This is a genomic window from Phycisphaeraceae bacterium, assembly GCA_020639155.1.
Classification (GTDB): Bacteria; Planctomycetota; Phycisphaerae; order Phycisphaerales; family UBA1924; genus JACKHF01.
In genome coordinates this window covers 1,038,087-1,095,757 of the sequence record JACKHF010000001.1, presented here as the reverse complement: position 1 = coordinate 1,095,757, position 57,671 = coordinate 1,038,087, and the positions used below count along the sequence as shown (strand labels likewise).

Annotated in this window: 47 protein-coding genes (2 of these 47 cut by a window edge); 24 read left to right on the top strand and 23 right to left on the bottom strand. The window is 54.6% G+C overall.

Annotated features, from left to right (window positions below; all coding sequences use genetic code 11):
* The 3 genes in view from H6815_04705 to H6815_04695 are tightly spaced (at most 49 nt apart) and all read right to left on the bottom strand, a layout consistent with a single transcriptional unit that may run on beyond the window.
* A protein-coding gene (locus tag H6815_04705; GenBank protein ID MCB9859734.1) for a hypothetical protein crosses the window boundary here: on the bottom strand, positions 1-247 show its 5' end (the start). The gene continues 1,397 nt to the left of window position 1, outside the view; 247 of the gene's 1,644 nt are visible here — the first part of the coding sequence; its start codon is at positions 245-247; its stop codon lies beyond the left edge, outside the window.
* Positions 248-296: 49 nt separating this feature from the next.
* A complete protein-coding gene (locus H6815_04700; GenBank protein MCB9859733.1) occupies positions 297-1,433 on the bottom strand; it encodes a tail fiber domain-containing protein in 1,137 nt (378 codons plus the stop codon).
* 12 nt (positions 1,434-1,445) lie between these two features.
* Positions 1,446-3,050, bottom strand: coding sequence for a tail fiber domain-containing protein (locus H6815_04695; protein MCB9859732.1), 1,605 nt, complete (start codon positions 3,048-3,050; stop codon positions 1,446-1,448).
* Between the two features lie 226 nt (positions 3,051-3,276).
* Between H6815_04695 and H6815_04690 the strand changes: the two genes are divergently transcribed.
* Together H6815_04690 and H6815_04685 are read left to right on the top strand one after the other, a co-directional pair.
* A complete protein-coding gene (locus tag H6815_04690; GenBank protein ID MCB9859731.1) occupies positions 3,277-3,741 on the top strand; it encodes a hypothetical protein in 465 nt (154 codons plus the stop codon).
* A gap of 12 nt (positions 3,742-3,753) precedes the next feature.
* Positions 3,754-4,011: a helix-turn-helix transcriptional regulator gene (locus H6815_04685; protein MCB9859730.1), complete on the top strand. Its 258-nt coding sequence runs from the start codon at positions 3,754-3,756 to the stop codon at positions 4,009-4,011.
* Between the two features lie 9 nt (positions 4,012-4,020).
* On the opposite strand, the gene H6815_04680 is transcribed toward H6815_04685, so the two are convergent.
* From H6815_04680 to H6815_04595, 18 genes are all read right to left on the bottom strand, one after another.
* A complete protein-coding gene (locus tag H6815_04680) occupies positions 4,021-5,082 on the bottom strand; it encodes a hypothetical protein (protein ID MCB9859729.1) in 1,062 nt (353 codons plus the stop codon).
* 67 nt (positions 5,083-5,149) lie between these two features.
* The gene (locus H6815_04675; protein ID MCB9859728.1) at positions 5,150-5,461 is read right to left on the bottom strand and encodes a hypothetical protein; all 312 of its coding nucleotides are present in this window, start codon (positions 5,459-5,461) and stop codon (positions 5,150-5,152) included.
* Positions 5,462-5,483: 22 nt separating this feature from the next.
* Positions 5,484-6,623, bottom strand: a complete 1,140-nt coding sequence (locus H6815_04670) for a hypothetical protein (protein MCB9859727.1) — start codon at positions 6,621-6,623, stop codon at positions 5,484-5,486.
* Complete coding sequence (locus tag H6815_04665) at positions 6,620-7,801, bottom strand: hypothetical protein (GenBank protein ID MCB9859726.1); 1,182 nt, start codon at positions 7,799-7,801, stop codon at positions 6,620-6,622. Before H6815_04665 ends, H6815_04670 begins: the two co-directional genes overlap by 4 nt.
* A gap of 14 nt (positions 7,802-7,815) precedes the next feature.
* On the bottom strand, positions 7,816-9,153 hold the full coding sequence (locus H6815_04660; protein MCB9859725.1) for a hypothetical protein: 1,338 nt from the start codon (positions 9,151-9,153) through the stop codon (positions 7,816-7,818).
* Positions 9,154-9,167: 14 nt separating this feature from the next.
* Positions 9,168-9,869 carry a hypothetical protein gene (locus H6815_04655; protein MCB9859724.1) on the bottom strand — a complete coding sequence of 234 codons (702 nt, stop codon included), beginning with the start codon at positions 9,867-9,869 and terminating at the stop codon, positions 9,168-9,170.
* Positions 9,870-10,031: 162 nt separating this feature from the next.
* Entirely contained in the window at positions 10,032-11,867 is a 1,836-nt protein-coding gene (locus H6815_04650; protein MCB9859723.1) for a hypothetical protein, read from the bottom strand.
* A gap of 149 nt (positions 11,868-12,016) precedes the next feature.
* Positions 12,017-12,808: a hypothetical protein gene (locus H6815_04645; protein ID MCB9859722.1), complete on the bottom strand. Its 792-nt coding sequence runs from the start codon at positions 12,806-12,808 to the stop codon at positions 12,017-12,019.
* 146 nt (positions 12,809-12,954) lie between these two features.
* On the bottom strand, positions 12,955-13,677 hold the full coding sequence (locus H6815_04640) for a hypothetical protein (protein ID MCB9859721.1): 723 nt from the start codon (positions 13,675-13,677) through the stop codon (positions 12,955-12,957).
* 51 nt (positions 13,678-13,728) lie between these two features.
* Entirely contained in the window at positions 13,729-14,520 is a 792-nt protein-coding gene (locus tag H6815_04635; protein ID MCB9859720.1) for a hypothetical protein, read from the bottom strand.
* 222 nt (positions 14,521-14,742) lie between these two features.
* The gene (locus H6815_04630; GenBank protein ID MCB9859719.1) at positions 14,743-16,407 is read right to left on the bottom strand and encodes a hypothetical protein; all 1,665 of its coding nucleotides are present in this window, start codon (positions 16,405-16,407) and stop codon (positions 14,743-14,745) included.
* A gap of 184 nt (positions 16,408-16,591) precedes the next feature.
* Positions 16,592-18,847 carry a hypothetical protein gene (locus H6815_04625; protein ID MCB9859718.1) on the bottom strand — a complete coding sequence of 752 codons (2,256 nt, stop codon included), beginning with the start codon at positions 18,845-18,847 and terminating at the stop codon, positions 16,592-16,594.
* Between the two features lie 129 nt (positions 18,848-18,976).
* Positions 18,977-20,320 (bottom strand): hypothetical protein, encoded by a 1,344-nt coding sequence (locus H6815_04620; protein MCB9859717.1) that lies wholly within the window; start codon positions 20,318-20,320, stop codon positions 18,977-18,979.
* Positions 20,321-20,496: 176 nt separating this feature from the next.
* The gene (locus H6815_04615; GenBank protein MCB9859716.1) at positions 20,497-20,943 is read right to left on the bottom strand and encodes a hypothetical protein; all 447 of its coding nucleotides are present in this window, start codon (positions 20,941-20,943) and stop codon (positions 20,497-20,499) included.
* A complete protein-coding gene (locus H6815_04610; protein ID MCB9859715.1) occupies positions 20,916-22,778 on the bottom strand; it encodes a WD40 repeat domain-containing protein in 1,863 nt (620 codons plus the stop codon). The genes H6815_04615 and H6815_04610 overlap by 28 nt, the downstream gene beginning before the upstream one ends.
* Positions 22,779-22,915: 137 nt before the next feature.
* The gene (locus tag H6815_04605) at positions 22,916-25,204 is read right to left on the bottom strand and encodes a hypothetical protein (protein MCB9859714.1); all 2,289 of its coding nucleotides are present in this window, start codon (positions 25,202-25,204) and stop codon (positions 22,916-22,918) included.
* Between the two features lie 122 nt (positions 25,205-25,326).
* Positions 25,327-26,880, bottom strand: a complete 1,554-nt coding sequence (locus H6815_04600) for a F0F1 ATP synthase subunit alpha (GenBank protein MCB9859713.1) — start codon at positions 26,878-26,880, stop codon at positions 25,327-25,329.
* Positions 26,881-27,209: 329 nt separating this feature from the next.
* Positions 27,210-28,688, bottom strand: coding sequence for an ATP-binding protein (locus H6815_04595; GenBank protein MCB9859712.1), 1,479 nt, complete (start codon positions 28,686-28,688; stop codon positions 27,210-27,212).
* Positions 28,689-28,849: 161 nt separating this feature from the next.
* Here H6815_04595 and H6815_04590 point away from each other — a divergent pair, with 161 nt between their 5' ends.
* A complete protein-coding gene (locus tag H6815_04590; protein MCB9859711.1) occupies positions 28,850-29,671 on the top strand; it encodes a PhzF family phenazine biosynthesis protein in 822 nt (273 codons plus the stop codon).
* Here the strand turns inward: H6815_04590 and H6815_04585 are convergent.
* Positions 29,640-30,113 carry a macro domain-containing protein gene (locus tag H6815_04585; protein ID MCB9859710.1) on the bottom strand — a complete coding sequence of 158 codons (474 nt, stop codon included), beginning with the start codon at positions 30,111-30,113 and terminating at the stop codon, positions 29,640-29,642. The genes H6815_04590 and H6815_04585 overlap by 32 nt on opposite strands.
* A 62-nt stretch (positions 30,114-30,175) precedes the next feature.
* Positions 30,176-30,559, bottom strand: coding sequence for a DUF393 domain-containing protein (locus H6815_04580; protein ID MCB9859709.1), 384 nt, complete (start codon positions 30,557-30,559; stop codon positions 30,176-30,178).
* A 471-nt stretch (positions 30,560-31,030) separates the two neighbouring features.
* Here H6815_04580 and H6815_04575 point away from each other — a divergent pair, with 471 nt between their 5' ends.
* From H6815_04575 to H6815_04475, 21 genes are all read left to right on the top strand, one after another.
* Complete coding sequence (locus tag H6815_04575) at positions 31,031-32,140, top strand: prepilin-type N-terminal cleavage/methylation domain-containing protein (protein MCB9859708.1); 1,110 nt, start codon at positions 31,031-31,033, stop codon at positions 32,138-32,140.
* Positions 32,141-32,358: 218 nt separating this feature from the next.
* Positions 32,359-32,895 carry a hypothetical protein gene (locus tag H6815_04570; protein MCB9859707.1) on the top strand — a complete coding sequence of 179 codons (537 nt, stop codon included), beginning with the start codon at positions 32,359-32,361 and terminating at the stop codon, positions 32,893-32,895.
* Between the two features lie 192 nt (positions 32,896-33,087).
* Positions 33,088-34,776 (top strand): hypothetical protein, encoded by a 1,689-nt coding sequence (locus H6815_04565; protein ID MCB9859706.1) that lies wholly within the window; start codon positions 33,088-33,090, stop codon positions 34,774-34,776.
* Positions 34,777-34,953: 177 nt separating this feature from the next.
* Complete coding sequence (locus H6815_04560) at positions 34,954-35,994, top strand: hypothetical protein (GenBank protein ID MCB9859705.1); 1,041 nt, start codon at positions 34,954-34,956, stop codon at positions 35,992-35,994.
* A 277-nt stretch (positions 35,995-36,271) separates the two neighbouring features.
* Positions 36,272-37,735 (top strand): hypothetical protein, encoded by a 1,464-nt coding sequence (locus H6815_04555; protein MCB9859704.1) that lies wholly within the window; start codon positions 36,272-36,274, stop codon positions 37,733-37,735.
* Positions 37,736-37,882: 147 nt separating this feature from the next.
* Positions 37,883-38,554, top strand: a complete 672-nt coding sequence (locus H6815_04550) for a hypothetical protein (GenBank protein MCB9859703.1) — start codon at positions 37,883-37,885, stop codon at positions 38,552-38,554.
* 89 nt (positions 38,555-38,643) lie between these two features.
* Entirely contained in the window at positions 38,644-39,342 is a 699-nt protein-coding gene (locus H6815_04545) for a DUF1559 domain-containing protein (GenBank protein ID MCB9859702.1), read from the top strand.
* Positions 39,343-39,371: 29 nt separating this feature from the next.
* Entirely contained in the window at positions 39,372-40,001 is a 630-nt protein-coding gene (locus H6815_04540; protein ID MCB9859701.1) for a hypothetical protein, read from the top strand.
* An 82-nt stretch (positions 40,002-40,083) separates the two neighbouring features.
* Positions 40,084-40,782, top strand: coding sequence for a hypothetical protein (locus tag H6815_04535; protein ID MCB9859700.1), 699 nt, complete (start codon positions 40,084-40,086; stop codon positions 40,780-40,782).
* A 544-nt stretch (positions 40,783-41,326) separates the two neighbouring features.
* The gene (locus H6815_04530; protein ID MCB9859699.1) at positions 41,327-42,316 is read left to right on the top strand and encodes a hypothetical protein; all 990 of its coding nucleotides are present in this window, start codon (positions 41,327-41,329) and stop codon (positions 42,314-42,316) included.
* Between the two features lie 268 nt (positions 42,317-42,584).
* Positions 42,585-44,456, top strand: a complete 1,872-nt coding sequence (locus H6815_04525) for an alkaline phosphatase D family protein (GenBank protein ID MCB9859698.1) — start codon at positions 42,585-42,587, stop codon at positions 44,454-44,456.
* A 240-nt stretch (positions 44,457-44,696) separates the two neighbouring features.
* Positions 44,697-46,064: a hypothetical protein gene (locus H6815_04520; GenBank protein ID MCB9859697.1), complete on the top strand. Its 1,368-nt coding sequence runs from the start codon at positions 44,697-44,699 to the stop codon at positions 46,062-46,064.
* 37 nt (positions 46,065-46,101) lie between these two features.
* Positions 46,102-48,471 carry a hypothetical protein gene (locus tag H6815_04515; protein MCB9859696.1) on the top strand — a complete coding sequence of 790 codons (2,370 nt, stop codon included), beginning with the start codon at positions 46,102-46,104 and terminating at the stop codon, positions 48,469-48,471.
* A gap of 50 nt (positions 48,472-48,521) precedes the next feature.
* Entirely contained in the window at positions 48,522-50,792 is a 2,271-nt protein-coding gene (locus tag H6815_04510) for a WD40 repeat domain-containing protein (GenBank protein ID MCB9859695.1), read from the top strand.
* A 141-nt stretch (positions 50,793-50,933) separates the two neighbouring features.
* Positions 50,934-51,809 carry a PEP-CTERM sorting domain-containing protein gene (locus tag H6815_04505; protein ID MCB9859694.1) on the top strand — a complete coding sequence of 292 codons (876 nt, stop codon included), beginning with the start codon at positions 50,934-50,936 and terminating at the stop codon, positions 51,807-51,809.
* A gap of 49 nt (positions 51,810-51,858) precedes the next feature.
* A complete protein-coding gene (locus H6815_04500) occupies positions 51,859-52,587 on the top strand; it encodes a hypothetical protein (protein ID MCB9859693.1) in 729 nt (242 codons plus the stop codon).
* Between the two features lie 24 nt (positions 52,588-52,611).
* Complete coding sequence (locus H6815_04495) at positions 52,612-53,553, top strand: LamG domain-containing protein (GenBank protein ID MCB9859692.1); 942 nt, start codon at positions 52,612-52,614, stop codon at positions 53,551-53,553.
* 200 nt (positions 53,554-53,753) lie between these two features.
* Positions 53,754-54,776, top strand: a complete 1,023-nt coding sequence (locus H6815_04490; GenBank protein ID MCB9859691.1) for a hypothetical protein — start codon at positions 53,754-53,756, stop codon at positions 54,774-54,776.
* A 191-nt stretch (positions 54,777-54,967) separates the two neighbouring features.
* Positions 54,968-56,002, top strand: a complete 1,035-nt coding sequence (locus tag H6815_04485; GenBank protein MCB9859690.1) for a hypothetical protein — start codon at positions 54,968-54,970, stop codon at positions 56,000-56,002.
* Between the two features lie 51 nt (positions 56,003-56,053).
* Positions 56,054-56,953 carry a LamG domain-containing protein gene (locus H6815_04480; GenBank protein MCB9859689.1) on the top strand — a complete coding sequence of 300 codons (900 nt, stop codon included), beginning with the start codon at positions 56,054-56,056 and terminating at the stop codon, positions 56,951-56,953.
* Positions 56,954-57,137: 184 nt separating this feature from the next.
* A protein-coding gene (locus tag H6815_04475; protein ID MCB9859688.1) for a hypothetical protein crosses the window boundary here: on the top strand, positions 57,138-57,671 show its 5' portion. It continues 240 nt past the right edge of the window; only the first 534 of its 774 coding nucleotides appear in the window; it begins with the start codon at positions 57,138-57,140; the stop codon falls past the right edge of the window.

Genomic DNA, 57,671 nt, shown 5'->3' with positions numbered 1-57,671 from the left:
TCGCATTGTGCGCGTGAAGTCTCTTTATTGCCAACGGAATCTCGGGCGTGCCATAGTTGCACCGGGGCAGCTGAATGATTGTGTCGCCATCTTCTTCACCACGAAATACCATCTCAACATCGAGCACAGTTCGATCTTCCAGTGCTCTGGGTGTGATGCTGTACATGACATCAGAAGCTCTTTGTGCACAGCACAAATGCGCACAAAGCACCTGTGCGCTGACAAGCAACCCCGTTGTTATTCGCATATCTGACACTCCCTTGCTCTTGTTTTCTGCAATGCAAGGGTAGGAGGATTCAGTTCTTCGATCCTGCAAGCTGATTTACTGTGGCTTCCAATGCTTCCAGTCGTGCGCGGAGCTCTGCATTATCCCGTGCGAGCAAGTCGATCCGCGCATCCTTTTCAGCAATCGCCATCTCGTGCTTCGCGTGCAGCGCATTCACCGCTTCAACAAGCAACGGTGTCATGCGTCCATAATCCATGCCGGTGACAAAGTCTGTCCCGGGTTCCTTGGCAACAACTTCCGGCACAACTTCCATCACTTCCTCGCCGATGAATCCCATGTCGTGCTGGCCGCCGTGGTCCTCGTCCCAGTCGAAGTACACACCGCGGATCTGCGCGAGCATGCCGAGCGGGTCGTTGATCGGTTCGATGTTTTTCTTCCACCGGATCGATGAGGGTGAGCCGTAGTTCACACCGGGGCCCGCAGCGTAGAAGTCGTATCCGCTCGAACTCGCTGAGTAGCCATAGACAGCATACGTGGTTCCGCTGTTTCCAGTGGTGTGACCACGCACGCCGGTGCCCGCTGGCGATGATCCGTACACTCCCCATCCCGATCCATCATGCGAGCCCCACACTCCAATACCGAGCACACCTATGCCCCGGTTCTCACCCCGGACGGCTGCGGAAAATGAGCCCGGCGATGATCTGTCGAGCACACCACGGACAGCTGCAGCTTCTGTCTCGTTGCTTGTTGTCTGAATTCGTGCGCCCATGGAGTCCGACGTAAGCACAAGCAACTGCGCATTGTGTGTGCCGATGTCACCAATGCCGACACGTTCAGCCTGATCAACACGTATCCCGCGTGCGTGTATGGCGTACGGTGCGCGAGTGATCTGCTGTGGCGGCGAGAGCTGTGTACCGTTGACCGTGATGGACAGCCAGCGCTCGCCACCGAACCAATATCCTCCCTGCCAACTGAGTGGGATATCAAACAATCCATCGACGACCTGCACATTATTGTGAACAATCGGATTGCCGATCGTCCCGCCATTCACACTCGTCCACAACTCGACCGAGATGGTGTATGTGCCGTTTGCGGGTGACCCGTTGTCCATCAGGCTGCCCTGATAGAGAAACGTGGTGTCTTCCTGCGCAGATGCGCACGCACACACCGCTGCGACAACTGCGGACGCCCAGATACAGCACTTCATTGTGTTTTCCTTTCAATGGCCCTTTGCCAGTTCCACCATCATCTGTTCCAGCGCATCAAGACGTGCGCGGAGTTCGTTGTTCTCTCGCTTGAGATCATCGATTTGCTGGTCCTTTTCTGCGCGCAGTTGACGCAGTGCCTCGACAGTCATTGCTTCAAATCCTGAGAACGCGATGGACTTGTACCCGTCGTCCATTGTTGTGACCCACGCTGGAAAGACGCGCTCGACCTCTTGCGCGATCATGCCGATCTGCACGCCCTCCGCCTGGAGTGGCTGGGACGGATCGATATATTCAAAGGTCACACCACGGAGCTGCATGAGCGCATCGAGAGGCTGGTGGATCGGGTTGACGTTCTTCTTGAGGCGCTCGTCTGACAGGGTCGACCACGATCCGCCGCCGATCTTTGCTGCTGATCCGTTCACCCCCAGCGTGAACCCGCCAGAGCCGCCGCCGCCGCCGATGCCGAGGGTCTGAAGACCATTTATGGTGACGAGTGAGCCCGAGATTCCGAATGTTCCTGCTGACGCAAGAGTGAGTATTCCAAGCGAAGTAAGATTGACTCCTTTGCCTGCAATGATCCCGATACCAGTGTCCGCGTGGACACTCAGCCCACCGCCTGAGTTGATCTGCATCGTGTCGCCTGAAATGACATTCAGGACAGATGGTGCAGAGATTATTGTGTTGTCGATGGTCAGCGCGTTTGCGCTTGTGCCGGGTGTGATTGAGCCGGTCACAAGAGCATTCCCCACGACGTGGAGCGCCTGAGTCGGCGAAGTCGTTCCAATGCCGACATTTCCCGACGGTGCCACAGTGACAACTGGTGATCCGTTCGTGAAGATGGTGTGCTGATCGTTTGTGCCATCGTACTGATATCCGGGATCCTCGTTGACCTCTCGCGAGATGGCAAACGTGTTGGTTGTGAGTCTGACACCTTCCGATGCGTCGTCGAACAGATTCAACCCGCCGCCCAGAATTCCGAGGTGTGCGCTGGGATTGGACGTGCCTATTCCAACTCTCCCGGTGTTGTAGAACGTCGTTGGTCCTGAGAGTGACCAGTGCGAATCACCAGCTGGGCCTTGCGGACCCGGATCACCCTGCGGTCCTTGTGCGCCCGGATCACCTTGCGGTCCTTGTGCGCCCGGATCACCTTGCGGTCCTTGTGCGCCCGGATCACCTTGTGGTCCTTGTGCGCCCTGAGGTCCTTGTGGTCCTGTGTTACCTGCGAGCGCAAACAGCGCAACAGGCGCAGCAGCAACAGCCTGTCGAGGTGTCAGCGTTGTGAATGCGCCCGAACCTGCTGGTGAGCGCACGTCGATCTCCAGCCACCGCTGCTGTCCAGCGAACGCGCCCGCGCCAAAGTCGAGGTCCACATTGAACTGACCATCAACAACCGAAGCATTTGTCAGCGCCAGCATCGGCCCAACCTGTGTGCCCGCAGTTGATGCGTCGTACAGCCTGAACTGCAGATCGACAGTGCCGGTGATCGCCTGGTTTGCCTGCTTGATCAGGCCCTGATACGTGAACGACGGATCCTGGGTAGTTTGTGCGAGCACGCTCGTCTGCACTGCTGCAACTGCTCCAACAACAAGAAGAAGTCGATGTGGATTCCGCATCATGTCATTGCTTCCTTGGGTGTGAGGATGTGCTAAATCAGCATACCAGAGGTGCTGTTGGCCTGCATCAACACCTTCTCACCTATCGCCAAATCGGGGTGATTTGTGCTTGCCGCGTGGTCCTAAAACAAGTGTGAAACAAATTTTTGTCTATGAATCTTGACTAAATGTCAAAAATAATATACATTATGTCGTTAATTTGTGACACATCACACCTCGGAGAGCGCAAATGAATGAATCAGGCACAGGAGCTACTTTTCGTCGTCGGCACGCACTCATCCTGCTCTGCACGACGCTGCTCGGAGCGGGCGTGGTTGCGGCGCTGGTGACGAGAGATCCAACAAACGCCTTTCTTGTGATGGCAGCGATTGGGATCGCCACTGCTGCGCAGGTTGTGTTGATCATCGTGATGTCGATCCTGAACGCGATGATCTCGCCCAACGAGCCGGACGATGAGCGTGATGCACATATCGCAAGCAGGTCCACCCGATACTCTGTCTGGATTCTCCAGATTGGCGTGTTCTTCGGTGTTGCCTTGCTCATCGTGCAACAACTGGTCGTGCAGGCAAACAACGGCGATACACAATCGATGTGGCTGCACCCGTTGATGGGCGTGCATCTGCTCGCGCTCGTTGCTGTTGTCTCGGAAGTTGTCCGGTATGCCACAACAGCCGTTGACTATCGCACGCAGTAAGTGGGGGATGCGATGCCAAAGCTTTCATCAACCCGAGCAGCATCCGGTACAGGCGTGACAAATCGCATTCGCGAGCTGCGTTTCCATGCAGATGAGATGACACAACAGGAACTCGCAGAGCGTATCGGTGTGAGCAGACAGACCGTTGTTGCGATCGAAAAGGGAAAGTACTCACCGACACTCGAGCTTGCGTTCAAGATCGCGAGGGTGTTCGAGACACCGATCGATACGGTGTTTTCGTATGACGAGAACGCATCAAAGCCGTCGTAAGCGTATTTGTCACACGGCGCGCAGTGTTCGGTTTCGAAGCGCGATCAGCAGAATAATGCCAATGATGTATACGCTTGCGATTGTGGCAATAGCCAGAATCCAGGGCCAGCGTATCGATGGGGTGGCCAGAGCCGCAACCGGCGTTGTTCTCATCTGACTCACACCGTTCGTCTGGATGCTCAGCTCTGGCATGTCCACCTGCCTGCCGATAGTCTGTATCATCCGTCTTGCCAATCGGGACTCAGAGTTCAACGGCGTTTCAAGCGTTGTTTCGATCATCTTCAGCACGTCCTGTGCACCACGCTGCACACGACGATCATCAATATCAAGATCTGCCAGCGCCAACCATTGCAGGATCGTCTTCTCTTCGATCAGGAGATCGCTAGCAATCTCTTTGTCATCCACGTCTGTCAGTGTCGCTGTCTTTGTATCCGCATGAACAACCAGCGTGCCTCGTGGCGTACTGCTGTTTGCGAGCTTCAGCGTGATTGTGCCAGCCCCCGACGAGTTCCATTCGTTGATTGTGATATCAACATCGAATCGCGCCTTGATCATATTGAACGGGCCTTTCTCATCGTCGTTCTGGCTGGAAAGCTCAGCGATCATTGGAGCGCCGAAGATCTGGCTTGGCTCTTGAATCATGCCATTCCATTTCATCACAGGTGCTGTAGGCAGGGCGCTCTGCTGTGCGCGGCGTGTTGCGATCAACACCATGTCGAGATAGGTTGTCGAAGGAAGTGCAATCGCAGCAATGGCGAGCGTCCATCCCGCGATGATCATCCACGGGGAGCCGCGCATGCGCAATGCGCCGCGCGGTGTCATAACGCCGCATCGAAGCAGATTCCCGCCGCATTCAGGGCATACACCAGTTGCAACATCCACAATCTCGTGTCCGCATCCGCCGCAGCTTGCAGCGCGCCTGACATCACCCGGCGCACGAACACAGCGGATCACGAGCGCTACGCCAACAGCTCCAAGCATAAACATGGATCCTGTGAGCAGCGCCCAAGCCCACAGTTGGTTTGGCATGTTGAGAAATAATGCAGCAGTTGTGATCGGGTGCAAGGTCATGAGCATATATAGATCATCTGGAGACAGAGTGGTTCACAAACAGGCATAATCTCTACGGAATTTCCGGTCAGGCCTGTGGTTGAACCACGTCATCCGGCGAGTGAAGCTGGAAGATCACCACCTCCTCGTACGTGTCATCACCGATATTCACGCCGCGATGCGGCTTGAGCAGCGGCTCATCCCAGTCAACCTGCCCGGGAGCAACAGGAACATGTTCCGGCTTTGAGCCATCGCGGAACTCGATCTGCAACACGCTCCCGCGCAGTACAACCGTCACACGATGATGCGGATCCGTGTGCCAGTGTGTCGATTCGCCTGGCTCAAGCGTGAGCCTGCGAACATGTGTGTTTCCGTGTGAGTGGAGTATTTCTGTGCGCATCAAGCATGCTTTACTGGGAGATTTATGGGCATCCTGCTGCATACGCGTTTCCAAAGCAGATGTAGTCGAAGATGTCATAACCGCCGTTGTCATCGCAGTCAGCGTATTGATCGTGCAACGCGAACGCATTTCCAAAGCAGATGTAGTCGAACACATCGAGTTGATCTGAATGATCACAGTCAGCGAGGCACCGCATCCTGACGTGAAGATCGTCCCACAGCACCTCCAGAGCGCCGCCTTTCTTCCGAACATAATCAACGATTGTTCCAGAGGTGTAAAGCTTCATGGGATTCATAAAAGGTACGCCGTCGTTGGGCGTGACGTCATTTGGATGTTGTGTTGTATCGTGGATATCGAAGAGCACGTATGTTTGTGCATTATCGATCATTGTCATGACGAATCTGCCGCTCAGCGCATCTCCCTCATGGTAGTAGATACCAATCGTAACCCATCTGCCGATCGGCACCGGGACATTTGCCGCGCTCTGCTCCCACACAACTTGCGTGGCGCCCTGCGTCATGATTTGTCCCTTCACGTGGAACGAAAGAGGCGACCCAATAGCTGCGTTGGTCTTCTGGATATCAACAGTGACACGGAACGGCCACTCACTGGTTGGTCCTGTGCCCCAGTTGCGATCATTCCAGTATTCAAAGAGCGTCAGCCATGTGAACGTGCCCGGATACGATTCAAGCAGTGCAAAGTCTTCATCCAGATACATTGATACACTGTGATACAGCGTGCGCACGTTCTGCATCTGGTTGAAATGCGCCTGCACTCTGCCTTTTGGGCCGCTCGACGATGGTTCGTGTGGGGTTTGCAGCCAGAAGCGGAGCACATTCGCATGCCCGGTCTGCGTGGGATCAGGAATGATCTCCGCAACACGATCAGCGATGGTGCCTTCTTTGAGCTCGATCCTGAAAGATCCAATGCCCATTGGGCCTTCAAGATCGCTCACCCAGTTGTTGGGTATCCCGACGGTATTGTCCTGCCCCACAATATCCGAGTAACTCGAACTCTCATTGATCAGTTCAGAACTCGGCTCAAATCCTGATCGAAATACAAGGTCAAGATTATTTGGCGTCCAATCAGGCCCCGAAGCTGTCGCAACAACTGCCGAGCAAAGGAGAATCACTGGAACAGAGGGTCGCACCGATGCGATCATGGGCAACCCTCTGCGTATGCGTTGCCATAACAGATGTAGTCAAAGACACTGAGCAAGCCGGAACCATCACAGTCGGCGTATGGGTCATTGTTCGCGTAGGCGTTGCCAAAGCAAAGATAATCAGCAACGCTGAGCGTGCCGTTGTTGTCGCAATCGGCGTAGCAGGATTGATCAAGCGGCTTCGACCACAGCAGCGCTTCGTTCCGACTGGTTGCGTTGTTGTATCCAAAGCCGACAACATAGAGAGTCGTACCATCGTGCCAGATTCCTCGCGCTTCGGTATCTCTCCATGATCCAGGAAGCACGGCAGATATATCCTCCCATGTCTCAACACTTCCGTGCCATATGCACGCGTGGCGAACCTGGCTCGCTGCTTCAGACACCCAACCAGCCTGATAGTTGTCGTACACCGAGTACGCCACCGATCCGATGCCATTATTTGGATGCAGATAGACTTGTGTTCCAAACTCGCTATTCCAGTAGCACGCACGTGTGTTGAAGAGAAACGCTATGTATCCAACCTGCTGCCCGCTATACACATCATATGCAGAGGAATGGTTCTCGAATCCTGAATGGAGGATCGTGCTTGAAGTGCCGTTGTCGTTCCATACACACGCATTACCGAGAAAGAATAAAGTACTTCCAACGTGTTGAGAATCATCCAAACCATAGACAACTGAGAAGTCATACACAGCTGGCGTGATGTCTCTCCACGAACCGCTGGTCCCAGTCCACACGCTTGCGCGTGGGTAGCCGTTGATCATCGCGTACCCGCCCTGCTGCCCGTTGTGTACAGCCAGTGCCTCGGAACTCTCGGCCAGGGCTGGATGCAGGTCTACATGCGATGCGCTCGTTCCGGTCCACAGGCTTGCGTGCGCACTTCCACCGAACGTTGCTGATCCAGCTTGTTGTCCGTTGTGTACGTCATTGACAGATGAGCTTTCTGCGCCCGCAGGATGAAGATCGACAAAGGAAGTCGCGCTGCCCATCCAGAGCGCAGCGTGGTCTGCGCCGTTGAACGTTGCGTATCCCACCTGTTGCCAGTTCTGCACCCCCAGCGCGCCTGATTGTGTCGCGCCCGGAGGGTGCAGATTTGTCACGGTCCACTGCGCGCTCGCATGCGACGCGATCGAAAGGATGCCCAGACACAGGCCTGTGCGTAATGCGCTCGTTTTCATGGCTTCTCCCAATATCACGGGCATCCACTGGCGTAGTACGTACCGAAGCAAATATAATCCGTGATGGAATAGTACCCGTCGTTATCACAATCCGCGTACGGATCGCTGTTTGCGAACGCACTGCCGAAGCAGATGTAGTCAAAGATGTTCAGCGTGCCATTCAGATCGCAGTCTGCGTCGCACGCGGACCTGCAACCGTAGAACGCGATATTCTTTGCAACATGAGCGCCACCAGCATACGTGAAATACCCTCCAACAGCAAGATTTCCATCGGGCAGCGTCACCATGGAAGTGACCGTTCCGGATGTTGGAGCTATCCCAAAACCAAGTGGTGACCAGTTCTGCCCGTCCCATCGCGCAACCAGCCTGGTGCTGACACCGCCTGATTCCTTGAATTTGCCACCAGCGATCACGTCTCCATTGTCCAGCAGTGTTGTTGAGTGCACGCGTGACTTGCAGCCCGCACCAAAGTTGTACCAATCTGTGCCATCCCATCGCGCGATATTCTTTGCGGAGACTCCGCCGATCGAGCTGAAGCTTCCCATGACAAGAAGGTCGCCCGAAGGCAGGGACTGGATCGCACGCACATCACCTCCACTGAGCTGCGGCCCAAGTGGGCTCCACTCTGTGCCGTTCCATCGGGCGATGCCATGATTCTGTTCGCCGTTGTACACATCAAAGAACCCGCCAGCGAAAAGATCCCCGTTCGGCATTGCTTTGAGTGCATACACAATCGGATACCACTCTATCGACGTCCAGCCGAGACCATCGCCGAGCGAGGTCCACTGGACACCATCCCATCGCGCAACATTCTGTACTGACAAACCGCCGGCTTCAGCGAAAGATCCGCCAGCAATGACATCGCCGTTTGGCATCACCTCGATTGCATGCACAAGCCCAACGACGTATGTAAGTGCGTTACCCGCGATGCCGGTTCCCAGCGGCAGCCACGTGGAGCCATCCCATCGTGCAATGCCGTTCACACGCGTTGATCCGGCGTATTCAAAGTCGCCACCAACAAGGAGCTGGCCATCGTCAAGCGGTTTTATTGTGTTCACATCATCAGAAAGATTGTCTCCTATTTGACCCCACGTGTCAGTATTCACGTCGTAGGTTGCGATGTAACGGATATTCTGGTTTCCAGCCTTGGTAAACGCGCCACCGACAAGGAGTGTCTGATCAGCCGGACCTTTTCCATCAGGATCCCACAGGCTCATTGTGTTGATGATGTTGTTCGTTCCTTCAACGACACCATACGGATGCCACTGGGAATTCGAGCAAATCCACTGAGCACTCGCATGTGAGGCAACGCACAGCACAGCGAGAGACAGACGTATATGGAACGTGTTCATGTCTTCCTCCTGAGTTACGGGCAACCCGCTGCGTACGCATTTCCGAAACAGATGTAATCGAAGATATTCAGTGTGCCGGAGCCATCGCAGTCGGCGTACTGACTCCCTGCCGAGTACGCATTTCCGAAACAGATGTAATCGAAGATGTTCAGTGCGCCGCTATTGTCGCAATCGGCGTAGCAGGGTGGCTGATCAAGCACGGTCACATCGAAGGTGAGCTCTTCAAGCTCATTCAGCAATGAAACAGCATTTGGCGTATTAATAGAGAGATACACATCAAAGAGCTTTGTTTGTGTCGACACTTGCACCGTGCGTGGCGTGAAATCACTCGTGTTGTAGCGCATTGTCAGCACATGCACCGGTGAGTCATGGACAGCAGTCACACTTGGTGGAAAATGCAACTGGCCAGCAAGGAACGACATCTGTGCAGTGCCGGATCCTTGTGGACACCCGAACTCACAACTGAATGGGAACTGACCGCCGTCGAGATAGAAAACTTCACCGTCTCCAGCTGCGACAGATGCATCAAGCCCTGCAAACGCAAAGTGTGTGGTATTGTCGAAGTGTGCCCAGAGCTCGACATCGACCGAGGGACTTCCGGGATAGACGACAAGATCTCCTGACTGGATCGTGTAGTACGTTGACTGAGCAGATGCAATACCAGCCAGCGAAGCAGCAAGACCACAAACGAGATACGCCTTTGCCGATGCGAGCATAACAAACCTCCGTGGATTCAGAGATCAGAGAGAAATGCCCCACATGACAACGCATTGATTCTATCAGACTCTTCGAGAATCCAACAACAAAAATAGACAATACAGGAACGAGCTCGCAATACACACAACCACATCCCGAACATGGACAGTCCTGGCCATCCACTACGGGCAACCAGCTGCATACGCGTTGCCATAGCAGATGTAATCAAAGATGTTGAGCACGCCATTGCCATCGCAATCCGCATATGGATCGTTATTCGCAAACGCGTTTCCGAAACAGATGTAATCAAAGATATTGATGGTGCTGCTGCCGTTGCAGTTGGCGTAGCACCGCTGGGATCTGAAGATGCCCGATGTGCCGTTGGTAAAGTCGAGCCTGTACACGATGGCGCCGTTGTCCTGCAGCATGGATGGTCTGCCGTCGGTGCCACCCGCGTTGAATCCGTTTCCATCAGCAAACGCGATGCCCGAGATTGTTCGCATGTCGCCCGGCGCAACCTCGATGGTGTCGCCGAGGCGTGCAATGATCTCGACTCGTGATACAGGACCGACGGAGACGCGCAGCACCGCTTCATCGTTCACACCAAGCTGTACGTTTGGTCCTTCAATCTTTGTAAACACTGCGATCGTGTCGTTGGGGTTGATACAGAAGATATCGAACAACCCAAAGAATGTTTCCCCCGCTGCAAGATCGGGATGTGTGTCGCCGCGCTGGAGCACGATCTGAGCAGCACTGCCCGATCCTGAGAACAGCGCCCGATCATTTACGCCAGCGGTAATACCGGGCCCGTCAATTTGACTAGCAAACACGGTTGTGCCTCCAGCCGTGATTGCAGGATAGCTGAAGAATCCGTTGTAGAACCATTGTGGTGCGCTCGGTATCGGTTGCCCTTCAACGGCGAGAGGCAACAGTGTGTTGGTGTTCTCAACATACCACCAGAGCACCTCGTCGTTGTTGGTTCCGATGCCCGGCCCAGCGACTCTGCCAAGAAACGCAGCAAAGTCAGGTTCTGCCGTAGTTGGCGGCTGGAACAGACCGCCGTGGATTGCACCCACAACAGGAAACTGTGGCGGCACGGGATCACCCTCTCGCGCGACAATCGCTGGTATCTGATTTGTCTGCAGAAAATCGATATGGATTGCATCATCGTTCGATGCGGATACACCCGACCCACGCAAGCGCGAACGGAACGAGACAAACCGGGACGAGACCAGATTGATGGCTGTATGCGAGATGGTGTCGCCCGCACCAAAGCCTGCAAGCTCTGGTGAGCCCGGACCAGCAATCAGCGAGCCCTCCTGCGCAACCATGAACGGGCCCGCACCAATCGGGAAGCCCATGATGATGGCAGTGTTGTTTGCACTTGTGATGCCAGAGCCGGACAGTGTGGCGGTTGCTGGAGACTCTGGCACACCGGGACAGACTTCATACGTAAAGAATGAATCAACGGTGTATTGCTGAAGCGGAAGCACTGCACCCTCGCGATTGATCATGAGCGGCGACTGTCCGCCAACCACCGGGTAGTACCACCACATGCCAATATCGTTCGCGCTTGTCACTGTTGGGCCGACCATCGATGCGCGGAAGATCACTTCACCATTTGGGCCGACGTTGATACGCGAGAACGGTGGGGTGCCGAGCCCCGTGCCGAATCCACCGTACATCTCGCCCTGTGTTGTGCCGGGGGGCGATGTGCCCTCACGCTCAAGTGGAATCGTGATTCCCGTGAATGGGTCGTGGTAGAGAATCCCTGTGTCATCATCCGGTGTGACAAACGGACCGGTCAGTGTGACTGCAACCGCGATCTGCCCGGTGTGCGACACAGCCGGAACAGCAAACCCCGCAATGTCAACAGGAAGCGCAGAAGGGAATGAATCACCCGAGAGCGCGATGGCCCGCCGAATATTCTGCGCGTGTGCTGCCCCCGATGCAAGCACCAGAAAAGCAAGGGACCACGTGCGAGTACCATGACACAGAAATACATGTAAGTTTTTCACAAAGCACCTCCTGCTTTATGGTACTGGAAAATAAAGATTGCGCCAAGATAGAACGCAGGATTCCTGCACGACCAGAAAAGAAAACGCCCTCTCCCGAGCGCAGTGTCGAGAGAGGGCAGTGATATGCAACGTACAAAGTACAAACGAGCTTACGGGCAGCCTGCTGCGTACTCATTGCCGAAGCAGATGTAATCAAAGATATTGAGCTGGCCGGAGCCATCGCAATCTGCGTAACTTGTTCCTGCTGCATACTCGTTGCCGAAGCAGATGTAATCGAAAATATTGAGCTGGCCCGAACCGTCGCAGTCTGCGTAGCACGTGGTCCCGGCTTCACGTATTGCAATGCCCGCACATGTCCAGCCGGTGCCACCCGCGGTCAAATCATCAACAATCGTGATATTGATCTGACCAGCGCTATCTGCTGTCTGGAACACAGCATAGCTTGACAGATCCTGCGAGCTTGAGCCGATCGAACTGTTGATGTAGAAGTCTCCAGGAGCACCGTCCTGGTCAAAGATCACGGGAGCGCTACCGCCTGCGATTGTGATGTCGTTGCCCATGTCAAACCCGCGCAGCCCGAAGACATAAACCTCATACTCTGAGCCCGGATTGAGGAAGTTGAGTGTGAGCACCGTCTGACCGGTCCCGAAGATGTAATCATCAGCACCCGCAAGCGACTGGGAGTGCATGGGCAGCGTTGCGGGATTGGGAGCGGTTTCAAAGGATGATCCGGAGGAAACGAGCAACTCAATACCTGTCGCTGCACCCGTTTCGTCGATCAGGTTCGGCAATGCGCCAGCTCCGCTGAGTACGTTCCAGTTTGTCGGGCTGAACGGCACTCCGATGTTCTCAAAGTCGACCGCAATCAGAGCCTGTGCGCTGGCTGCAGTAGAAAGCGCTGCACATGCGATAAATCCTCCAACAAGCATTGATGTTTTCATTTCATTTCTCCCTTTCTCTGAGTGATGAGTATCCAAGAACAAGACTCCAGCCTACCCGATCCAGGTCCGGTGTGTCAAATGAAAACCGGGCCCAGTTCGGGCCCGGCAAAGGTATTTCAAGCGGGTGTGTTAGGGTTGGCTTGAGCTTACGGGCAGCCTGCTGCGTACTCATTGCCGAAGCAGATGTAATCAAAGATGTTGAGCTGGCCGGAGCCATCGCAGTCTGCGTAACTTGTTCCTGCTGCGTACTCGTTGCCGAAGCAGATGTAGTCAAAGATGTTCAGCGCGCCGCTTCCGTCGCAGTCGGCGTAGCAGCCCGCATCGACTTCGAACGTCAGATTGTCAATCGCAGGTGTCGTGCTCACGGTTGCAACAACGCGAATCCGTGCGATCTCAACACCAACGTCGATAGTGACAACAGTATCGTCGCCCTGAATAGCAGCAATCAGTGTGCCGTTTGCGTCGTAGGCTTCGAGTGTGTCCGCTCCTCCTGAGATTCCAACAAGTGCGCTGACGCGGATCACTGGTGTGGTGAATGTTGCCTCAATAGGCAGGCTTCCACTCGAAGCGAGCAAATTTGGTGGCGTGTGTGAGGCGGGTGTGTTGAATGATGCAGCGTCGAGAATCTCATTCTGATCATTGATAGGCGCGCTCGGCGTAAAGAGAATCCCGACAGACGCGTACTGGTTTGTAAGCTGCTCCGCCTGGCCGTTAAAGGTTGTTGGTGCAGCAATCGGAACGTCGTCCGGCGTTCCAAGCACACCGTCCGGGCCTGGGTACACATCAAAGTTGATTGTCACTGCGCCGGGTCCGGCTACTGCTGCAGTAGCGGATAGTGCAACTGCAAGAAACATGGGCTTCGTTTTCATTTCTTTTTCCTCTCCTTCTTTGAAAAGAATCGATCAGATCGTGCGTCACTATTATGGACATCCCGCGGCATACTCATTGCCGAAGCAGATGTAATCAAAGATGTTCAACGAGCCACTGCCATCGCAGTCAGCATAGCTCGTGCCTGCAGCGTACTCGTTGCCGAAGCAGATGTAGTCAAAGATGTTCAGTGCGCCGCTGCCGTCACAGTCGGCGTAGCAGACAGAGCCGACCGAGCCTTCGAGGACGAACGCAACATCGTCAGATCGGGGGCCACCAAAGGTCGGCGAGAAGAAACGCTGCATGCACCCGGATCCAACAACATTCTGCGCATCAATCCAGCCCCATTGCGGTTCGTTTGCAGTGCCGCCCCTGTCAAGGATTGCAACGACGGAGATCCAGTAATCGCCAGCAGGCAGTTGCACGGGCGTGTTCAGGTTGAGTGTCACGTGGAATCCTTCCCATCCGTTTGTGATGCCACCACTGACAACGGTGTGGTACACCGTTTCGTTGAAAGAGAGCACGTCCTGAGTGTCAACAAGTGCGCCGACATTCCCGTTGTCATTCTCATAGAAACGAATCATGAATCCGTGTGTGTTCCCAGCGCCAACCTGCGCGTACCCGCCCCAGAACTGCACGCTCTCCACAGTCCAGTCGCTCGACGCGGTAAAGTCGTTGACAACCTCTGCGAACCATCCAAGCCCGCCGGGGTTCCGTGCGTCCTGCGACGCAAGCCCGCCGAACGAGTTGACCGGATCCTGCCGCCAAAGCTCGTCAGCCGATGCAATCGCCGTTGCGCCGAGCAATGTGATGGCCGCCAGAGAAAAAGTTGATGCATACCGCATGTGACACCTCGTGTTGGTTTATGTGAATGACAGCATCGCGACTGACGATGTACGTATTCCCCCGATCCAGAATGTACCCGAAACCAACAGTCCACACAAGCCCTACAGAGCCTTTGTGATCTCGATCATCGGTTGAACGCCGGTGACGATGGTTATAGGGCAATGAGCGCGCAGAGAAGCCGGTTCAAACGACGGGATACGGGTGAAGGAGTTCCAGAGTCTTCAAGGACACCCAGCCGCATAGGCGTTGCCGAAGCAGATGTAATCGAAGATGTTCAGGTTTCCGTTCCCGTCACAATCTGCGTACTGCGTGCTGCTGGCGTACTCATTGCCAAAGCAGATGTAGTCAAAGATGTTGAGAACGGCATTGCAGTCGCAATCAGCAGTGCAGATCTTCAGTGTCGCGGGCGTTGAGGGCGTCGCACCGCACGGCGATGTTGCAACTGCCCGCACACGATGCACAAATGTGCCCGCACATCCGGACACAACAACACTGATCTGCTCTGTTCCCTGCCCTGTGGTTGCGATCGATCCGCACGGCAGTGCGAGCGGCGCGGTCGTGAGCGGTGTCCAGATGCCCGCCGACGTTTCGATCTGCCATTCATACATGAGTGGTGCGCCGCCGGTCGCTGATGCACTGAACTGCGTTTGTGCAGTGTGACACACGGAGGTGCTGACAGGCTCTTGTGTGAAGATCGGCGTCGGGTTCCCGAACCTTGCCACACCGTTGGCTGTGAACGTGAGCGCACCATCCATCACGATCGAGAAACGACCGCCAACGTACAACTCGCCGTTGTGCTCGGCCATGGCTGAGACGAACGGCCCGCCGCCGCCATCAAAGTACGCCATGATGTTCCATTGCGTTCCGTCCCATTGCACAGCTGCGCTGCTTGCACCGGGGTACGCGGTCGTCCAGTTTGTTCCGCCCACAAGATCACCGTTTGCGCGTTGCAATGCAGCGTAGAAACCAGCATTTGCCAGCCCCGTGTACATCTCGTTCCATGAAGTGCCATCGAATCGGCTCGCGTATCGCACAGTGTTCGCGCCGGACGTCGAGTAAGACCCGGCTGCAAACGCCTCACCCGAAGGGAGTGTCACCAGCGCATAAACATTCTCACCTCCGAACGTGCCACCCAGTCCCGATCCCATCGCGTTCCACTGCGTCCCATCCCATCGTGAGACATCGGGGCCAACGGCGCCGCCGAATGTGCCTCCAGCAATGATGTCGCCGTTAGGAAGTGATGTCAGTGCGCGCACGCTCGCAACACCAGCGGGGAACCCCGTCCACGTCGTGCCGTTCCAACTCGCAACTCTGCTTGCTGCGACACCGCCCGCATTGGTAAATACACCGCCGGCAATCAGATCACCATTCGGAAGCACGTGCAGCGAGTACGCATCATTGTTCAATCCTGGCACAGCGGTCGTGCCCATGCTGGACCATGCCGACCCATTCCATCGCGCGATACTCCATGCTGTTGTGCCGCCCGCACTGAGAATGTCAATACCCGCAGCGACGAGCGAGTTGTCATTCAGCACAGCGAGCGCTCGAACATTGACTGATGCAGATCCGGAGATTCCCGAACCGAGGGGGGACCAGTCGCTTCCGTTCCACGACGCGATCCGCAGCGCCGGCTGACCACCCGCTGTCGTAAATGCGCCACCAGCGACAAGCACGGGCTGCTGGGGTCCCGAACCATCGGGGTCCCAACTCTTCAGCGCATATACATCGCCATTGACGCCGACCGCACCGGGGCCAGCCCGCCACTCGGGCGTGCATTGTGCATACGTGCGCGCTGGAGCAAGCGCGCCAACACAGACAAGAACCAGCGATAGAACGCTCGGACGCTTTCCGGAGTACACACAGAATGGCATGATGGCTTGTTCCATATGGGGCATGGTGCGCAGCATGTGCCAGCGGCACAGGGGGGTGTGCGAACGCGATCGTCCAGTGTACTGAGAAATACGGCCCCGTGCAATACGAACGGATTGAGTACGGGCTGTCAGTCTTTCGTACGAGAACAGCCGAATTCCTTACTCTGCCATCGGATGAAGGAAGTCCCCAGTGTGACGCTCATGGACACCCAACTGTGTACGCGTTCCCAAAGCAGATGTAGTCAAAGGTATTCAGACTCCCATTCCCGTCGCAGTCGGCATATGGCTCGCCAGCGCCAAAGGCATTGCCGAAGCAGATGTAATCGAAGATGTTCAATGAGCCAGAGCTGTCGCAGTCGGGATAGCAGGCGTCGACACAGCCGAACCGTGCAAAGTAAGCAGACACTCCGGCGCTGGTCGAAAGAAACACACCGCCTGCCAACAGATCTCCCCGAGGTAGTGTTGCAAGTGAAAATGGTTCCCTCTGCAGACCACCACTGAGTGGGTGCCATTCTGCGCCATCCCATCGTGCAATGAACGAAGCGCTTTGGTTGTTGATTGAGGTGAAGTTTCCACCTGCGATGATATCTCCGTTCGCAAGTTGCGTGAACGCTTTCGTGTACTCGGATGATGTGTTGCCAATGGTCGTCCAGGTCTGTCCATCCCACATCGAAATCTGCGCACTCCCCGCGACGAGTTGGTCGCCGTCCTTTGTCAGCAGCGCGTATACAGGCTGTCCGCTGAACGATCCAACTGGCTCCCACGCAAAACCATTCCATTTTGCGATAAAGCGCGTATATGTGTTTCCAGAGTATGTGAAACTACCTCCAGCAACGATGTCACCATTTGACAACTGTGTCAGCGCATGCACCCACTGATTAAAGCCGGAATCCATAGAATTCCATACAGCACCATCCCATCGTGCGATGTGCCTTGCACTCGTACCACCAGCAACTGTGAACTCTCCTCCTGCAATAATGTCGCCATTCGGCAGCGCAAGCACAGCGTTGACTGCAGCGTTCATGCCGGATCCTATTGATGACCAGGAAATGCCGTCCCATCGTGCGATTCGATACGCAGGCTTGTTTCCGGCTTCCGTAAATCTACCACCAGCAATAATGGAATCATCTGGCGCATCAGCGAGTGTCCACACCATGCCATCGATGCCATCGCCCAGAGCATTCCAGTTTGAGCCATCCCACTCAGCAACATTTCTCGCTCGAATCCCATCAACACCCTCGAACAGACCTCCTGCAATCACATGACCGTTTGGTTGCGCAAGTAGCGCAAGCACGCTTCCAGTAAACCCGTCGCTGAGCGTCGACCATGCTGTGCCATCCCATCGTGCGATGTTCTTTGTGACAATATCACCAACCTGTGCGATTTGCCCACCAGCAAAGAAAGCCCCATCAGATGCAAGCGTTATCGTGTGAACAATCCCATACACCTGCGGCTGAAATGATGACCAACTCGTCCCGTCCCACAGAACAAGAGATTGGGGCTGAGTGCCCTTCGTGTTGAACTGGCTGCCACCCGCGAGCAGATCACCATTCGGAAGCACCGTGATGGTGTTCGTTTTTCCACCAATACCATCTCCAAGAGCCTGCCACGCTGCCCCGTTCCAGCGAGCTATCCCTTGTGCATTCACGCCGCCAGCGACGGTAAATGCACCCGCTGCAATGATGTCGCCGTTTGGAGTTGCAGATAGCGCAAAGACAGGACCGTTCATACCCCCACCCATTTGGCTCCATTCAGAACCATCCCATCTTGCAACGTATGAAGTATCGAAGCCGCCAACCGATGTGAACTCACCCCCAACAACAATGTTGTTCAAAGCATCTTCAGTCATTGTAAGAACACGGTTGTTCCACTGCGCCGAACCCAGTGCGGACCATGTGTTGCCGTTCCAACGAGCAATGCGATGGGCGCTCACGCTGCCGATTGTGGCAAAATCTCCACATGCGATAGCATCACCGTTTTCAGTTGTTCCAAGCTTGAATATGTCGCCGTTTGCTCCCCCTTGCATCGAAGTCCAACTCACTCCATCCCAGAGAGCAATATTGGCCACCGGCGTCGTGCTCGCAACACTGAAGTGACCGCCTGCAATGAGCTGGCCGTTCGGAAGCGTGGTCACATCCGCGACATGATCGAGAAAATAATCGCTGCCGACGCCCGCGCTGATCGTTTCCCAGTCTCCCGAAGCAGGGTCGTACATGGCAATGTGCGTTGTGAGAACATCACCCGCCAGAGTGAACTTGCCTCCAATCACCAGCCTCTGTGTTGTTGGCCCGAACCCATCAGGATCCCACATGATGGAACTGCTGACGATGCCGTTCGTTCCAAGCGCACCGCCACCCGGCAACCATTCGGGTTCGGGGCACTGCCACTGAGCGTACGAGGTAGAACCCGAACCGAGCAGAATAAACCAAAAAACAAAGGCGCTCTTCTGATGCATGTGCATACTCCAGTGGTTTCGTGAACTCTGCGAAGGTATTCTCGCAAGACAGCATCTGGTTGCACGTAGAATGAAAAACCGCTCTCGTGGAGCGGCTTGTGTGAAACTCAGCGAAGAACGTTTGAGTTGTTATGGACACCCAACTGTGTACGCGTTCCCAAAGCAGATGTAGTCAAAGGTATTCAGACTCCCGTTCCCGTCGCAGTCGGCATATGGCTCGCCAGCGCCAAAGGCATTGCCGAAGCAGATGTAGTCGAAGATGTTCAACGAACCCGAACCATTGCAATCGGGATAGCAGCTTTGATTGAGCTTAAGAAGAAACGCGTTAAGCCCGCCCATCGCAGTTCCAGAAAATGTACCGAAAGCAGTGCCGGAAATCAGCACGTTCTGATTTGAATCGAGCACCATCCTGCTGTTCCCGGCGATGCCGGGTAGATCGTACTTCCACAGTTGATCGCCGATTGAACTGTACTTTTCAACTGATAGAACATCAAAGCTATCGGTGAGAACATAGACACTTCCCTCCGGATCGACCTTGACATCTGTTGAAGTCTCGTTCGCTGCCGTACCATGCTGCACTGTCCAGAGCATGGTACCAGTTGCATTATACTTTACAACAATCACATCACCTTGGCCCGCCGATGGCCTCGCCAGGCTGCCAAACGTATTGCCTGCAACAACAAGAGAACTATCAGGTGCAATATCAATCGCAGTAAAGGCATCGTGCTCTGGTGTTCCTAACTGCTGAAACCAGATCGGCTCACCATTTTCAGTAAGTCGCGCAAGATATGCATCGCTCATTCCCATGGATGCTGAGCCGAGATCGCCATATGTCGATCCGCACACATAGATTCCTGCCGCATTATCCACTCTAATGCGATTACTTGATGTGCCCTCAGATGTTCCGAACTCCTTTCGCCACACCTCGTTCCCATTGGTGTCATACCGTGCAAGTTGTCCGGATGATCCTGTCGAGTTGCTGCGTCCACAAAGGTAAATATTGGATTGAGTATCGAGGTCGATGTCATATGACGAGAATATCCAGTACTCTATCGTGCGATTCCAGACAAGCTCACCAGACAAGGAACGTTTCTCAAGAACGGTAACAAAGACGGGCGAAGGCTCTGTCACAGCGTAGTACATGTATTCGCTGTCAGCTGCAACTGCTTCAACCTCATAATCATCTTCAAGCACCCAACCAACGTATGTGTAACTTCCTGCTGGAAGTCCGCTCGGTCCAAAGCGCCACACGTGCCCGACGTTGTACGGCGTGCTGCCGGGACCATACCATTGATGCTGTTGAGAACCAGCAACAATGATGTTGTCAGACGGGTCCAACGCGATGTCAACCGCTTTTTCACCAAACTGCTGATCGCCCCAGTTCTTCATCCAGTCGAGCTGCAACTGGGCATGCGCAATCGTCGTAGCAGCAAGAACACACGACGATGCAAGCAACCGATCAAAGCGTTGCACGCAGCAAATAGGCCACCTGTGACAAATGGACTGTGTGTGTTTAGTTTGTGGGACTACTCGCATCGCATGAGCATAACCAAAGGCATGTGGTATTGCAACAACAGAACTTGAACGATGGCGCTATTTTCATGTCACGAAGCGGCTTGTGTGAAACTCAGCGAAGAACGTTTGAGCTGTTACGGACACCCGGCTGCGTACGCGTTACTGAAGCAGATGTAGTCAAAGGTATTCAGACTCCCGTTCCCGTCGCAGTCAGCATATGGCTCGCCAGCGCCAAAGGCATTGCCGAAGCAGATGTAATCGAAGATGTTTAATGAGCCAGAGCTGTCGCAGTCGGGGTAGCAGGCATCGACACAACCAAACTCTGCGAATCGTGCGGATGGTTCGCCGCCTGCAGTATCAAAGGTGCCACCAACAATAATGTTTCCGTTGTTCAGCACCTGGATCGTTCGCACGGAACCGTTCTCAACGCCCTTGCCAACAGGATGCCATGCGGTGCCATCCCAGCGAGCCAGGTTATTGATGGGAGTTGTGCCTGAAGAACTGAACGTACCGCCAGCAAGAACGTCTCCAAGGTGTGTAAGAGAAAGAGCTCTCACACCTCCATTGAGCCCATCGCCCATTGGTGACCAGGAGACACCATCCCAGCGCGCAATATATGATGCCGGAGCCCCCCCGCTAATGTAAAGGCTCCTCCAGCTATCACATCACCCGTTGGTAATCGGATTAAGCTGTACACGGTGCCACTTAAACCACTGCCGAGAGGCGACCACGATGTACCATCCCAACGTGCGATGTTCGATGTGGGAACTCCGCCTGCCATCTGAAATCCGCCTCCAGCGATGACATCGCCATTTGCTGCTTGCGCGAGAGCCCAGACAGCCCCATCTATACCGTCGCCGAGCGCGTGCCAGTCTGAGCCATCCCAGCGCGCAATATGATTCACAGTGATTCCGCTCGCTGTAAGAAATCTTCCACCAGCTACAACATCATCGTTTGAGAGTGCCACCAACGCATCAACAATGCTGCCGATACCGTCGCCCAATGGGTGCCATGTCGCACCATCCCATCGGGCGATGTTATTGAAGATCTGACCAAAGGCAGGAAAAATTCTACCGCCAACGATCATGTCGCCATTCGATGTCACAGTAACCGCATTGACAAAATAAGTTGAAGGAAATTCTTCTCCTAAGCTGGACCATTCTTGTCCGTGTCGCTGGATGATCCCGTTCGCAGCAATTCCTGCGCCGACAGTAAATGCACCTGCAAGCACAAATCCACCATCTGGTAAGAGTGTGCTCGTGCTTATCGACTGATTAAATCCATTCCCAATGACATCCCAGTCGCTGCCGTCCCAGCGCGCAATGGTGTGTGGGCTGCCGCTTGGGGGGTTGGACCAGTCGCCCGACACAACAAAGTCTCCATCAGGAAACATCGCGACCGTGGAAAACCCGGTACTCACACGAAGTGGCTTACCTATTGATGACCACGCGGTGCCATCCCAGCGCGCAATATCACGTTCAAACGCGGGAGCGCCTGTCAAGAAGTCACCCGCTGCGACAATATCACCATTGGGTGCGCGACCAATCGAGTCTACCGTCCCAATTACACCACCACCAAGCGGTGTCCAGCTCTGTCCATCCCAGATCTGAACGCCGGTACCAATACTACCGCATGCAACAGCATGCCCATTGGGAAGTGCGATCAACTCGTCCACCTGGTCGTTGAGTCCCATTGCCATCTCATGCCAGATCGTTCCATCCCATCGTGCAGTTTTTACAACCGGCACACCATCAACCGAAGTAAACTGACCAGCAATAACAACATCGCCGTTTGGAAGCTCTACCACCTCAGTAATAAGTCCGTTTGCGGTTCCAAACAACGACCACGGGCTTCCAGCGCTCCACGTGTACACATTAAATCCTGCGCTTGCCAGAATACCGCCGTTTGACATCGGGTCGATACTATGAAAGGTGGTTTGGGGCGGTTCACCAGGTGCGACCCATGCGTTCCCGTCCCACTTTGCAACTCCAAACCCGTTCGGAGAAAGACTGTTCGGAGGAAATCGACCGCACGCATAGAGTTCGCCCGATGATGTTACAGCCAGGTCTTCAACTTTGTATGCCAATGATCCAACTGGTCTCCCAAGCTCGTTGCCGATCGGATGCCATTTGCGCGTTTTGAAGTCAAACATGGCGATATTGATTGCATCAACACCGGCAATGCTGACGAACTGCCCCCCGGTCACGAGCGCATGTTGCGCCGGCCCGCTGCCATCCGGATCCCACGCGAGAGTTTTATTGATCATGCCGACTTGCCCGAAATCTGTTAGGGGAAGATGTTCCATCCCGATCGGCATCCACTCGGGTTGGACGCACTGGCTTTGGGCGATTGCACCGCAAGCAATGCCAAGGACTGCGAGGGTGCTGATGTGCCGATGGATGTTGTTCCGGTTCATGTATGGTTCCCCAGAGATGCGAGCAGTGGACCAATAGGTATTTCTGCGAATCGAGTCCGGGTTGCACCTTCGAGAAAAAGAAAGCCCTCTCTCATGAAAGAGCATGCAAGAATCAACACCAAAGCCGTGGCAAATCCTTACGGACACCCGGCTGCGTAGGCATTGCCGAAACAGATATAGTCGAAGATGTTCAGGTTGCCGCTTCCGTCACAGTCGGCGTATGGATCGTTTGAGCTGAAGGCATTGCCGAAACAGATGTAATCGAAGATGTTTAATGAGCCAGAACCGTCACAGTCGGGGTAGCAAGTGAATCGAAGCTCTGCAATCCGTTCGCACATCACACTCTGGCTACCGAGGAACTGCCCTGTGACCCATATAGAGTTTCCTCTTGACATCGCATTATTGATCTGGGCGATAGTTGTGTTCGGCGCGTAGAGTGGCTCTGAGACCGAACTTAACAGACCGTTTGGTCCAAATCGACGCACGTCAACATATCTCTCAAATGAGATTGGGTAGTTTGGATAGACAGTACCGGCAGCGTGCAGTGCATCATCGTGCCATACAAGTGCCGACGGATAAAACAGTCTTGTGGTTGTTGGTGTGCTATACAGCACTTCCCAGCTTGCTCCATCAAACGCAGAAATATGAACAAGACCCGCCTGTTGGTCGAAACCATACATATAGATCCGATCATTCGCAACAAGTGGTCGAGATCCGACCTCCAACGTTGGAAGTGGTGGTTCAGACCATTGAGATCCGTCCCACTTTGCAAACCCATTCAGAGGCACCCCAGATACAGATGACGCAAAGGAACCCCACGCATACAGATCATCGCCCAGGACAGCTATGTGCTGAACATATTGAGTAAGGCCAATATTTAACCCGCCAGCAAATGTGTTGCCATTCTGAGAAGCGATTGCAACGGAAGGCTGGGTAAATCTGCCCGCAACGACAAGGCTGTCTTCATACACTGCCATGGATCTTACCGCCACCTGATAGCCGTAGTAATAATCTGGTATCCACGTAGTGCCAATAAAATGATACAGAACAGGGTAGTTTCCGGTTGATCCGGATGGGCCTGACGTGCTTGTATACAACACGCCATTATGCTCAAGCAGTTGTCCCGGTGCATTCGCGCTGGACGGATAGTTCATGCTACGCCACATTGTCCCATCCCATGTCGCAACATGGCCAATATGTAGACCGCCGGCATAATCGAAGCTTCCCGCAACCACGAGTTTATCATTATATTCACATGTTGAATAAGCGGTGCCGTTTAGTGTTGTTGATGACAGTGTTGTAACAACCTGCCAGGCGTTATTCGTGCGAGTCGCAAGGCTGTTGAAGAAAACCGGATTGGTCCCCTGGAATCCGCCTCGCGCAAACTGAATGTCGCCATCAATTGAAAGATCAAATGGCGACAACACTGGTTCGGAACTCTCGTTCTTCCAGCTTGTCCCGTTCCATGAGAGGAAGCCGCTAGAAGGAACGACACTTCCGTCAGGGTTGATACCTGACCCTACCGGCCCGGCAACGTAGATTCTGTCGTTTCCGACTCGAAGCAACGAGCCGTCGCCGGATAAACCAACGCCTACAGGAGACCAACTCGTCCCATCAAAGCGTACAATACTATTGCGTGGAACATCGTTCCACTCATGAAACAGGCCAGTAATATATATTTCGTTGTTAAACACTTCCATTGCGGACACGTTGGGGTAATACGGCTCTGTTGCAACACCAACCTCCGTCGTGGTTCCATCTGCGTTCAATCGATAGACTGATTTATTTACAAGAAAATACCAATACCCTTTGAGCTCCACCGCTCTCTTGAACAACTGCACCCCCGCTGGAACAGTGACTGGATAGCTCCAGCCGACACCGTCCCACAGCCCGATCACATATTGCTCCGATGGCATCTCATCATTTCGAGCATAGACAGCAAGCTTGTTCTCGTGCCGAAACACAGTAAATCGATTGGAGGCGGCGAACCATGTTGAACTCGGCACTTCTGCCCAAGCATTTCCATTCCACTGCTTGAGAGAGTGAGAAAACCCGGTCGTTGCATTGCCAGCAGTAACTCCAGCAAAGAGCGTGTTGCCGATCCGCTTGAGTTGCAAGCCACCGAGTTCTTCCGAAAACGGTGGAACAAACCCATCCCCCATCTGTTGCCACGATGTGCCATCCCACATTGCAATATTGTTTATGTACTCAGAGCCAATCGCATCAATCCGGCCACCAATAGCAAAGTGCTGTGGTGCTGGCCCGCTTCCATCAGGGTCCCATGTTTCAATCGAGTAGATCGAGCCCGAAACGCTGCTCGCCTTTGGACCGGGTTGCCACTGTCCAATCGGTTGCTGTGCGCGTGCAGATGATAATGTCAATATGACACTAAATACTATCATCATTACGCTGCGAAGCAGTTTCATGTGCATGCTCCCTCTTGTGCGTGGCCCGAAGAATCTTATTCAGTATACATCAAACCAAAGAAAAAACCCGCTCCATCAGGAGCGGGCTTTAAAGTCTTCATATTCTCTTTGAACAAGCAACTTCAGTTCGGCTTCCAGTCCTTCTTGAATGTCTTCATCGCGTCATCAAGATCCTTCACGATGTCGTCGCTAAGTGCTTTGGACTGGTCGAGACGATCGCGAATGCCCTTGCCAACAGTCTGGAAGTATGAGAGCAGATCCTTCTCGTACTGCGCCACTTTGTTTGTTGGCACATCGTCGAGATAGCCCTTTGCACCTGCGTAGATCGAGATGACCTGATCGGTCACGTTGTATGGCACGTATTGCGGCTGCTTCAGCAGTTCGACCATGCGTGCACCGCGATCGAGCTGCTTCTGTGTTGCAGCGTCGAGTTCGGTGCCGAGCTGCGCGAACGCTTCCAGTTCGCGGAAGGCTGCAAGGTCGAGACGCAGTGAGCCAGCGATCTTCTTCATCGCCTTCACCTGCGCGTTACCACCCACGCGCGACACCGAGATACCGGCGTTGATAGCAGGGCGGACACCCGAGAAGAACAGTTCCGGCTCGAGATAGATCTGACCGTCGGTAATCGAAATAACGTTGGTCGGGATGTACGCCGACACGTCACCTTCCTGTGTCTCGATGATGGGCAGAGCTGTAAGTGAGCCTGCGCCGTTCTCGTCGGACAGCTTGGTAGCGCGTTCCAGCAGGCGTGAGTGCAGATAGAACACGTCGCCGGGATAGGCCTCGCGTCCGGGCGGACGACGCAGCAGCAGCGACAGCTGGCGATACGCAACAGCCTGCTTGGAAAGGTCGTCGTAGATGCACAGTGCGTGCTTCGGTGTCTTGCCTTCCTTGCCCTGCCACATGAAGTACTCGCCGATGGTGCAGCCGGTGTACGGCGCGACGTACTGCATGGGTGCGGAGTCGGACGAGCCTGCGGAGACGACGACCGTGTAGTCCATCGCGCCGTGCTTCTTCAGCTGCTCAACAACGCCAGCAACGGTCGATTCCTTCTGGCCGACCGCGACGTACACGCAGACCACAGCCTCGGGTGTGCCCCAGTACTGCTTCTGGTTGATGATCGCATCAACAGCGACCGCGGTCTTACCCGTCTTGCGGTCACCGATGATCAGTTCGCGCTGGCCCTTCCCGATCGGGATCATGGAGTCAACAGCCTTGATACCGGTCTGCATGGGCTCGGTCACAGGCTGGCGATCGGCAATGCCCGGTGCGATGATGTCGACCTTGCGGCGCTCGGATGTGTTGATCGCGGGGCCGCCGTCGATCGGCTGGCCGAGCGGGTTCACAACGCGACCGAGCATTTCAGGGCCCACGGGCACTTCGAGCAGGCGGCCTGTGGACTTGACGAGGTCGCCCTCCTTCACAGCGAGATAGTCGCCGTAGATGACCGCACCGACGGTGTCGGTGTTCAGGTTCATGACCTGCCCCATGACGCTGCCTTCAGACGTCTCGAACTCGAGCAGTTCGCCAGCCATCGCCTTGGCAAGCCCGTAGATACGAGCAATACCGTCGCCGACCTCGATGACGCGGCCGACCTCTGAGACCTCGAGTTCCGAGGCGTACTGCGCGATTTCCTGCTTGATGACGCTGGTGATCTCGTCAGCCTTGATCTTCATGCTCACGGGCGTGTCCTCTTTTATGTCTGTGCCAATGGTCCGCTTGAGCGGATCCAGTGAGATGGATGAACCTGTATCTATGTATCTGGCAGACTCGATTGAACCGGTGCCCACCACCTGATTCGCTCGACCCAAACTGTCACAAAACCTCTACAAGTCGCCCGAAAAACCCGATTTTCAGCCTGAGAACAAAGATTCGCAGGTGCCCGGGATCGACTGGAAAAAGACCGATCGCGGGAACGCATTTCGCGGGGCCAAGAGGATAGGTTCACTGCTGCTCAGAGTCTCGCTTTGGCAGAGGAAGAATGGGGTTGGTGGGGGCTGAAGACTTAGGGTATAAACATCCCCAACCGCTGGGTCATCGCATATTCGGCCTGCCTGCCAATAGTGATCATGAACAGATCAAAGGGTATTCGACCTACACCGTTTGGATCATCTTCGGGCATGTTGAGTGAAGAGGACTCTGACGAGACAATGAAGCATCTTTTCTGGAACTGGGGGTATTTTTCACACAATGCGTGTATGCCTTTGAGTGTGTGATTGGATGAAGTTGTAATCTCAAATGCCAGCGGCCCTGAGGGATCATCGTAAATGACATCAACCTCTCTGCCATTGTCACGCCAGTGGTATGTTCGAACACCTGTTTGTAGTGACAGTGATTGGAGATGTGATACAGCGGCGTTCTCTGTAAGGAATCCTTGTTCTCGTGCATCACTTACAGGAGCAATGCCGCGCTGAAGAGCTGCATTCCGAACTGCACCGTCAACAAAGTATACTTTCTGCCCTCGTCTTTGAACTGCTTCTTCCGAGTGCGCATAATTTGGAAGCGTGAAGATCAGGAATGCCTGCTCAAGGTAGCTGACATACTGCGCAACAGTATGGCGATGCAAGCTCAACAAGCTCGCAAGGTTTGTCATGTTCATTATTCCGCACATTTGTCCGCCAAGAACATAGACCAGCCGCTCGAGCAGAAATGGGTGCTTGATATCAAAGACTTGCGGAATGTCCATCGTGGCAACACGCTGAACGGCTTCCTGTCGCAACGTCTGTTGCGAACGGAGCATCGCAGTTTCCATGGACTCTGTATTGTGCTCTCTCAGCAATAACTCAGGAAATCCTCCAACAAGAAGGTACATGATCCGATGATGAATCACGTTAAACAGAGGCTGCGATGCAGCGCATGAACGGAGTGTGTCGAGTAGATTGCTGCCAACTTCGAAGCTGGGAAGTTCGTGCTCACGAAGTTGCAGGTACTCGCTGAACGAGTAGGGTGTCAGATACTGCTCAGTCCATCTGCCTATACCGCTTTCAACTGTTCGTCCTCGTAAAGCTGCTGTTGAACTTGATGTGGCTACAACCCGAATCGGTCTCCTTTCGTCATAGAACACTTTGAGCCATCGATCCCAGTTGTGGGACATGCTGACTTCATCAAGGAACAGGTAGAGTGGCCTACTCTCGTCTGCACCAAATCGTTTGGTGATCGCGCGGACCCACGCGTCGAGTTCATAGTTCATCAAGAGAGGATGATCAAGATTCAAAAACCAGAGACGCTGCGGATGCACTCCAGCTTCGATGAGCGACTGAATCGTTTGGTACATCGTAACGGTTTTGCCGACACGACGAGGACCTATAATCACTTGATATCGACCAAGCGGCTGTTGGAGTGTTTGCCAAAGCAGCTTTGAGAGAGATCGCGGGAATGTGAATGCGAGAGACCTTGGCACATTTTCGAGCTGATGCCAAGGGTTCTGCTGCACCAGAGCTGCAAGATTATCTTCGCTTGTTGGTTGCCAAGTTGTCGAGTCCATGGGATTCATTCTACACATATTCGGATATATGTCGATTTTAAATCGACATAATTCAGATATTTAGTCGATTTATCTTTGCGTTTTAACCTTGATACGGAAGATAAACCGCCTTTGACTGCCTTTTTGGGTGATTACAGTCCTCATCCGAGACCGAGCTCCTAATGCCCATCATCCGCACCTTCCACGTCGATGCGTTTACTTCCACGCTCTTTGCGGGCAACCCCGCGGTGGTGTGTGTGCTTGATGCGTGGCTGGACGATGCGCTGCTCCAGTCAGTTGCGATGGAGAACAACGCACCGATCACCGCTTTCCTTGTGTTTGGTGACAACTCGTGGGACATCCGTTGGTTCACATGCACAACCGAGATCGCGCTGTGCGGGCATGGCACGCTCGCAGCTGCAAGTGTCATTCTGTCGCGCATAGCGCGAGAATCACGAGATGTTGTGTTCTCATCAAACAGTGGCATATTGCGCGTCAGAGCACAAGACAATCTGTACATCCTTGATTTTCCAGCAACGTTTGCACAGCGCATCGACGCGATGCCAGAGATCGAAACTGCGATCAAAGCGGATGTTCTTGCGTTGTATGACGCGGGCAAGCTGATTGCATTCCTGCGTGACGAGCAGGCGGTGCGCAATGTCGCGCCGGACCTCGACACAATTGCAGCGACGTGTCCCGAGGGACTCGTCATCACAGCGGCTGGGGCGCAATGCGACTTTGTGTCGCGATACTTCGCGCCGCACGCGGGTATCAACGAGGATCAGGTGACGGGATCGGCGCATTGCATTCTTGGGCCGATGTGGTCTGAAAGGCTCGGTAAGCAGCGCATGACTGCGCAGCAACTCTCTCAGCGTGGTGGCGAGCTTGTTGTTGAGGTGAATGGTGGTCGCGTGCTGCTCGGAGCATCAGCGGTGTTGTACGCGGAGGGTGTGATTCATCTGCCATTATCCTCTAAAGCGAACCCGGCTGATACTCAACAATAACCGCTCTGATACCCGACGAGATACCAGCAAACGCACTCTTCATATGCGTAATCGCGGTTTCTCTGCTGCGGTTGCCAGAGCCGGAACCAATGATCGGCAGCGCGATCGATGTCATCCCAAGCTCTTCTGCGCATCGCATTGCTGACACAACCGAATCTTTGATGGACTTTTCTGTTGCAAACCAGCGCAGGTTGATGCCCGCAACATGGATGATCGCTTTGTACGGAAGCTCGCCTGCCGATGTCACAACCGCAGCGCCAAGAGGGATGGGGCCATGCCTGGCGAGTTCGCGGAACGGCTGCTTCCCAGCGCGTTTCCTGATCGCGCGCGATACGCCCTGAGGAAGCAGCAGCCACTGCGGGATAATGTTGCGATTCCACGCGTTGACAATCGCATCAACGCGCTGATCGAGCATATCGCCTTTAACAACTTCAGGAGTCACGAACGATCATACTGGGTTGAAGGGCTTGCAGTTGCATACCACGGCAACACATGGCTCTGTGTTCACTCTGCCTGCAGCTTGCACACGACTGCTTTCCGATGCGCAGCTGCGCGCTTGTAGACGCGTGTGCCGAGATGGCTGATGCCCGGCAGGTACATCAATAGTCCTGGGATGAACCCGAGCGGTGTCTGCACGATCGCGCGACGCATTGCTGGGAATCCGATCAGTGTCTTGCCCGATCGAGTGACCATCGGCATCCCAGCCATCGTGTCCTCGATCGACATGGGCAGCGACGGGTCGGTCGAAAGATCGCGGAAATCGATGCGGCTCAGCCAGTCCAGTCTGCCCACCCACTTTGCTGATCGCACGCACATGCCGCACCGGCCGTCGTAGAAGCAGACATCGCGCGACGACAGCGGCTGACCTCGTTGCGGGTCCTGGTTCACAGAAGATATGCCTGATTGCTCCACGGAATGATGCGTCCTATAATTTGTCGTAAAGTCTGTGGTGAGGAGTCTCTGATGATCGATTTCCACCTTATTATGTACAGTTGATTTGTATTGCCTGTTCGGCAATACCGCCCCTCTGAACCGATGAATAGTGGGAGAAGCGATCAGAAAACAAAGCCTTGATGGTTTTTCGGCGGGCAAAGCAACTTTTCGGGCGCAGGGCTCGAATAGTTACCAGTCGCTGCTCGGCGGATACGCTGAGGCATGGCGAAGTTCAGGCAGTCGGGGGAGAACGCTCGTGGGGAGTGTTCGCGGCTGGCGCACGATGAGGACGACAGGACTTAGTTCGATCGGCTGACAAGCAGACCGCACGGAATGCGATCGGCCGAACCGACCACGTTCTGCTGCGCAAAGAAGTTGCTGCGGGTTCGTTTACCCGCGAGTTCAATAGTTAAAGAGAGGCGCTCCATGAGCCGTTGCAACACAACACTCCGATCAACCAGCTCAGCCAAGGGCTTTACACTCATCGAACTGCTGGTTGTGCTGATCGTGATCGCCATCATCATCTCGATCATCGCACCGATGCTTGGCCGAACCCGCGCTATCGCACGATCGGCGCTCACAAGCTCGATGCTCAACGAGGTGTCAAAGGCATCACAGCAGTTCCGCAACGACAACAACCGCTGGCCTGGCTACTTCTCGCCTCGCGAGATGGCACATCCGAACAACGTTGCGTCCGGAGCATCCGGGCGTGGGTTCAGCGCGATGCAGAACATCATGCTTGATCTGGCGGGCGGCATATGGGTTGGTCCAACACTTCCAGCAAATCCCACAGTTGACGTTGGACCGATCAACGGAAGCACCGTTGAAGTCGATCTCGACGCGATCGGTGTCCCCGGGAAGTATGACAACAAGCTGTACTACACACCCGATGCAAAGTTCTTCGATCCGCAGGACGGCATCATCGGAGGACAGTCGGCTGGAAACATTGCGGACCATCAGAGACTGCCAAGTCTGATCGATGCTTTTGGAAATCCCATGCTCGCGTGGGTCGAGGACGAGACAGCACCTCGCCAGATCTCCGGTACAGCTTCGACGAACAACTTCGTGCGCCTCGACGCTGGCAGCAGCCTTGACGAGCCCGCGCGATTCTATCTCGCGCCGAATACAACCTTCCTGAACTCAACAAATCTTGGTCGATCGACCAAGGACCAGACAGGTCAGCCCAGTTCACGCTCATACAGCTTGCTTTCTGATCAGAACCCTGGCGGTGTTGATGCGCTCCAGACACTCATGGGTCTTGTCGGGAGCCCAAGTTCGCCTCTCGATGTGACTGCATCGCAGGACATCCTGCCTGCAGAAGCTCGCGGCGGTATGGTGCTGCAGTCTGCAGGCATCGATGGGTACTACCTGAACTCACGGGAGCGTGGTGTCGGCGATCCTTCCACCACCATGAAGTACTGGCGCAACTTCTATGTCAGCCCGGGTGGGATACGCCATGTGAATGACAGCAATCAGCCAACCACCATCGATGTTGTTTCGTCGTTCGATGACGTGGTTATCAGCACAAGCAACTGACGCAGTTTCTTCGCTGCATCTCTCCTTGCACGGAAGCATACTGGAAACGCCCCCGATCGGCATGATCCGGTCTGGGGCGTTTTTCTATCTAATTGGACGTTCTGCGCGTGTATTTGCGGGTGACCCACTGTTGTGTGGGTGGTTCATGCATGCAAACACAGATAGGCTGAACATGGTCTGAAATATCCACCATCACAGCATCCCGAAGGAGTTTTCCAATGATGTACGCACGAACACTGGCAGCCGCATTAATGCTCGGCGCAACCTGCGCCGCAAGCGCCCAAACAACATATGACGTCGCGCTTGATGGCGCAGACTTTGTGTACAACTCCCAGACAAACATGAACATAGATTTGCAGATCAATGTTGGTGACACGGTTCGTTGGACGTGGATCTCGGGTCGCCACAACGTGGTGTCCGGCACACCGGGAAGCCCAATGGCTGGCAGCGTGTTCAGCAGCGGCGGGCTTGCGCTCCCTCCAATGGTCTACGAGTTCACTTTCGATACGCCCGGCACGTATGACTACTTCTGTGAAGCGCACGCTGGACTGGGCATGGTGTCGCAGGTTGTTGTGCTCGACAGTGTGTGCTACGCCGACTGTGATGGCTCTGGTTCACTCAACATCTTCGACTACATCTGCTTCGGCAACGAGTACGCAGCCGGCACGACATACGCTGATTGCGACGGCTCAGGCAGTCTGAATATCTTTGATTACATCTGCTTCGGCAACGAGTACGCAGCAGGCTGCCCGTAACGCTGAAAGACCTTCTTTGAGAGCTTCCCGGCGCGGCATGGCACCGTTCATGTCGCGCTATTTTTGTTCTTTTTTGCACTTTATGGGATCAGTGCAGACGAGGTCTCGTGTAAAGTGTGTCAAGCTGGGCTGTGTTGGGTCGTCGCGGTGTGTGACTGGTTTCCAGGGAAGAAGAATAGAAGTAGGTGAGCCATGACAAATACGGTATCCACTCTCGCTGCGTGTGTTGCTCTTGCTGCCGGGTGCTCGATGAGTCTGGCGCAGGTGACGACGGTGACGTTCACGGGCGCTGCGGGCAACACTTGGCTTGATGCGAACAACTGGTCACCACCAGTCATCCCCTTCAACGATGGCAGCAACGAGTATCACGTTGTGATACCAGCAGGTCGAACAGTCTACATGAACATGGCACTTGCTCCTGCTTCACCCACGGTCTCTGGGATGGAGATAGATGGCCAGCTGAACATCTCTGCATCAGATGCGTTGGCTGGAATATACCTGTATTCAACAGAAGATGTTGTCGGCAACGGCCACCTCTGTATTGGATGCCCCAGCAACCTCTTTGCGGTAGGTGTATTCGCGCCGAACTACTCGCTCGCATCCGCCGAAGTTGCTGCTGGCTGCAGTATTTCTACACAGAATACAGCAGATATTGGGCTGCTGACCGTGCGAGGCGTCGGTTCGTATATTTCGCCATCATATGGAACAGCAAATGCTGCAAACTTCATCGGAACCGCAGATCTGTACGGCGGCTCAATGTATTTAGCAAACACATCAACAGGCACAATCCGAGTCTTTGGGAACAACGAAGGTCAGCAGAATGTCGAAGTGGGGTCCGGTTCAGTTTCAGACTTGCAGGTGATGACTGGCTCCAGAGGGTATCTATTGGTTGTGGTCGCGCTGGATCTCGTCTCAGATTCATTCTTTCAGTTAGACAACGCCTCGTCACTTGATTCAAGCATGAATGTCATCACAAACGAGTTGCGCGACGTCAGCATTGTCATGAATGCTTCCGACACACATTTTCGAACCACTGCAACACAAGCTATAAACCTCTCCATTCAAGCAACAACTTTTTTTTCAACCGTCGAAATGTCAAACCTGCTATCGATGCATGCCGAGATGCCAACACTCTGGAACTTCGGTGGCTCCAGCTGGCCTTGGCAGTTTGACAAGTGCCAAGTGAGCGGGGATGTGGACCTGAGAGTTGGCGCAGGGAGCATGTCGTTGCAAGGAGCGGATCTTTCCGATATGGGAAAACTGATGATCGCCAATGGTGCAACGCTCACATTCCACAACTCAGTCAGCTATGCCATGACAGATGAATCAACAATGAATGTCGCTGGCGAGCTTGCATTTGTTCCGCTCAACCCCGGTACCGAGGGAACACTCGAAGTTGGCGCCGAGGACGTTGGTGTTCCTGCTGGTCCAGTTACCAACAACTTCGAGATCGCGTCCTTGCGTGTGAGTGGCGATCCACAATCAACACTCAGACTTGTTGATGATGTGGACAACGGCAACCGCGCTTCAACCGGCATCGAGGCGCTCTACCTCGGGAATCTCAGCATCACAAACAACGCAACGCTGCAACTCGGCACGCTCGAGGCATATCTCGATCAGGGATCGCAATGGATTCGCTTGCGTGATCTGATTCCAGCCGGCCAGTCGTGTGTTGCATTCGACAACGGGTTCATCTGCATCGAGGATCAGGTGTGCTACGCCGACTGCGACGGTAGTGGCGCGCTCAATATCTTCGACTACATCTGCTTCGGCAACGAGTACGCAGCAGGTAACGCATACGCCGATTGCGACGGCTCGGGCAGCTTGAACATCTTCGACTACATCTGCTATGGCAATGCGTACGCAGTAGGATGCCCGTAATACATGGAGAATCACATGAGTATCCCGCGTATATGTCTGTGTCTTGGCGTTCTCTCTGTTGCGTCACATGCGTCCGCACAATGGACTGCTACGTTACTTCATCCCGCGGGCGCAACAGCATCTAGGGTGAATACTATTTCCGGCCTTCAACAGTCTGGCGAAGCTGTCATTAATAGCATGACGCACGCATCCGTCTGGTCTGGGAGCGCAGGATCATGGGTCGACTATCACCCTGCGGGTGCTGAGTCATCTGCTATTTTGGACTCAGCTTCGCTCCTGCAGATTGGCTATGCAACACTAAACGGCTCGGCTTCCGCTGGCTTCTGGGCTGCTACCCCAACTGGATGGACGAAGTTGCCTTCTCCCAACACGGACGAGTCTGTAGCACAAACATCGATTGCATGGGGCAGTCCGTACTTTGCCGGATACGCCGCGTTTAATGGATCTGCCCACCACGCTGTTCTATGGGATTTCACTCCTCCAGTTACCTTGGTCGATATCCATCCGGCTGGCGCATTAGAATCCGTCGTTCATGAAGGGAACGGCAATGGAGAGTATGTTGGAACAGCTACTTTTCCTACCTCTCCAAACTCCTCTCGAGAAGAAGCAGTTATGTGGCCCACCCCATTTGCGCCGCATGTCAGTCTCCATCCTCAAGGTATGAGCGCCTCGTACGCATATGCGGTCTCCTGGGATGGTCAACAGGGAGGAGCCGTACTTCAATCATCAACGACCAGAGCATCATTATGGAGTGGTTCGGCTGCTTCTTGGGTCAACCTGCATCCCTCAAGTGAGCATGAGTCGATTGTCTACGCTGCCAGACGTGGGTATCAGGCCGGCTCAACAACAGATCTCAACATGCTTGAGCACGCGGCTGTGTGGCAGGGAGATGCCGCTTCGTGGCTTGATCTGCATTCGTTCCTTCCTGCAAACTACAACGAGAGTTGCGCAACCACAATCTCTTTTTCCGGTCGGCTTCTTTTTATTGGAGGCTGGGCACGTAACTCTGCAACAGGCCAAAGAGAAGCTGTTTTCTGGACACGCGACGCGTGTTATGCTGACTGTGCAGGCGGCATTACGCTCGACATCTTTGACTATATTTGCTTTGGTAATGCATACAACGCACAGGATCCATACGCCGACTGCGACGGTAGTGGCGCGCTCAACATCTTCGACTACATCTGCTTCGGCAATGCGTACGCAGCCGGCTGCCCGTAACTGCAGAGAGTGTTCCAAACATCCGGAGAGACCTTCTCAAACGAGAAGGTCTCTTTGTGTTGTGCGTACATATTCTGTGTGAAGATCGCATGAAAAAGCCCTCCCAGAATACGAACCCTCGACAGGGCCTTTGAATGCCTATCGGACATGCGGAAGAAACGTCCGGCGGTTTCAGATGGGAATTTCCTTTGTTTTTTGTGGGTCTACCGCTACATTTTTGTCACAGGCGGCTCGCCAGTTGTTTGGTGGCTGCTTCAAGCAAAGACAGGAGCTCAGTATGAATCGCACCGTTCTGACAGCCCTTCCGCTGTGCATTTCAGCACATGCATTCGGGCAGGTATTGCCAACCGTTATCTTTTCTGAGATTGCGGCCAGCTCGACATCAACCGTGCCCGGCTACGCGCTGATGTTCGACTCGTTCAGCCGTCCATACACCAACTCTGATGGCTCATCATGGGTGATGCGTGCAAGTTCGAACGATGCAACTTCTGCGGACGATGTGCTCATCATCGGGAGTGGCATGACCGGCGCGGTTGTTTTGAAAGAGGGAGATCAGGCACCGTGGGCGCTGTCAGGGGAACTGATTGGGATCCCGGACGAGCATGTGACCATCAACTCCAGCGGACACTACATCTTCGGGCAGAACCTTGGCGGGAGCGCGCCAACGACAGCTGACGAGCAGATCGTCATGTTCGACGGCACCAACTTTGTTGTTGTCGCGACCGAGGGTGACGCTGTGCCAGGTATTGCTGGCGAGTCATATGGCACCGCGCTGAACTCCGGATCGCTGACAGATGCCGACGTTGCTGGCTTCCTTGCACCGGCGACCTCCGGCGGACTCGCGACCAATATGGATGATTTCCTGATTCTCAACAATGCAGTGCTCGTGCAGGGTGGCGTCGACGTTCCCACCGGCGCAGCTGAGCCCTACGAGACATTCAACACCGACGACTTCTATGTCTCGGGTGATGGCGCGCACTGGTTCGTGAACTGCGTGCTCGATTCCGCTGTGACAACCAACGACAATGTTGTTGTTGTTGATGGAGCAGTTGTTGTTCGTGAGGATGACACCCTCGCACCATTCGGCGAGCCGGTTGAAACAATCGTTGAAGCCTTCATGAATGCCAACGGTGACTGGTTTGTTCGCGGCGATGTGGACAGCCAGGCGGACTGGGTGATCTATAACGGCGCAGTGGTCGCAAAGACGGGCGACGCCATTCCGGGCGGTTTGTCCGGCGAAACTTTCAGTGACGCTGCCTTTGCTGCGTGCTTCTTTGCTATGACAGGCGACGGCAACGGCAACTACATCGTTGGTGGCACCACCAGCAATGCTGATCCCGAGGCGGACGCGGTGCTTGTTCACTCCACGCTCGGCGTGGTTGCACGTCAGGGCGACGCTGTTGACCTGGACGGCAACGGTGTGCTCGACGATGACGCGTTCATTGACACATTCAACAACGACGACCTGTTCCTCACACCCGATGGCAGGCTCTACTTCACCGCTGTGCTGTACGACAGCGCCCAGACCGACCTTGGTCAGGCGTACATTGTCATGCAGCTCGGCGCTGCTCCCTGCTACGCAGATTGCGACGGCAGCGGCGCGTTGAACATCTTCGACTACATCTGCTTCGGTAACGAGTATGCAGCAGGCAACGCATACGCAGATTGCGACGGCTCCGGCTCACTCAACATCTTCGACTACATCTGCTTTGGCAACGAGTACGCAGCGGGCTGCCCGTAATGCACTGAGCAAGGTGTAGATACGTCTTTCTAACTCACCCCCGGGGCTTTTCGCTCCGGGGGTGTTTTCGTACTTGAGGGGGCAGAAGATCGCATCCTCACTCGATTCGGTACGAATGATGATGTGCAGGTACAATGACTTCTTCTCATGCAGCGTTTACGACGACATTCCCGGTTGATAGCGATTGCGATGCTGTCGCTGTTTACGATGGGTGTTATCGGCGTGATGCCGAACCCCGCGCGGGTTGTTCGCTGGGTGTTCGCGTCTACACCCGCAAAGCATCTGGTCGAGGCGTACCCGTGCCAGGATGAGGCGTGCGGCTGCGCGTCGGCTGATGCGTGCTTCGAGTCGTGCTGCTGCCACTCAGATGTCCAGTTGATGGCGTTTGCGATTGAGCACGGACTTGATCGTCGTGTTGCACAGCTCCGCGCACGCGGCGTGCCGATGCCCGCTGAAACAGATCTTGCTGCACACGAGCACCATGTGGATCACGAGCAGCAATCCTGCGATCTGTGCTCAGAGCACGAACGTGGCGAGTTGCGTCAATATGCGTGCACCACAACAACGCAGAACACTGACTGCGACACCGGATGTGTTGCGCCTGCTCCGATGCCCTCAGCCACACTCAACCTCATGCAGGCGCTGCGCTGCAAGGGGCTTGATCTGCTGCTGGCGTTCGGTGTCGCACCGATGCTGATCCATCAGGCACCGGAAGTTGCGCCATTGTCCGAATCTTCGTATCCGCTGCTTGTATCGGTGGATGCGAGCTTTATCCCTTCATGCGATCTGAGCGTGCCAGCGCCGCCTCCACGAGCCTGACACCCTTCCACCCAGTGTGACATCGATCTATCGATGTTGTCTGCGCGCACGCATCGTGCGCTTGTGGTTGCTATATCGTGGAGATTTACATGCGATTGCATGGACAGACGCGCACACGCGTGCGCAGTTGTGGATTTACACTGATCGAGTTGCTGGTGGTCATCGCGATCATCGCGCTGCTCATCGGCATTCTGCTGCCAGCGCTCGGCGCTGCACGCAATGCTGGGCGCACAACGGTGTGTCTGAACACGCTGCGCCAGATATCGCTGGCAACGCAGATGTACGCCGACGATGCCAACGGGAACTTCCCGCGGAGCCAGCACTCGTCGTTCGCGTCCGCGCGAGCGCCGTGGGAGTATGCGCTGATGCCGTACCTCGGCAGCGTGATGCAGACAGATCCACAGGTGTTTTCCCGGTTTGCTGAAAAGCACTACACGTGCCCGCTCGATGAGAGTGAGACACCGGGGCACATACTCAGCTATGGCATGAACGTCTACTACGAGCTGACCACGACGGAATCACAGACGCGCACGTTCCATCGTGCGGATCTGGTTCCGTGGCCGACGAGAACGGTGCTCTTCTCTGAGCTAGAGGACAACTCGATCACAGACCACATCATGGCACACTTCTGGGTGCAGTTTGGTGCGCCGACCGAGGTCGCGACACATCGTCACGGCCATTCGTGCGGCTGCGCATTTCTCGACGGGCACGCGAGCGATCTCCGTTTTACCGAGACGTTCGATCCCGACAACAACGTTGACTTATGGAATCCATCAACCGCGCATTAGCGCGAACATATGAGAGAGGAACAGTTCAAATGAATACATTCACAACCGCAGTTATCGCGGTCACAGCAATCGCATCGATGTCATCTGCGCAGGTCTGGCCGAATATTCCGGGTCCCATGCGCCATGTCATGATCGGTCTCGACAGCGCAACAGGCGAGCTCACTGCGCACATTGATCCCGGCGCGCCCGCCGAGATGCAGCAGTACCCGGGACAGGTGTACAGCGGCGCAGCAAGCGTTCTGAACGACACGTACTACAACTCGCAGTACGGCTGGCTGAATGACGGATTTGTCGACCCCGGTGCTGGCAACGCGATCTGGATCGAAGCGATCAGTGTGTCGAGCGGTTTGAACGTGTACGAGGGCGGCATGCGTCCCATGGCAGCCATGCACTCGTACGCGCCAATCCAGGGCACGGCCGGCTCTTCTGCTGCGTGGATATGGGGCGGCACCATGACGCACAACTGGTACGCTGCGGATTCACTCGGGAATTACGAAGCAACATACAACATCTACGTGGGAGATGCTGCGACAGGCGCGCCCGTGTCCGGGTTTACCACTGCGCAGGTTACGCTCGCGTTTACTGCTGTGCCATCACCAGCGACATCGGCCACGCTGGGTGCGCTCGGCCTTGTTGCTGCTCGCCGCAGACGCACATAACGAGCATGTGATCCAACCGCACGCTGGGCTAGTGGAGACGCTTGTGCAGCGCATCACGCACTCATTCCAAGGGAGATTCGTCATGATCCGGACACAACATTTCACACCCATCCTTGTTCTTGCTGCTGCATGCTCATGCAATGCGCAGACACCGCAACTCGGCGGACCGATGGAGCACATCGGTGTTGAGCTTGTTGGAACGCAGATCCAGTTGCATGTGCTGAACGCTGGGCCGATGCTGATGCAGAACTACGGCGAGACGTACACCGGCGCTGCAAGCGTGCTCAACGGGATGTCATACAACGGGCAGTTCGGCTGGCTTGCGCAGGGATTCTGGCAGCCGCCTGCAGGATCGCAGGTGTGGATCGAGCAGATCAGTGCCGAACCGGATATGGACATCTACATGGGCGGCACGTTTGCGCCGATCTTCGGCACAGACAACTCCTCTATGCGCATTAACTGGAATGGCACGATGTTGCACAACTGGTACGCGACTGCTGTACCCGGAACATACGAGATTGAGTACAGGGTGTATCTCGGTGACAGCGCGGGTGTGCCAACACCGGGGTACGAGGCAGGGTTTGTGACGTTGTCATGGATGATGGAGTCGATGTGCTATGCTGATTGCGACGGCTCAGGTGGGTTGAACATCTTTGACTACATCTGCTACGGCAACGAGTACGCAGCAGGGAACGCATACGCAGATTGCGATGGCTCCGGCTCACTCAACATCTTCGACTACATTTGCTTCGGCAATGCGTATGCAGCAGGATGTCCTTAAGACTCGCCGAGCAAAGCCAATCCAGATCAGCAAGCCCGCTCGTTGAATGGGTTTTCGTTGAACCATCGAACGAATCGCAACGTTTGTTTGCGAGTTGGACATTCGCATCTCGGACGTTCTGCCCGTACAAACATCAAGCAAAGAGGCGGATCCCGTCTCGTACATTATGTAGGACTTTGTGGATTTTTTGTAATCAGATCATTCAGATCTTGTGGCAGGGGTGAATGTCTGTAGGATGTAGGAGGGTCGAGAATATCGTCGGGATTTCCTGAGAAATCCGGGTGTTTCGTCCACAAGACAAGTCCGATTGAGCCTGCGGGGGTTGCGCGTTTTCCCCTCTTCGAGCTGATCGGCAGACATCGTTCGGCAACTTGGGGCTGAGTCCCACTTTGTTGCTGTGTTGTGCGCGAGAGTTCTGGACCATTGGAGCGGTCACAGACAGATCGTTGCAAGTGCGCTCGTGGCGCAAACGAGACCTCGCAGGGGGATCGTGTTCATTCATCTGTTTTTTCGAAGACGTTGGAAAACCCAAGGAGAAGTAATTATGAGAACATCAGCACTCGCATTTGTGGCTGGTTCCACAATCGCAGCAGCAGCGATCGCCGCAGGGCCGCAGCTACCAGGCATGCCCGCGACACCTCGCGCAAGCGACGCAAACTATGTGAAGTCCGGCAACTTTGCTGACGGTGGCGTCGTGTTCAGCGACAACTTTGATGCGTACGCAGTTGGCGGTGGCATCATCGGCCAGAACAACTGGATCGGCTGGGATCTTGTCGGTCTTGATCACGTTGTCAGTAACGCCCAGTCAACAAGCGCACCTAACTCTCTGCACTACGGCATTGATGAAGCCGACGTTGTGCAGGATTTCTTCAATCAGGGCGCCGTGATCGACGCGGGCGTTGTGACCGTGTCCGTCATGACATACATTCCCAACAACGCGATCGGTGAGAGCGCTGTTATCATGCTGAACACCTATGACGGCAACACAGCAACACACGTCTGGTCAATGCAGACCCCATTCGCTGCGCTGCTCGGTCTTGTCGGCGGTGGCTTCGCTGGCGGCACATACAACCAGCACGAACTCGACCTGCAACAGCCAATTATGTATGACGCATGGGTGGAGTACAAGGTTGTGATCGATCTCGACAACAACACGCTCGTTGACACCTACGGCGGTCTTTCGCTCGGCACACGCAACGATGGTTCGCCATCGTGGTGGGTTGGCGCCGGCAATCCGATGGCAACCGCACAAGCTGTTCCGAAGATCGAATGTCTCGACATGTACATGACCTCCGGTGTTGGTGCTGGTTCGGCTGTGACCGGCGGTTACTTCGATGATCTTTCGATCACAGTTGATGGCGGCGGTTGCTATGCAGACTGCGATGGCAGCGGCGCGCTGAACATCTTCGACTACATCTGCTTCGGTAACGAGTACGCAGCAGGGAACGCATACGCAGATTGCGACGGCTCCGGCTCGCTGAACATCTTCGACTACATCTGCTTCGGTAACGAGTACGCAGCAGGCTGCCCGTAAGATTGATTTGCGGCCTTGATCTGCCGCATGTATCCTCTTCGCTCACCAAAGCCCCCGTCTGGATTTCAGATGGGGGTTTTTCATTCCTCAAGCTTGGAGAACTCCACAGTACGAGCCGATGCGTGTACCTTTGTGCGAATCTTTGACGTTCCCATCACACAATCTTCACTGCACAATAGCACACGGAGGCAGACAAATATGGTAATCTGATGTGGTCGCAAACGAACAGCGACGACATCTTTGAGAGAAAGAGAGAGGAGAGCGGCAGATGGCAGGTCCCGGAGTAAAGTACAGCAGCCTTGCACTATTCGTGCTTGGCACTGGGGTTTCGATCGCCTGTGGTCAACCCGGGATCCTGCCATCGGGCATTGCCAGCGGCGACGCAACACCCACCAGCGTCGTGCTGTGGGCAAGAGCTGATGCGCCCGGCGATGTTGTGTTCGAGCTTGCGACCGATGCAAACTTTGCAAACATCATCGATACACACACGGTCGCGGTGACGGACACGATCGTTCCAGCAAAGGTGGAGACACATGTTCTCGTGCCCAACACAACCTACTACTTCCGTGCAACAAACAACAGCATCACAACGGTCGGCACGTTTCTCACGCCCGCGGATGGCGCAAACCGTCATCCGCTCGGGCTTCGCGTTGGTGTCAGTGGCGACTGGCGTGGCGAGCTCTCGTCATATCCCGCTGTGAAGAACGTGCCCGAGCGTGATCTGGATCTGTGGATCGCGCTTGGCGACACGATCTATGCAGACGTTGCGTCGCCACAGGTGAATATCCCGCAATGTCTGACACTTCCTGATTTTCGCGCTAAGCATCGGGAGACACTTTCGGAGCGGTTCGGGCTCAACACGCTCGCGGATCTTCGTGCAACCTGCGCAATGCTCGCGATGATCGATGACCACGAGGTCACCAACGACTTTGCGGGCGGTGCTCACCCAAGCTCGGATCCCCGATTTGCGAATGATCCCGGTGCGTTCATCAACGAGACGGTGCTGTACACGAATGGGATCGCAGCGTTCACCGAGTATCACCCGATGCTCGATGAGCAGTACGGCATGACAGGGGATCCGCGCACAGAGAACAAAGCGAAGCTCTATCGGTCCCGCACATACGGGCGCGATGCAGCGGTGATAGTTGCTGATGCCCGCTCGTTCCGTGATGAGGAACTGCCGGGTGTGACGGATCCGCTCGATCCAGTGCAGGTCATCGGGTTTCTTGTTGCGTCATTCGATCCAACGCGGACGATGCTTGGTGCTGTGCAACTTGCAGAGATAAAGGCAGATCTGCTCGCAGCGCAGCAAAGCGGTGTGACATGGAAGCTTGTCTGCGTGCCTGAGCCGATCCAGAACCTTGGCGTGCTGGCAGCGTCCGATCGATTCGAGGGGTACGCTGCCGAGCGGACTGAACTGCTGAAGTTCATCGACGACAACGACATTGAGAACGTTGTCTTTATTGCAGCAGACATCCACGGCACGCTGATCAACAACCTGACATACACCCTCGGCCCAGGCACAACGCAGATATTCACGAACAGCTTCGAGGTGACCACGGGATCGGTTGCGTACGCAGCGCCGTTCGGGCCGACAGTCGTCGGGCTTGCAAACCAGTTCGGATTTCCCGGTGTTCCCTCGCTTGCGCAGTATCTTGCGATGTCGCCTGTGGAGCAGGAAGCAGTCATGACATCGCTGATCAACACGCAGCTTCAGGCGTACGCGTACGACACGCTCGGACTTCAGAACTCACCGATCAGCGCGACGCTCCTGCAGGGTGGCTATACCGCAACGAACACATTCGGCTGGACCGAGTTCGAGATCGATCCCGTCACGCAGGCGCTGACAGTGACGACATGGGGCATTCCGTGGTACGACGAACCAACGCTATTGGCGAACCCGTCTGCGATCGCTGCGCTCAATCCAGAGGTTATCAACCAGTTTGTCGTGATGCCGCAGGATGGCAGCTACTGCTACGCCGACTGCGACAACTCCGGCACACTAAATATCTTTGACTACATCTGTTATGGCAATGCGTACGCGGGTTCTGCAGCATACGCAGATTGCGATAGCAGTGGCTCGCTGAACATCTTCGACTATATCTGCTATGGAAACGCGTACGCAGGCGGTTGTCAATAAGTACCAACGCCGGACCACCAGCATCTCCTTGGCGTCTTCGGTGCATGTGGTTGTGTCGTCGTAGGTCCGGATTGTTGCCCAGATACAGTCATATCTATGCCGAAATCGCTTCAAACGTTGTTGTGATTCCATTGCATTTCGGGTACCTTGGATGGTTCTGAAGCTGTCTTCGCCAGAACCTCAGCAGGTGTGTTTCCTGCTGGGGTGTTGTGCAGTCTGGTGATGCGGAGAGATCAACACATGCAAACTCGTCACGCCACATTCACACTCGGGACTCTTTTACTGGTGGCCGGAAACGCTCATGCGCAGGTGTGTGTGCCATCGTACGAGACCTTCACAGGCCAGCCGGCGGTTGTGGGAGGGTATCTTCAGCCGATCATCTCGTGGGATGATGGTACTGGAGAGCAGTTCTACATCGGCGGATCGTCTCAGAATATCGGCGGCAGAAAATGGCTCGCACGATGGAACGCCGATACAGGAACGTTCTCGTCGGTTGGGACCGGCATTACCACCGGCACAACAAACCAGTTTCTGACCTGCTTCGCTGTGATGGACTTTGGCACCGGCGAGAGTCTGTACGTTGGCGGGTTTTACGCTGCAGCCGGCGCGGTTGCGGACACAAAGAGCCTTGCTCGTTGGGACGGCACAGCGTGGCACTCACTCGGTACTGGATTCCAGTCGCAGGCTGGCGCGCCAGCTGTCTGGGCAATGACCGAGTATGGCAACTCGCTCGTTGTCGGTGGTTCATTTACTGATGTCGGCACAGTCATTGGTGCCAATGGCATTGCAGCGTACACCGGCACAACGTGGAACTCGCTGGGCTCGGGTATCGTCGGCAGTTTCTCGCCAAATGTGTTCGCACTCCATGTGCATAACGACGGCGCCGGCGAAAAACTCTTTGCTGGCGGGCGATTCGATTCCATCGGTGGGACGTCAGGTCCATTGGTCGGCGCATGGAACGGCAACGCATGGGAGGCGGTTGGCTCGCTCATTGGTGTGGATGCACTTGCGCAAATCTCCGCATTTGCAACGTTCGACGACGGAAGCGGGTCTGCACTCTATGTGACTGGAGACAGACTTGTTGGCCCGGGGTTCTTTGACTGGGAGACCGCAAAGTGGGACGGCTCGACATGGAACGCAGTCGGGCAGCAAAGCGGCGGTCGAGGCACAGCGCTCGCGGTCTTTGATGATGGCACTGGGCCGGCGCTCTATCAAGCGGGCACAGCACAGCCGAACGTTGGGTATATCTCGCGCCTTGAGAATGGCACATGGGTGCCGCTGCTGGGCGGTGTCAACTCCGCAATACCGTCAATCTCCGGCGGATTCCCGTCTGTGTTCGGGCTTGGAGCACACTCAACGGGCCTGTACATCATGGGGAACTTTGCAGAGATCGGCGGTCTGAGCGCGACGGGGATCGCGCGATATGAAGCCTGCGATACCTGCTACGCCGACTGCGACAGTTCCGGTTCGCTCAACATTTTTGACTATATCTGCTTCGGCAACGAGTACGTTGCGGGTACGTCGTACGCTGACTGCGATGGCTCGGGCTCACTCAATGTGTTCGATTACATCTGTTTCGGCAATGCGTATGCAGCTGGGTGTCCATAAGCTTGTGAACTCAAGGTATAAGGCAAAGGATATTTGCATGAAGACGTGTTCGAATCGTGCTGCAGTGCTGGTGATATGTTCATTCTGCGTCGCTTGTGCACAAACCACATCGGTACATGCGCAGTGTGTGGAGCAGTGGCTTGAACCAGCCTGGGGCCAAGCGGGATTTCGCGGTATTTCGGGTGGTGGTGATGTTTATGCCCACGAGTTTGCATCTTGGGATCCTGATGGTTCCGGACCGATGCAAGAGCATCTTGTTGTCTGTGGCGTGTTTTTAGCTGCTGGTGGAGTGGCTGCAACAAGTATCGCTGCATGGGATGGTGCTCAGTGGTATGCGCTTGGTGATGGATACTCAGAGAATGGCAGACAAGGGACCGCGTGGGATGTTACGGTGCATAACGGTGTTCTCACCGTTGCCGGCGATCTTTACGATAGCGTGCTTCAAAAGGGCGCTGGTCAGGTGCTTCAATGGGATGGCTCGGCTTGGTCACGCCTTGGCGCATCCCTCGTTCGTGATACGACATCAAGTGGCTTGGTGTACAGCATTGCATCGTACAATGGTTCGCTGTATGCTGGAGGCAGGTTTGATTCAGCAGGTGGTGTTGTTCTGAACAATATTGCTCGTTGGAGTGGCACATCATGGCAGCCGGTGCAGGGAGGACTCAGCGGAACCAGTGCTCCAAATGTGCGCCGACTTACTGTATATGACAACAAGCTTATCGTGTGTGGCACGTTTACCTTTGCCGGTTCTATTGAATCATCCGGCATTGTTGCGTGGAACGGTTCGACATGGGTGCAGGAGTTCCCAACATACAACGGCAACGCACGAGACGCTGCTGTCATAGGAAACGATCTTTATGTTGTGGGCAACATCTCGACGCCTACCGGCGGGGCAAAGCTTGCGAAATGGGATGGCAACGCATGGACCGAGATACCAAATGACCTAACCGGTGGCAGAAACTCACCTGGTATTGCATCTGTAACAAGCTATAACGGTCAGGCGCATATCGCGGGATCATTCGATTCGATCGATGGTGTTGCTGCAAACAGTGTTGCACGGTGGGATGGCTCGTCATGGCATCCTGTGGGCGATGGAACATCTTATGACCACGACGTGATACGGGCATGGAACGGTATGCTGTTATGTGGTGGCGATTTTACCTTTGCAGAGGATCGGCCTGCAAGCAGGATCGCCGCGTGGGACGGATCAAACTGGGTCGCTTTGGGTGATGGCGACTCGCTTGATGATATCGTCAACGTTATTGATACATACAACGGCACGCTGATAGTCGGTGGAGGCTTTGCGTCTGCTGGTGAAACTGTGCTAAATAACATTGGTGTGTGGAATGGAAACACATGGGAGGCTCTTGGCGGCGGAGTTACCGATCCTACTTCGGGGAGGGTCTATGACATTCAGGTCTTTGCAGGAAGTCTCTATGTTGGTGGCAACTTTGAACTGGCTGGAGCAACGCCTGTCGATGGCCTTGCTCAATGGGACGGAACCCAGTGGCATACGGTTGGTGATCCGGGATTGGGTGTAACTCTTGGCGGTGTTATTGTCTATGACATGGCTGTGTACGATGACAAGCTGGTCTGCGGAGGTGATTTTAATACGGCCGACGGGGTATCCGCGATAAATATTGCGATATGGGATGGTGGAAGCTGGGCACCAATGGGGACAGGTCTGGAAGGAAGCAGTGTGAGACGGTTGGCTGTGATGCAGGGAGATGTGTATGCTGCAGGGTATCTTACAGATCCAACACTTGGTCGGCTAGCACGTTGGGATGGAACAACGTGGGTTAGTGTTAGCGGCGGTGTTGTATCGACAACAAGCTCCAGCCCTCTTATAGATGATATGGCGGTACGTGAAACAGATCTGTTTATTGCAGGCAGGTTTGATTTAGCTGGAGGCATCCCCGCACGGAGCATCGCGCGATGGGACGGACTAAGCTGGCATGCTGTTGGATTACCTTCGGTCTCTGAGTACATTGCAATAGATGCAATTGCATTCCATAATAACGATCTCTATGTTGCTGGGATATTCGATAACATTGGTGGCATCGTAGCGGATGGGTTTGCCAGATGGGACGGTTCCGTGTGGCAACCTGCTGATGGTGGATTCGATGACTTTGTGAACGATCTTTGCAGTATCAATGGTTCTTTGTACGCTGGGGGGCTCTTTGCAACCGCCGCCGGCGTTTTTTCGCCACACTTGGCTGCATATGGTTGCGACAGTGCTTGCTACGCCGACTGCGACAGTTCCAGCTCGCTCAATATCTTCGACTATATCTGCTTCGGCAACGAGTACTCGGCTGCCACGCTGTATGCTGACTGCGATGGTTCGGGCTCACTCAATGTGTTCGATTACATCTGTTTCGGGAATGCGTATGCGGCAGGCTGCCCATAAGCGCATTTGGGAATGCTGTTGAACCATTGACATAGAAGGAAGATCATTTTATGAAGTTCGCACATCTCGCGCAGTTTCTATGTGTAGCAGCCGCCGGCACAGCTGCAACTGCTCAGTTTACATGTCCTGACCCTGGATGGATCTCCTCGGGGGATCTCCCCGGAGCTAACAACCACGTGAATGCGAGTGCCTGGTGGGACCGAGATGGTGCAGGCCCACAATCTCCAGTGCTAGTACTGGGGGGATGGTTTGATGTTGCTGGCTCAACTGCAGCGAACGGGGTTGTGGTCTTTGATCCTGCTACCCAGTCTTGGACAGCGCTCGGCGATGGTCTGAATGGTCGTGTTCGATCAGTTGCAGTTTTAACGAACGGCAATCTTGTTGTTGGAGGTGATTTCACAACAGCTGGCGGATTGCTGGTAAATCACATTGCTCAATGGGACGGGGTGTCATGGTCCGGCTTTGGCACGGGTGTGAGCAGCCACGTTCATGCTCTTCTGGTGCTTCCAAATGACGACGTTATAGCAGGTGGAGAGTTTGCAAATGCAGCAGGATCTCCTGTAAACCATGTTGCTCGTTGGGATGGTACTGCATGGCATGCACTTGGAAATGGTACAACAAATGGTGAAATCCATGCACTCGCACAGATGCCAAGCGGAGATATTGTTGCTGGTGGCAGCTTCACTCTGGTTGATGGTGCCTTTATTGCTCGTGTTGCACGATGGAATGGGGTTTCATGGACCGCACTCGGTGATGGTGTAGATGGTGATGTGCATGATCTGGCAGTATTGCCGAACGGCGACATTGTCGCAGTGGGAGAGTTTGGCCATACTGGCACCAACACAGCATTACACGTAGCACGATGGGATGGCACTGCATGGTCAGCAGTTGGTGCTGGCATGGATAACACGGCGTGGTCCATCTCGATTCTTCCAAACGGTGACTTTGTGGTGGGAGGCGAGTTTACGACTGCTGATGGAAATCCAGCAAATCGCATCGCACGATGGGATGGGTCTGCGTGGACCGCGATCGACAGTGGAATGGACTCTGCTGTCTGGACAACGCTGGTTTCGGAGAATGGGAACATTGTTGCGGGCGGCAACTTCGGGCTCGCAGGAGAATCGGCAGCGCTTCGAGTTGCGCAGTGGGACGGGAGCAAATGGCAGCCGTTGGTATCGGGTATTGACAGTGAAGTGCGCGCAATTACGACGCTGCCAAATGGGCATGTTGTCATTGGGGGCGAGTTTGTTTCGGCTGGAAGTGTCTCTGCAAACCATGTAGCACGCTGGGATGGAAATGCATGGCATCCGCTCGGCGAAGGTACAAGCGGGACAGTTCGTGCGCTCACAACCCTTGTGAACGGCGACATTGTTGCGGGTGGTTTCTTCCATACCGCGGGCTCGGTGGATGTTCACCATGTTGCGCGCTGGGACGGGAAAGCGTGGCACGCCATGGGTGACGGATTCGACACACATGTGCGAGCTCTGGTCACAATGCCAAATGGAGATGTTGTAGCAGCTGGATTTTTTACGTCAACGGGCAGCGGCACACTCATGCGACATGTTGCGCGTTGGGATGGAAAAGAATGGTCATCGCTGGGAGATGGACTCCAGAGCAACGCGTTTGTTCTGACTGTCATGCCAAACGGCGATCTTATTGCTGGCGGTTTTTTTACGCAGGCAGGAGGCGTGACAGCACGTCGGATTGCTCGATGGGATGGCGAAGAGTGGTATGCTCTTGGCGATGGAATGAATGCAAACGTGAATGCACTGGCATCACTGCCAAATGGTGATCTCATTGCTGGAGGGGCTTTTATTATCGCAGGATCTGTCCAAGCCAATCACATCGCTCGATGGGATGGCTCAGCATGGTTTCCACTTGGTGAAGGGAACGGTTTCGGTGTGACTGCGCTAGCCACCCTTCCGGATGGAAGTGTGTTGTCAAGCGGTACATTTACCATCCAGGGACAGCCGAACACATCTGCGCTTGCCCGATGGAATGGCGCAGAATGGATCGCGCTCGGACCCAGTACAAACACAGGCCCATATGCAATGGCTGTCCTTGGCAATGGCAATATCGCATCAGGCGGTGCGTTTACATCCGCTGGCGGTGTTGTTGCGCCGTTCTTTGCTGTGTTTGGTTGCGACAGTGCTTGCTACGCCGATTGCGACAGTTCCGGTTCGCTCAATATCTTCGACTACATCTGCTTCGGCAACGAGTACTCGGCTGGTACGTCGTATGCTGACTGCGACGGCTCGGGTGCGCTGAACATCTTCGATTACATCTGTTTCGGGAATGGGTATGCGGCAGGGTGTCCGTGACGATGCGCAAAGATTTGGTATGCCAAAGCGTCGATTTTGGACTAAAAAAGCTAATTGACAAGCACCGGGTCGTTCGGGTATGCTGGAAGGGTTTCCCGCGCGGTCGCGCGAGACGATAGAAAAGAGAAATGGAGAGTTATCGTGAAAAGGTCACTCTGTGCTGTCGTTGCGCTTGCGTGCACATCGGCTGTCCGTGCACAACTCAACGTAGCTATTGCAGCCGCAGCGACTCCAACCTCATGTCAGTTTACCGATGTGCAGCAGATGCTGGCTGGTTCCGGATTATTTTCCTCGGTGAGTTATGTCGAGGTGATGACACAAACACCATCGCTTGCTGAGCTTCAGCAGTACGATGCGGTTATTACCTGGTCAAATCTGAGTTACCAGAGCGGCGAAGCGCTTGGCAATGTGCTTGCAGATTACGTCGATGCGGGTGGCGGGGTTGTTGTCGCGACCTTTGCGAACAGCTCTGTGACTGCAGAGCGATCATTGACCGGACGATGGTCAACCGGGTATGACGTGATCCTGCCACGCTCAGGAAATCAGGGCGGTAACGCGTCGCTGGGTCAGATCCTTGATCCATCCCATCCAATCATGGACAGCGTGACGACATTTACAGGTGGGACCTCGATGTCCCGTCCGAGCATGACATTGCTGGAAGTTGGCGCGACAGAAATAGCTCAATGGAACGATGGAAGAACGCTGGTTGCAGTTGGTGCAAATCCCAAGCGCGTCGATCTCGGGTTTTATCCGCCTTCAAGCAACTGCACCTCAGCGTGGTGGTCATCCGGAACCGATGGGGGCCGGATGCTGGCACAAGCACTCGCATTTGTTGCGACTGACACAGGCTGCTACGCAGATTGCGATGGCTCGGGTGCACTAAACATCTTCGACTATATCTGCTTCGGCAACGAGTACTCAGTGGGCACGTCGTACGCAGACTGCGACGGCTCGGGTGCGCTGAACATCTTCGATTACATCTGCTTCGGCAACGAGTACAGCGCTGGATGTCCGTAAGCGCACGTGAGTGAGAGAGTGAGTTTACCCCATATATGAGGAGAGAAAAATGACACATTCAAAGTTGGCTTTGACACTCGCTGTTTTCGGCTGCGCGACAGCTGTATCGGCACAGGTGTATACTGATCGCGCATCTTTTCTTGCTGCTGCGTCCAGTTCACAACTGGATGATGTAGAGTCATATCCTGTGATTGGAGATCCTTCCGGCGGTGCGGTGCCATCGTTTAACGCAAACATGTTCGCAATGGCGACAAGCCCAACCGCGATCAAGATCCAGGATGCCGCAGCCTTTGGTGCTTTCAACACAACGCCCGGCGGTGTGAAGTACTTCTATCTTGATACTGATCAAGGCAACGTAGGCACAATGCTGACGCTGACTGCGAATGGTGCTGATACTTGGACCGCCATTGGATTTGACTACACCGACATGGACTCGGTGCCTCTGACTATCTTTATCAATGGTCAGGCCTACACCGCAGGGCCATCGGGGAACAACGCGAGTGCTTTTATTGGCATTGTCAGTTCGACACCCTTTACCTCGGTCTCCATTGACAGCGGCTCCGACAGCGGCTGGGGGATGGATGATGTTCTTGTGCAGATGGATGGCGGCTGCTACGCAGACTGCGACGGATCAGGAACACTGAACATCTTTGATTACATCTGCTTCGGCAACGAGTACTCAGCTGGCACGTCGTATGCCGACTGCGATAGCTCGGGCTCACTGAATATCTTCGATTACATCTGCTATGGCAACGAGTACAGCGCCGGCTGTCCGTGAGAAGTTTGATCGGGAGGAATGGCAATGAACGTGCGCGTATTCACTTTCGGTGGTGCGATGATGATGGTCAGCTTTGCGCATGCAAGCCCGCAGGCGTTCCAGGATGAGGTCACTGCGTCCGGACCAGTTCTCTGGTATCAGATGAACGAGCAGACCGGAAATGCTGTCAACCATGGTTCGCTGGGATCGTCGCACGATCTGGTTTTCCAGGGAAGCGTTGGCAGGGATGTCTCAACGTATGCCGGTGATAGCGCAGTGCGTTTCAGCGATCCAAACTCGTACGGCGAATCGCTTGGTTTGTCCTCGCTGACAGGGAATCCGACGTTTACATGTGAGGCAATCGTGCGTCTGGATCAGAACGGGAGCGCAGGAAACTGGGGTCCGTTCCTCCATTGGGGTGGTGGCTCAACCGGCACAGCAGTGTACTTCTCTGTTTCAAGCAATGACAACACAAGCGTGTACACCGGGTTTTACAATGCCGGTGTGCGCACATCCTCAGTTGGCGGTGATCGGTGGGTGCATGTTGCGTGGGTTCGAGAGGGCGGGAACAGCACTTCTGACGGCACAACGCTCTATATCAACGGCATTGCTCAAACTGTCGTGCAGGATCCTGCGCTGAGTCCCGGTTTTCTCAATGCCAGTTCCATCAACGTCACGTCGACGCCGTTTACTATCAATCGCGCCGCCAACCTCTTTGGCACACGATTCTTTACCGGCGAGATTGATGAAGTTGCGTTGTACGATCGTGCCTTAACACCTGCCGAGATTGCTGCACATGTTGGTGCATCAGGCCTCACGTGTTACGCCGACTGTGACGGGGTTCCTGTCCTCAATATCTTCGACTACATCTGCTTTGGAAACGCGTACAGCACACAGGACCCTTACGCAGATTGCGATGGTTCAGGCGTATTGAATATCTTTGATTACATCTGCTTCGGCAATGCGTACAGCGCTGGTTGTCCGTAAGTCAGCGCACGGCTTCAAACGCTATCGCAAGTCCGCCCGGAAGGGCGGGTCTTGTTTGCACGTTATAGGGCCTCGCAATACATGTGAAACATCAATAGCTGCATGCAACTGGGTGTGCGCAACCCTCCATCTTCGGATATGCTGTAGATGTATCCGCACGCTGCGGAATGGATCAGTTGAAGGAAGAAGGAGAATCGTCGATGCGTTACCAAACCGCTGTCTGTCTCGCGTTCGCAATGGCTGCTGGGACTGCATCAGCCCAGACGTATCTTGGTGTGCTCGATCGCACGAGCGACGTGCTCATGCTGCTTGATCCCGCAACCGGCGCTGTCGTTGACCCGGCGTACATTGTTGGGACAGGCATATGGTCAACCCCGGTGGAGGCGTTGCGTGTTGGTGATGAGATATGGATTACAGAGCAGCTTGATGATTTTATCTATCGCTATGATCTGAATGGTAACGCGCTCGGGCAGTTCACTTCCGTGCTCGATAACTGTCGTGGATTTGCAGTTGTAAACAATACGGTCTATGTCTCAAACTCCGGCAGCAACAACGGTGCGCCGGGGAATGGCGATGGCATTGCCATGTTTGATTTCTCAGGAAACTATCTTGGGTTCTTCGCTGTGGATGACCCGTTCGATGTGCTTGACTACAACGGCAATCTGCTCATCCCCGATATTATCAACGACGATCTTCTGGTGTATGACTATGCGGGCAACTTTGTCTCGGTGTTTCACGATTCAGACGGTGTGAACGGCATCGACTTCCCCGAGCAGCTCAACATTCGTTTTTCCAACGGCGGGATTCTTGCTGGCGGGTTCTCTTCACCATCAGGGATGTACGCGTACGACGCAAACGGTGCGCAGACAGACTACTGGACGCAGGTCACCGGTGTGCGCGGCATGTGGGAACTTCCCAATGGCAGGATTCTTGCCACAGGTTCAGCTGGCGGCAGCGGTTTGTTCCTGTTCGATCCTGCGACAGGCGCTGTACAGACTTTGGCGCTCAACACGATGGGCTTTATCTCCGAACTCGATCTCACACCAACACAGACCTGCTATGCCGACTGCGATCAGAGTGGCTCGCTGAATATCTTTGATTACATCTGCTTCGGCAACGAGTATTCCGCCGGCACGTCGTACGCCGACTGTGACGGCTCGGGCTCGTTGAACATCTTCGATTACATCTGCTTCGGCAACGCGTATGCAGCAGGGTGCCCGTAAACCTACAGACTAGTTTTATTCATTTCATAACACACGTCCACGAACCGAACGGTTCGTGGACGTTTTTATTGGCCGCTTTGCTTGCATGGACTGGGTTTTCGCGTGCAGTCAAGAGAGACTTCCTGTATCATTGTGTCATAGAACCGCCAAAGCTGCGTTTGATGACCACACCCCATACAAGAGAGCGACCGATGAACCGTACAAGATCTGGCCTTGCACTGATAGTTGCGACAACATCTTCTTCCTTCGCCCAGAGTGAGTTCTTTCTTACCGATCGATCGAGTGATGCGGTGCTTCGCTATGACGGCACAACAGGCGCGTTCATCGACGCATTCGTGCCGTCGGGCTCGGGCGGGCTGGATCGTCCGGTGAATCTGGTCTTTGGGCCCGATGGCAATCTGTATGTTGTCAACTTCGGCCCTGGAAATATCAAGCGATTCGATGGGCAGACTGGTGCGTTCATCGACACGTTCTTCTCTGACACGTTCTATCTCGAAGAGCCTGTGACTATGCTGTTTACTAACGGCTTTGCGTACGTGCTCGGTAACGACACACAGAATCTTGTCGAGCTCAACGCAACAACAGGCGCATACATCAGACAGATTGGTGCCGGAACAATGCGGTATGCGCACGACATGGTGCTTTCGCCAACAGGCACGCTCTTCGTTGCAACAGAGAACTACACGCAGGGCCCATTGCAGGAATGGAACATCCAGTCGGGCGCGCTGCTGAACTCCTTTGCGAGCACAACCGAGGTGAGTCTTGCGACCGGCGTGGCGATCGGGCCAAACGATGACATTTTCATGAGCGACTGGTACGACCGTGAGGTTGAACGCTATGACGCAGCGACGCACGCGCATCTCGGCGCGTTCATCGCGGACCAGGATCTTGTCGGCCCGGGCTCACTTGAGTTCAGGCCCGACGGCATGGTGTACGTCAGCGGAAGCAGCGGCGTCCGTCGTTATGATGCAACGACCGGCGCGTTTGTCGATGTGTTTATTGCGACCGGCTCGGGCGGGCTACAGACCCCGCGAGGCTTTGTCTTCCGTGATTCGGGGTGCTACGCCGATTGTGACAGCAGTGGCGGACTGAATATCTTTGACTACATCTGCTTTGGAAATGCGTACGCAGCAGGCACGTCATACGCTGATTGCGATGGATCCGGCTCACTGAACATCTTTGATTACATCTGCTTCGGTAATGCCTACGCAGCTGGGTGCCCGTGAGTGTTGAGATGATATGAACCGAGTAATGCGAGGTGTGTGATGCGTTGTGATGTGAAAAAATGGGCAGCCCTCTCGCTGATCGGTATGCTGTCTTCGGTACTACACGCTGACCTTATCTCGCATTGGAAGCTCGATGAACCCGTCGGGAATGACGCGGCATTTGACTTGGTTGGCATGCGTCATGGTGTCGTAATCAACGGAGTATTCCATCCGAATGGCGGTGTTGTTGACGGTGCGATAGAAATCCGCAGTGCAAACAATGCGTATGTCTCGATGCACGGTGTGTTGCCGATGACAAGCGGTGAGTCATTCACACTCGCGGGATGGGTCAGGCTGGACGCGGGCGATCTGTCACCAGGCATCCCGTTCGGCCGCCATTTGTCCACTGTTGTTGCAGGGTATTTCATCGGTACGAACCAACTCGGAACGTACGGATCGCCGGGCACAGCGTACTTGTATCACAGCAGTCTCGGTTCTTCATCGCCAAACTCGACAACACTTATCAACGACGGACAGTGGCATCACATCGTCGGTGTGTATGAGGCGTCTGGCATGTCCCACATCTATGTTGATGGTGCGCCGGTCGAATCGTCGTTTGTGTCACAAACAATTCAGTCTTCAACAGCAACATTCATGATCGGCGGCATGAACTTCCCCGGGCTGGGGCCGCAAAACTACTTCGATGGATTTGTTGATGATGTGCAGGTATACGACGAGGCGCTATGCAGCTACGACATCGACTGGCTGTTCAACCATCCTGGCGAACCGCTCCCGGAGGTTGTGTGCTACGCCGACTGTAATAACAGTTGCAGTCTTGACATCTTCGATTATATCTGCTTTGGAAACGCGTACGCAGCAAGCACATCATACGCTGATTGCGATGGATCCGGCTCACTGAACATCTTTGATTACATCTGCTTCGGTAATGCATACGCGGCTGGGTGCTTGTAAACCGGTCTGATTTGTTTGGAAACTGATAGCAATACATATTGCTTCAGAACAGGATTTTTCTCGCGGAGAGGAACACCATCGTGTAAAATGTGCCGAGGACGCACAATGTGCGAAGAGGACCAAGCTGATGCAGCGTTCATGTTACACGTTCAGGTACAGGCGTGATATGCGGAAGGGCACAGAGATGCGTACACGAACAGATTTGCAGGCACATGCGAGATACTTCGCGCTAATGGTGGCTTTGGTTGTTGGTGCAGGAAATGCGTATGCCCAGCCCTACTACGAGAACCTTGTTGTCAACGGCGATGCAGAAACCGGCGATACAACCGGATGGGTGTCCGGCGGCTTGAGTGCTGTCATGTCTTCTGTGCCGGGCACTGCGGGCTTGCCAGCAGTTGGTGTGACAGGGGACTATTGCTTTGGTAGCGAGACCGGTTCGGGTGTGCGAACGTTGTCGCAGACCGTCGACGTGTCTGAGTTTGCGAAGGCGATTGATAGCGAGATGGTGTCATCGATCTTTGGCATGCTTCTCCAGTGGCAAGGCGACGCCTCACTCCCGGCAGCTGCAGCCGCAACAGTCGAGTATCGAAACGGCACCGATGAACTGCTGCATGTTGTCTATTTCAATGCGGACCATGAACCGATGGACCCGTCCACATGGCACTGTCGTGGCTTACAACGCAAGGTGCCAATGGGGACGAGATCAGTCTGGATCGAA

Excerpts from the sequence above, each read along its gene's own strand:
- H6815_04545 (MCB9859702.1), top strand. The coding sequence starts at position 38,644 with ATGCGATTGCATGGACAGACGCGCACACGCGTGCGCAGTTGTGGATTT.
- H6815_04500 (MCB9859693.1), top strand. The coding sequence starts at position 51,859 with ATGACACATTCAAAGTTGGCTTTGACACTCGCTGTTTTCGGCTGCGCG.
- H6815_04615 (MCB9859716.1), bottom strand. The coding sequence starts at position 20,943 with ATGGGCGATGGGCTCAATGGAGGTGTGAGAGCTCTTTCTCTTACACAC.
- H6815_04680 (MCB9859729.1), bottom strand. The coding sequence starts at position 5,082 with ATGACCTTGCACCCGATCACAACTGCTGCATTATTTCTCAACATGCCA.
- H6815_04640 (MCB9859721.1), bottom strand. The coding sequence starts at position 13,677 with ATGAAAACGAAGCCCATGTTTCTTGCAGTTGCACTATCCGCTACTGCA.
- H6815_04565 (MCB9859706.1), top strand. The coding sequence starts at position 33,088 with ATGACAAATACGGTATCCACTCTCGCTGCGTGTGTTGCTCTTGCTGCC.
- H6815_04645 (MCB9859722.1), bottom strand. The coding sequence starts at position 12,808 with ATGAAAACATCAATGCTTGTTGGAGGATTTATCGCATGTGCAGCGCTT.
- H6815_04570 (MCB9859707.1), top strand. The coding sequence starts at position 32,359 with ATGATGTACGCACGAACACTGGCAGCCGCATTAATGCTCGGCGCAACC.
- H6815_04695 (MCB9859732.1), bottom strand. The coding sequence starts at position 3,050 with ATGATGCGGAATCCACATCGACTTCTTCTTGTTGTTGGAGCAGTTGCA.
- H6815_04590 (MCB9859711.1), top strand. The coding sequence starts at position 28,850 with ATGCCCATCATCCGCACCTTCCACGTCGATGCGTTTACTTCCACGCTC.
- H6815_04510 (MCB9859695.1), top strand. The coding sequence starts at position 48,522 with ATGAAGTTCGCACATCTCGCGCAGTTTCTATGTGTAGCAGCCGCCGGC.
- H6815_04550 (MCB9859703.1), top strand. The coding sequence starts at position 37,883 with ATGCAGCGTTTACGACGACATTCCCGGTTGATAGCGATTGCGATGCTG.
- H6815_04595 (MCB9859712.1), bottom strand. The coding sequence starts at position 28,688 with ATGGACTCGACAACTTGGCAACCAACAAGCGAAGATAATCTTGCAGCT.
- H6815_04670 (MCB9859727.1), bottom strand. The coding sequence starts at position 6,623 with ATGATCGCATCGGTGCGACCCTCTGTTCCAGTGATTCTCCTTTGCTCG.
- H6815_04600 (MCB9859713.1), bottom strand. The coding sequence starts at position 26,880 with ATGAAGATCAAGGCTGACGAGATCACCAGCGTCATCAAGCAGGAAATC.
- H6815_04485 (MCB9859690.1), top strand. The coding sequence starts at position 54,968 with ATGAACCGTACAAGATCTGGCCTTGCACTGATAGTTGCGACAACATCT.
- H6815_04635 (MCB9859720.1), bottom strand. The coding sequence starts at position 14,520 with ATGCGGTATGCATCAACTTTTTCTCTGGCGGCCATCACATTGCTCGGC.
- H6815_04685 (MCB9859730.1), top strand. The coding sequence starts at position 3,754 with ATGCCAAAGCTTTCATCAACCCGAGCAGCATCCGGTACAGGCGTGACA.
- H6815_04490 (MCB9859691.1), top strand. The coding sequence starts at position 53,754 with ATGCGTTACCAAACCGCTGTCTGTCTCGCGTTCGCAATGGCTGCTGGG.
- H6815_04690 (MCB9859731.1), top strand. The coding sequence starts at position 3,277 with ATGAATGAATCAGGCACAGGAGCTACTTTTCGTCGTCGGCACGCACTC.
- H6815_04655 (MCB9859724.1), bottom strand. The coding sequence starts at position 9,869 with ATGCTCGCATCGGCAAAGGCGTATCTCGTTTGTGGTCTTGCTGCTTCG.
- H6815_04610 (MCB9859715.1), bottom strand. The coding sequence starts at position 22,778 with ATGAACCGGAACAACATCCATCGGCACATCAGCACCCTCGCAGTCCTT.
- H6815_04515 (MCB9859696.1), top strand. The coding sequence starts at position 46,102 with ATGAAGACGTGTTCGAATCGTGCTGCAGTGCTGGTGATATGTTCATTC.
- H6815_04495 (MCB9859692.1), top strand. The coding sequence starts at position 52,612 with ATGAACGTGCGCGTATTCACTTTCGGTGGTGCGATGATGATGGTCAGC.
- H6815_04575 (MCB9859708.1), top strand. The coding sequence starts at position 31,031 with ATGAGCCGTTGCAACACAACACTCCGATCAACCAGCTCAGCCAAGGGC.
- H6815_04660 (MCB9859725.1), bottom strand. The coding sequence starts at position 9,153 with ATGAACACGTTCCATATACGTCTGTCTCTCGCTGTGCTGTGCGTTGCC.
- H6815_04535 (MCB9859700.1), top strand. The coding sequence starts at position 40,084 with ATGATCCGGACACAACATTTCACACCCATCCTTGTTCTTGCTGCTGCA.
- H6815_04700 (MCB9859733.1), bottom strand. The coding sequence starts at position 1,433 with ATGAAGTGCTGTATCTGGGCGTCCGCAGTTGTCGCAGCGGTGTGTGCG.
- H6815_04630 (MCB9859719.1), bottom strand. The coding sequence starts at position 16,407 with ATGGAACAAGCCATCATGCCATTCTGTGTGTACTCCGGAAAGCGTCCG.
- H6815_04665 (MCB9859726.1), bottom strand. The coding sequence starts at position 7,801 with ATGAAAACGAGCGCATTACGCACAGGCCTGTGTCTGGGCATCCTTTCG.
- H6815_04530 (MCB9859699.1), top strand. The coding sequence starts at position 41,327 with ATGAGAACATCAGCACTCGCATTTGTGGCTGGTTCCACAATCGCAGCA.
- H6815_04540 (MCB9859701.1), top strand. The coding sequence starts at position 39,372 with ATGAATACATTCACAACCGCAGTTATCGCGGTCACAGCAATCGCATCG.
- H6815_04625 (MCB9859718.1), bottom strand. The coding sequence starts at position 18,847 with ATGCATCAGAAGAGCGCCTTTGTTTTTTGGTTTATTCTGCTCGGTTCG.
- H6815_04555 (MCB9859704.1), top strand. The coding sequence starts at position 36,272 with ATGAATCGCACCGTTCTGACAGCCCTTCCGCTGTGCATTTCAGCACAT.
- H6815_04520 (MCB9859697.1), top strand. The coding sequence starts at position 44,697 with ATGCAAACTCGTCACGCCACATTCACACTCGGGACTCTTTTACTGGTG.
- H6815_04605 (MCB9859714.1), bottom strand. The coding sequence starts at position 25,204 with ATGAAACTGCTTCGCAGCGTAATGATGATAGTATTTAGTGTCATATTG.
- H6815_04560 (MCB9859705.1), top strand. The coding sequence starts at position 34,954 with ATGACGCACGCATCCGTCTGGTCTGGGAGCGCAGGATCATGGGTCGAC.
- H6815_04525 (MCB9859698.1), top strand. The coding sequence starts at position 42,585 with ATGGCAGGTCCCGGAGTAAAGTACAGCAGCCTTGCACTATTCGTGCTT.
- H6815_04675 (MCB9859728.1), bottom strand. The coding sequence starts at position 5,461 with ATGCGCACAGAAATACTCCACTCACACGGAAACACACATGTTCGCAGG.